The sequence below is a fragment of the Microbulbifer sp. 2205BS26-8 genome, from assembly GCF_030731025.1.
Classification (GTDB): Bacteria; Pseudomonadota; Gammaproteobacteria; order Pseudomonadales; family Cellvibrionaceae; genus Microbulbifer; species Microbulbifer spongiae.
On record NZ_JAVAMR010000029.1, the window covers coordinates 1 to 49,733 of the forward strand.

Annotated in this window: 50 protein-coding genes, 1 tRNA gene and 1 pseudogene; 34 read left to right on the forward strand and 18 right to left on the reverse strand. The window is 55.2% G+C overall.

The genetic code is table 11. From position 1 onward, the window contains the following. The 14 genes from Q5Y71_RS10885 to Q5Y71_RS10950 form a co-directional block, all read left to right on the forward strand. On the forward strand, positions 1 to 553 hold a 553-nt coding region (locus tag Q5Y71_RS10885; protein WP_306042187.1), incomplete at its 5' end, for a hypothetical protein. Continuing rightward, positions 546 to 737, forward strand: coding sequence for a hypothetical protein (locus Q5Y71_RS10890; RefSeq protein WP_306042188.1), 192 nt, complete (start codon positions 546 to 548; stop codon positions 735 to 737). The genes Q5Y71_RS10885 and Q5Y71_RS10890, both read left to right, overlap by 8 nt. An 88-nt stretch (positions 738 to 825) precedes the next feature. Next, positions 826 to 1,251 carry a hypothetical protein gene (locus Q5Y71_RS10895; RefSeq protein WP_306042189.1) on the forward strand — a complete coding sequence of 142 codons (426 nt, stop codon included), beginning with the start codon at positions 826 to 828 and terminating at the stop codon, positions 1,249 to 1,251. Position 1,252: 1 nt separating this feature from the next. Then, on the forward strand, positions 1,253 to 1,669 hold the full coding sequence (locus Q5Y71_RS10900; protein WP_306042190.1) for a hypothetical protein: 417 nt from the start codon (positions 1,253 to 1,255) through the stop codon (positions 1,667 to 1,669). A 128-nt stretch (positions 1,670 to 1,797) separates the two neighbouring features. After that, complete coding sequence (locus Q5Y71_RS10905; protein ID WP_306042191.1) at positions 1,798 to 2,193, forward strand: colicin E3/pyocin S6 family cytotoxin; 396 nt, start codon at positions 1,798 to 1,800, stop codon at positions 2,191 to 2,193. Further along, the gene (locus tag Q5Y71_RS10910) at positions 2,190 to 2,474 is read left to right on the forward strand and encodes a hypothetical protein (RefSeq protein ID WP_306042192.1); all 285 of its coding nucleotides are present in this window, start codon (positions 2,190 to 2,192) and stop codon (positions 2,472 to 2,474) included. Before Q5Y71_RS10905 ends, Q5Y71_RS10910 begins: the two co-directional genes overlap by 4 nt. A 96-nt stretch (positions 2,475 to 2,570) precedes the next feature. Beyond that, positions 2,571 to 2,870: a hypothetical protein gene (locus Q5Y71_RS10915; protein ID WP_306042194.1), complete on the forward strand. Its 300-nt coding sequence runs from the start codon at positions 2,571 to 2,573 to the stop codon at positions 2,868 to 2,870. Next, on the forward strand, positions 2,870 to 3,178 hold the full coding sequence (locus tag Q5Y71_RS10920; protein ID WP_306042195.1) for a hypothetical protein: 309 nt from the start codon (positions 2,870 to 2,872) through the stop codon (positions 3,176 to 3,178). Before Q5Y71_RS10915 ends, Q5Y71_RS10920 begins: the two co-directional genes overlap by 1 nt. A gap of 68 nt (positions 3,179 to 3,246) precedes the next feature. Next, the gene (locus tag Q5Y71_RS10925; RefSeq protein ID WP_306042196.1) at positions 3,247 to 3,468 is read left to right on the forward strand and encodes a hypothetical protein; all 222 of its coding nucleotides are present in this window, start codon (positions 3,247 to 3,249) and stop codon (positions 3,466 to 3,468) included. A gap of 133 nt (positions 3,469 to 3,601) precedes the next feature. After that, positions 3,602 to 3,790: a hypothetical protein gene (locus Q5Y71_RS10930; RefSeq protein WP_301417948.1), complete on the forward strand. Its 189-nt coding sequence runs from the start codon at positions 3,602 to 3,604 to the stop codon at positions 3,788 to 3,790. A 192-nt stretch (positions 3,791 to 3,982) separates the two neighbouring features. Next, complete coding sequence (locus Q5Y71_RS10935; protein WP_306042197.1) at positions 3,983 to 4,489, forward strand: hypothetical protein; 507 nt, start codon at positions 3,983 to 3,985, stop codon at positions 4,487 to 4,489. A gap of 94 nt (positions 4,490 to 4,583) precedes the next feature. Then, positions 4,584 to 5,024, forward strand: a complete 441-nt coding sequence (locus Q5Y71_RS10940; RefSeq protein ID WP_306042198.1) for a hypothetical protein — start codon at positions 4,584 to 4,586, stop codon at positions 5,022 to 5,024. A gap of 52 nt (positions 5,025 to 5,076) precedes the next feature. Beyond that, positions 5,077 to 5,415 carry a hypothetical protein gene (locus Q5Y71_RS10945; RefSeq protein WP_306042199.1) on the forward strand — a complete coding sequence of 113 codons (339 nt, stop codon included), beginning with the start codon at positions 5,077 to 5,079 and terminating at the stop codon, positions 5,413 to 5,415. Between the two features lie 28 nt (positions 5,416 to 5,443). Next, entirely contained in the window at positions 5,444 to 5,773 is a 330-nt protein-coding gene (locus Q5Y71_RS10950; RefSeq protein WP_306042200.1) for a hypothetical protein, read from the forward strand. A gap of 94 nt (positions 5,774 to 5,867) precedes the next feature. Here Q5Y71_RS10950 and Q5Y71_RS17565 read toward each other — a convergent pair whose 3' ends face one another. Continuing rightward, complete coding sequence (locus Q5Y71_RS17565; RefSeq protein WP_371877028.1) at positions 5,868 to 5,930, reverse strand: hypothetical protein; 63 nt, start codon at positions 5,928 to 5,930, stop codon at positions 5,868 to 5,870. Positions 5,931 to 6,240: 310 nt separating this feature from the next. Beyond that, positions 6,241 to 6,327, reverse strand: a tRNA-Leu gene (locus tag Q5Y71_RS10955). 240 nt (positions 6,328 to 6,567) lie between these two features. Here Q5Y71_RS10955 and rnr point away from each other — a divergent pair. Both rnr and rlmB read left to right on the forward strand, forming a co-directional pair. Then, positions 6,568 to 9,309 (forward strand): ribonuclease R, encoded by a 2,742-nt coding sequence (gene rnr / locus Q5Y71_RS10960; RefSeq protein ID WP_306042201.1) that lies wholly within the window; start codon positions 6,568 to 6,570, stop codon positions 9,307 to 9,309. Between the two features lie 12 nt (positions 9,310 to 9,321). Next, positions 9,322 to 10,113 (forward strand): 23S rRNA (guanosine(2251)-2'-O)-methyltransferase RlmB, encoded by a 792-nt coding sequence (rlmB, locus tag Q5Y71_RS10965; RefSeq protein ID WP_306042202.1) that lies wholly within the window; start codon positions 9,322 to 9,324, stop codon positions 10,111 to 10,113. An 88-nt stretch (positions 10,114 to 10,201) separates the two neighbouring features. On the opposite strand, the gene Q5Y71_RS10970 is transcribed toward rlmB, so the two are convergent. Then, entirely contained in the window at positions 10,202 to 11,032 is an 831-nt protein-coding gene (locus tag Q5Y71_RS10970) for an alpha/beta fold hydrolase (protein WP_306042203.1), read from the reverse strand. A 258-nt stretch (positions 11,033 to 11,290) separates the two neighbouring features. Between Q5Y71_RS10970 and rpsF the strand changes: the two genes are divergently transcribed. The 6 genes from rpsF to Q5Y71_RS11000 all read left to right on the forward strand — a co-directional run bounded on the left by rpsF (position 11,291) and on the right by Q5Y71_RS11000 (position 16,047). Next, positions 11,291 to 11,746 carry a 30S ribosomal protein S6 gene (rpsF, locus tag Q5Y71_RS10975; RefSeq protein WP_301415374.1) on the forward strand — a complete coding sequence of 152 codons (456 nt, stop codon included), beginning with the start codon at positions 11,291 to 11,293 and terminating at the stop codon, positions 11,744 to 11,746. Between the two features lie 12 nt (positions 11,747 to 11,758). After that, positions 11,759 to 11,989 (forward strand): 30S ribosomal protein S18, encoded by a 231-nt coding sequence (rpsR, locus tag Q5Y71_RS10980; RefSeq protein WP_067084304.1) that lies wholly within the window; start codon positions 11,759 to 11,761, stop codon positions 11,987 to 11,989. Positions 11,990 to 12,032: 43 nt separating this feature from the next. Next, positions 12,033 to 12,875 (forward strand): hypothetical protein, encoded by an 843-nt coding sequence (locus Q5Y71_RS10985; RefSeq protein WP_306042204.1) that lies wholly within the window; start codon positions 12,033 to 12,035, stop codon positions 12,873 to 12,875. A gap of 34 nt (positions 12,876 to 12,909) precedes the next feature. After that, positions 12,910 to 13,356 (forward strand): 50S ribosomal protein L9, encoded by a 447-nt coding sequence (gene rplI, locus Q5Y71_RS10990; protein ID WP_306042205.1) that lies wholly within the window; start codon positions 12,910 to 12,912, stop codon positions 13,354 to 13,356. A gap of 109 nt (positions 13,357 to 13,465) precedes the next feature. Next, positions 13,466 to 14,908: a replicative DNA helicase gene (dnaB, locus tag Q5Y71_RS10995; RefSeq protein WP_306042206.1), complete on the forward strand. Its 1,443-nt coding sequence runs from the start codon at positions 13,466 to 13,468 to the stop codon at positions 14,906 to 14,908. A gap of 47 nt (positions 14,909 to 14,955) precedes the next feature. Next, on the forward strand, positions 14,956 to 16,047 hold the full coding sequence (locus tag Q5Y71_RS11000) for a winged helix-turn-helix domain-containing protein (RefSeq protein ID WP_306042207.1): 1,092 nt from the start codon (positions 14,956 to 14,958) through the stop codon (positions 16,045 to 16,047). Here Q5Y71_RS11000 and Q5Y71_RS11005 read toward each other — a convergent pair. From Q5Y71_RS11005 to Q5Y71_RS11030, 6 genes are all read right to left on the reverse strand, one after another. Next, positions 16,037 to 16,675, reverse strand: a complete 639-nt coding sequence (locus tag Q5Y71_RS11005; RefSeq protein WP_306042208.1) for a DUF6515 family protein — start codon at positions 16,673 to 16,675, stop codon at positions 16,037 to 16,039. The genes Q5Y71_RS11000 and Q5Y71_RS11005 overlap by 11 nt on opposite strands. A 74-nt stretch (positions 16,676 to 16,749) precedes the next feature. Continuing rightward, positions 16,750 to 17,658: an agmatinase gene (speB, locus tag Q5Y71_RS11010; protein ID WP_306042209.1), complete on the reverse strand. Its 909-nt coding sequence runs from the start codon at positions 17,656 to 17,658 to the stop codon at positions 16,750 to 16,752. 63 nt (positions 17,659 to 17,721) lie between these two features. After that, positions 17,722 to 18,915, reverse strand: coding sequence for a carboxynorspermidine decarboxylase (nspC, locus tag Q5Y71_RS11015; protein ID WP_306042210.1), 1,194 nt, complete (start codon positions 18,913 to 18,915; stop codon positions 17,722 to 17,724). Positions 18,916 to 18,984: 69 nt separating this feature from the next. After that, on the reverse strand, positions 18,985 to 20,178 hold the full coding sequence (locus Q5Y71_RS11020; RefSeq protein ID WP_306042211.1) for a saccharopine dehydrogenase family protein: 1,194 nt from the start codon (positions 20,176 to 20,178) through the stop codon (positions 18,985 to 18,987). A gap of 55 nt (positions 20,179 to 20,233) precedes the next feature. After that, positions 20,234 to 22,156: a biosynthetic arginine decarboxylase gene (speA, locus tag Q5Y71_RS11025; RefSeq protein ID WP_306042212.1), complete on the reverse strand. Its 1,923-nt coding sequence runs from the start codon at positions 22,154 to 22,156 to the stop codon at positions 20,234 to 20,236. A gap of 243 nt (positions 22,157 to 22,399) precedes the next feature. Then, positions 22,400 to 23,104 (reverse strand): DUF6515 family protein, encoded by a 705-nt coding sequence (locus Q5Y71_RS11030; RefSeq protein ID WP_306042213.1) that lies wholly within the window; start codon positions 23,102 to 23,104, stop codon positions 22,400 to 22,402. A gap of 287 nt (positions 23,105 to 23,391) precedes the next feature. Here Q5Y71_RS11030 and panC point away from each other — a divergent pair, with 287 nt between their 5' ends. Next, entirely contained in the window at positions 23,392 to 24,240 is an 849-nt protein-coding gene (gene panC / locus Q5Y71_RS11035; RefSeq protein ID WP_306042214.1) for a pantoate--beta-alanine ligase, read from the forward strand. Positions 24,241 to 24,254: 14 nt separating this feature from the next. Beyond that, complete coding sequence (gene panD, locus Q5Y71_RS11040) at positions 24,255 to 24,641, forward strand: aspartate 1-decarboxylase (RefSeq protein WP_306042215.1); 387 nt, start codon at positions 24,255 to 24,257, stop codon at positions 24,639 to 24,641. On the opposite strand, the gene Q5Y71_RS17570 is transcribed toward panD, so the two are convergent. From Q5Y71_RS17570 to Q5Y71_RS11070, 6 genes and pseudogenes are all read right to left on the reverse strand, one after another. Beyond that, positions 24,556 to 25,395 (reverse strand): polysaccharide deacetylase family protein, encoded by an 840-nt coding sequence (locus Q5Y71_RS17570; RefSeq protein ID WP_371877029.1) that lies wholly within the window; start codon positions 25,393 to 25,395, stop codon positions 24,556 to 24,558. The two genes, panD and Q5Y71_RS17570, sit on opposite strands and share 86 nt — an antisense overlap. 463 nt (positions 25,396 to 25,858) lie before the next feature. Beyond that, positions 25,859 to 26,194: a heavy metal-binding domain-containing protein gene (locus Q5Y71_RS11050; protein ID WP_306042217.1), complete on the reverse strand. Its 336-nt coding sequence runs from the start codon at positions 26,192 to 26,194 to the stop codon at positions 25,859 to 25,861. A 667-nt stretch (positions 26,195 to 26,861) separates the two neighbouring features. Continuing rightward, positions 26,862 to 27,455: pseudogene (locus Q5Y71_RS11055) on the reverse strand (IS256 family transposase); the annotation flags it as partial. A 44-nt stretch (positions 27,456 to 27,499) separates the two neighbouring features. Then, entirely contained in the window at positions 27,500 to 28,072 is a 573-nt protein-coding gene (locus Q5Y71_RS11060) for an FUSC family protein (RefSeq protein WP_306042218.1), read from the reverse strand. A 445-nt stretch (positions 28,073 to 28,517) separates the two neighbouring features. Next, positions 28,518 to 29,909 (reverse strand): sigma-54 dependent transcriptional regulator, encoded by a 1,392-nt coding sequence (locus tag Q5Y71_RS11065; RefSeq protein WP_306042219.1) that lies wholly within the window; start codon positions 29,907 to 29,909, stop codon positions 28,518 to 28,520. A gap of 116 nt (positions 29,910 to 30,025) precedes the next feature. Beyond that, positions 30,026 to 31,621, reverse strand: coding sequence for a PAS domain-containing sensor histidine kinase (locus Q5Y71_RS11070; protein ID WP_306042220.1), 1,596 nt, complete (start codon positions 31,619 to 31,621; stop codon positions 30,026 to 30,028). An 86-nt stretch (positions 31,622 to 31,707) separates the two neighbouring features. On the opposite strand from Q5Y71_RS11070, the gene Q5Y71_RS11075 reads away from it, so the two are divergent. Further along, positions 31,708 to 33,336, forward strand: a complete 1,629-nt coding sequence (locus tag Q5Y71_RS11075; protein ID WP_306042221.1) for an NAD+ synthase — start codon at positions 31,708 to 31,710, stop codon at positions 33,334 to 33,336. Between the two features lie 54 nt (positions 33,337 to 33,390). Here the strand turns inward: Q5Y71_RS11075 and Q5Y71_RS11080 are convergent, their stop codons facing one another. After that, positions 33,391 to 34,341, reverse strand: a complete 951-nt coding sequence (locus Q5Y71_RS11080; protein WP_301416387.1) for an outer membrane protein assembly factor BamD — start codon at positions 34,339 to 34,341, stop codon at positions 33,391 to 33,393. Between the two features lie 100 nt (positions 34,342 to 34,441). On the opposite strand from Q5Y71_RS11080, the gene rluD reads away from it, so the two are divergent. The 5 genes from rluD (at position 34,442) to Q5Y71_RS11105 (ending at position 43,816) form a co-directional block, all read left to right on the forward strand. Further along, the gene (rluD, locus tag Q5Y71_RS11085; RefSeq protein ID WP_306042222.1) at positions 34,442 to 35,395 is read left to right on the forward strand and encodes a 23S rRNA pseudouridine(1911/1915/1917) synthase RluD; all 954 of its coding nucleotides are present in this window, start codon (positions 34,442 to 34,444) and stop codon (positions 35,393 to 35,395) included. A 91-nt stretch (positions 35,396 to 35,486) separates the two neighbouring features. Then, complete coding sequence (gene pgeF / locus Q5Y71_RS11090) at positions 35,487 to 36,260, forward strand: peptidoglycan editing factor PgeF (RefSeq protein WP_306042223.1); 774 nt, start codon at positions 35,487 to 35,489, stop codon at positions 36,258 to 36,260. A 336-nt stretch (positions 36,261 to 36,596) separates the two neighbouring features. After that, positions 36,597 to 39,200 carry an ATP-dependent chaperone ClpB gene (gene clpB, locus Q5Y71_RS11095; protein WP_306042224.1) on the forward strand — a complete coding sequence of 868 codons (2,604 nt, stop codon included), beginning with the start codon at positions 36,597 to 36,599 and terminating at the stop codon, positions 39,198 to 39,200. Between the two features lie 416 nt (positions 39,201 to 39,616). Continuing rightward, positions 39,617 to 40,723, forward strand: coding sequence for an efflux RND transporter periplasmic adaptor subunit (locus tag Q5Y71_RS11100; RefSeq protein ID WP_306042225.1), 1,107 nt, complete (start codon positions 39,617 to 39,619; stop codon positions 40,721 to 40,723). Positions 40,724 to 40,741: 18 nt separating this feature from the next. Then, positions 40,742 to 43,816: an efflux RND transporter permease subunit gene (locus Q5Y71_RS11105; RefSeq protein ID WP_306042226.1), complete on the forward strand. Its 3,075-nt coding sequence runs from the start codon at positions 40,742 to 40,744 to the stop codon at positions 43,814 to 43,816. A 436-nt stretch (positions 43,817 to 44,252) separates the two neighbouring features. Here the strand turns inward: Q5Y71_RS11105 and Q5Y71_RS11110 are convergent, their stop codons facing one another. After that, on the reverse strand, positions 44,253 to 44,729 hold the full coding sequence (locus Q5Y71_RS11110; protein WP_306042227.1) for a DUF4124 domain-containing protein: 477 nt from the start codon (positions 44,727 to 44,729) through the stop codon (positions 44,253 to 44,255). Between the two features lie 411 nt (positions 44,730 to 45,140). Here Q5Y71_RS11110 and Q5Y71_RS11115 point away from each other — a divergent pair, with 411 nt between their 5' ends. The 4 genes from Q5Y71_RS11115 (at position 45,141) to pssA (ending at position 49,409) form a co-directional block, all read left to right on the forward strand. Then, entirely contained in the window at positions 45,141 to 46,877 is a 1,737-nt protein-coding gene (locus tag Q5Y71_RS11115; RefSeq protein ID WP_306042228.1) for an acetolactate synthase 3 large subunit, read from the forward strand. Between the two features lie 10 nt (positions 46,878 to 46,887). Next, positions 46,888 to 47,379 carry an acetolactate synthase small subunit gene (gene ilvN, locus Q5Y71_RS11120; RefSeq protein WP_306042229.1) on the forward strand — a complete coding sequence of 164 codons (492 nt, stop codon included), beginning with the start codon at positions 46,888 to 46,890 and terminating at the stop codon, positions 47,377 to 47,379. A 24-nt stretch (positions 47,380 to 47,403) separates the two neighbouring features. Further along, positions 47,404 to 48,429 carry a ketol-acid reductoisomerase gene (gene ilvC, locus Q5Y71_RS11125; RefSeq protein WP_306042230.1) on the forward strand — a complete coding sequence of 342 codons (1,026 nt, stop codon included), beginning with the start codon at positions 47,404 to 47,406 and terminating at the stop codon, positions 48,427 to 48,429. Between the two features lie 113 nt (positions 48,430 to 48,542). After that, a complete protein-coding gene (gene pssA, locus Q5Y71_RS11130; protein ID WP_306042231.1) occupies positions 48,543 to 49,409 on the forward strand; it encodes a CDP-diacylglycerol--serine O-phosphatidyltransferase in 867 nt (288 codons plus the stop codon). Positions 49,410 to 49,537: 128 nt separating this feature from the next. Here pssA and Q5Y71_RS11135 read toward each other — a convergent pair. Beyond that, the coding region (locus Q5Y71_RS11135) for a hypothetical protein (protein WP_306042232.1) at positions 49,538 to 49,733 on the reverse strand (196 nt) is incomplete at its 5' end.

Here is a 49,733-nt window from a genome sequence, read left to right on the forward strand (position 1 = left end):
AAGGAAAAAAAGAGAGGAAGAGAGGCCTGTTGAGGAAGTGCAGGTAGTTGGAGAACGGCCCAACCCTAACCGTAAAGATGCATTTTCTCAGAAAGCTGAGTTTAGACAGTTATTGAAGTATATACAGTCGTATAGTCGTATAGGTCCTTGGTTGCTGGATGGCTGTGGTATAGACGGGCTAGAATGTGTTGTTGTTTATGGAAAAAAAGATGCAAAAAAGGATACACAAAGCAATTTTAAGCAATGCATGGCTACCTGCTTGCAAGTTAATTATGGAGAAACATATGAGTGGGCTGAACGATTCAGCCCGGTAAGTCTGCAGGGTTTATTAACAAATGAGGCTGCTGAGCTGTTGCAAGATCACGCTCAGAAGCAGGCTAATCGTAATGCTTGGTCTTATGATAAGGAAACTTTCGAGACTGGCCGAAGACAATTAGGTGTCGTAAAATTTTTCTCGCGATTTAATGCTGCGGCGGCTGTTGCTGGAGCGGGAGCGGCTGGTTTTCAGGCTGGAGCTTTAGGTTATTGTGCGGCGGACTGTTTAAATGAATAGAAAACTAATTTATCGAATTTTGGCTGCGCTATTAGGTTTGGTTTTTTTAATTGCGGGTGTTTTTTTGTTGACTCCGATATTCGATACATTTTTAAATAAACTGAATGGTGTGATTTTTATTTTGTTGGCTTTATACTTAGCTCGCTATTCATTAACTGGTAAGGAAAAGTTTTTCATTAGGTAAGTTTTCTTCAAGGCAATGCAATTCACAATCGCAGTTGATAGATTTCTTTCTGGCCTCCGCTAGTTAAAAGTATTAAAGCCCCCGCAGATTGCTCTGCGGGGGCTTTGCAAAAAAGGATGGTGACACTGATTGGGGGACATATGTAATAGCTGGCGGACTGATTGCTGCAGATTTAATTTTTGGCGGTCCCACGGGGGAAGGGATTGCGCCAGCAATGGCTATTTTAGGGGCAAAACAAGCCAGCAAACAGATTGCTATTGGGATTAGTAAAAAAGGCCTTAAACACCTTTCTAAGCATCTGAAAGATTTTAAAAAGTTTGATAGTAAATTTAGCCTAGATGATCAAGTTGAGCTGGGGAAAAAAATCGCAAGCAATCCATCAAATTTGGTAAATGTTAGGAATGGCAGTCAAGGATTTGAATCAGTTGTGAAGATTGGGGAGAGTAGCGTTAGAGTGCGTGCTGTTGTGAATGCATCTGGTAATTTAAGAAGTGTTTATCCTGTAGGCCCATAAAATGGAAGAGGTTATTTATATCTTAGATTTAGAGGGTGGGGTTGATCCTAACGAACCCTTAGGAAGTATTGTTTTAAATGATAACCAAGATAATAAGATTGTCATTGAAAATACATATATTGATGCATGGTTGATGGCTATTGGAGATTTTCTTTTGGCAGAAAATAATCCGCAAAGAATAGAAGTTCTTGAAGAGCCAGAGGTAATTAGAGCTTTAGCTAATGGAAACTTACTACAGTTAAGCTATAGAGGCTCAATGATTTCTGTTGACTTGCAAGCATTTTCCAGGCAGGTTGCCATAGCCATGGATTGTTTAATTAAGGAATTATTGAAGTACTCCACTCAATGCGCAACTACTAATATAGTTTTTTTGGAGAAAAAGTTAGTAGCAATAAAGAAAAAAATGAATTTAGCTTAGCGCCCGGAAGTATGCCGCTAAAGTAAAACCCGCGTCGGGGCAAAAAAGTTGGTAAGAGCGCCGTTCGTCGGGGAAAAGTTCTTTAAGTTGCTGATCGCATTGGGGAAAATCGGGCTGTAGCTACGATATTGCGCCGGTGTCATGCTGTTGCACAAAAGGATGGTGACACTGATGGCACTGATTGGGGGACATATGTAATAGCTGGCGGACTGATTGCTGCAGATTTAATTTTGGGCGGTCCCACGGGTGAAGGAATTGCACCAGCGATGCTTTTACTTTCTGCCCGCCAAGCAGCGAAGGCTAGTTTAAAAAGCACAAGCAAAATTTGGAAAAATTTCAAATCTGCAAAAAATGGTCGAAAAACTAATGGAGAAAAAGGAAGTCAAAGAGAATACTATGAATGGGACCACACTCACGGAGATATTGAAGTTTATGACAGCAGGGGTAGACATAAAGGGTCAATGAATCCCGAGACAGGTAATATATACAAGCCACCGGTTAAAGGGAGGAGGATCAATTTATGATGAAGCAATGTTGCTGTAAGGATATGCTATCTGCATTAAATTCTGACGTTGGTGTTATTTATATTCCAAAGTTTCGGGAGTACGGGATATCGATACTTGATGGTGGAAGCTCCTTTCTGAAAATTGTTTTTTGTCCTTGGTGTGGTACTAAACTGCCATTAAGTCTGCGAGATAAGTGGTTTGATTTATTAGAAGAAGAGTTCGGTATAGAGGATACAGAAAATGATCATATCCCGAAGGAAATGAGAGGTGATACTTGGTGGCGTATTAGAGGCTTATGAAACCCTAATGCACAAGAGGATCAGGCCGTAATTAATGGTTTAAATAAAACCATTGAAATCATCGATAGAGCTGAAACTATTTCAGATGTTTTGACGGTGGGCGGCATTGTCTTTGATGTTGCAACAGGCCCATCAGGTGAAGCCGTTCTCATAGGGGCTGCAGCAAAAGCTAGTGCCAATAAGGCAATCAAAGAAGCTTTCGAAAGCCAGTTGAAGCAGCACGGAATAAAATCACTTCAAAGGTCTCATCGAAAAATCACTCGGCGCCTTAATGAATATCTTACGAAACTGGATGAAATTAAAGCTGCCGGAGGAAGAACTAGCTCTGTTGAGCGGGAAATCAGAACCTTTAGAAGGCAGATTGAAGTCCTTGATGATATTTTTAAGGGGTTATGATGAATTCTAATCTTGGTAAGTCTATTGCAGTTTTAGCAAAAAAATTTGGTGACCTAGAAATTACAGAAAGAGGGGATAAAGAAGAGCCTTGGACATTAGCTGGTGACTTAGTTGATGTGGAAAAATCACTACTTGTGCTTTCTAATGATCTTTTTCCTCAGCTTTTAAGGGATGGTGCTAGTTCACAAGAATTGAAGGAAACCTTGTTGGATATCGGTGAGGAATTTCGCCATATTGCTTATCACATTGGTAATAGTAAGTTTTATCAATACCTAAGGGTTACTACCCCAGAGCATCAAGTTGACTAACAGTAAAAAGGTATTGATGATATTTTGCACAAAAGGAACGAACCATCCAGGAAATTATTTCTTCAGATGTGGATAGAATCCAAAATAAATTTGATGAAATTATCAAAGAGATGAATGAAAAAGGTTTGAGATATCCAGGTTCTCCCTCTCAGGGTAATAACTCAGGCAGAATAAACAACCTACTAAGTAGTACGATTTGCCCTAACTATCTAGGGTGTGGAGAGCAAGCTTTATATTTATTTGGCGCTCTCTATACGCCTGAGTTTAATAATGCTCTAGAAACATCTTAGACCAAAAACCTTATTTATGAGTGGGGGACGTGGGAGCATATCACACCGCACCAATACCTTATTCTTACCCCAGATTTGGATCCTTCGATGAAATTTAAGTTAGATCCATGGACAAATACAACGGAAATAAGACGTGAATAAATCCTATAAGCGAAAGATTATATTTTGGTCGATATTTTTTGGTGTGGTGGGATTGTTGGTTGGTGATAAGGGAGGCGGAGGGTACGAAAAAATTATTTGGGCTGCCTGTGGAGCCTCACTAGGGGCTTTCATTGGATTATTGTTTTATAAATCTCAAATAAAAAAAGAAGTTAAGAAATGATTTTGGTTAGAGCAAAATATTGACACGATATCTCGCCTCAAGATGAAGCCCCACTGACGCGGGGATTTGTTAGACGGTAGTTTGGGAATTCACAATTAATAAATTGTCCCTATGCGCCACGTTCTCTCTTTTTATGAGCACTTAGACGCTTTCTGCCAAATATTTAGCAGTATGCTTAATGGTGTTAATTTTTTGGCTAACGAGATTGAATTATGTGCATCTAGTCCCCTTGATTTTTCCCTTGATGTTATAGATAAGCAAGGAACTAAAAACCATTATATTGTTGATTCCGAAGTTTTTTCTAAAAATCTAAGGTCCTTTGCTAAAGATCTATACATGTCAGATTGCTTTGAGTTTAGATTGGTGGCAGGTGAATATACATTCACTTTGAGTGCTGATCCAATTTACTTTGCACAAAAGGGCTCTGGTTCAGGTTGGTTTCGCCCATTTGGTCACCCCTATGTAGTTGGGCGTAGTGGACATCCATTTGTTTTTCCAGGTCCAAAATCGGGAATCGGCCAGTATTTAGATGATAATATTCCTGCGGGACACACCTTTGGTACAAATCACGATGCGTTTGTTGATTGGGCTGTCAATGAAAATGGATTTCCAGATTTGTTAGCTAATATCCCTTCAATGTTACCAATATATATATTCTGTTGCTCAAGAAGCTATAAATACTCCGTCAAATTATATTAATTCAATTATTCACACTCATACGAATGGCATACCATATCCGGTTCCTCAGCTCCCTGTTCCTATTGAACACACTCACTCTAGCGGAGAGTAAGATATGAAGTATTCTAGTTTTTTATTAATTATTATATTTTTCTTGGTTGGGTGTGAATCAAAATATACAGATATCAGCTTTTCTAAAGAATATTCAAAAATAGTCGGGAATAAGTATAGGGTTAAAGGTGAGTTAATGCTTCACGGTCTTACACTTGGAAAGAACTATGGAGAAAAAATAGATATCTATAGCGTTACAGAATCTCCCGGTTTTAGTGGTCCAGAAGTTATAAATCGTAAAACTCTCTCCGCAGGAAGCGTTATAGAGGTTATTGGTGCCAGGCGCTGTGACAATTGTTTTCCTTCACAGGTCGAATTCAATATAAAATTAATGTCTAAAAATCTCACTCCGGAAGCACCGATTTGGCTTGCTGATTACAGTGTGTCGGATGGAAAAGAAAGTCGTGAACTAGATTTGAATAAATTTATTAAAATAGAAAATTGAGTTTGCACAAAAGGGGGTCACTAGAGAGTGGGCGGAAAAAGAGCTGGCCTTAATGGATGCATGGTTGAAAGAGAATTATGAGGGTTTTCCTGATACTAATAATTTCCTTATAAGAATTAACTCTCCGGCTGATATGGCGTTGCCACCAAATATCAATATTCTTGATATGAATGTAAACGAAAGGATATTCCAGGATCAAGCTTTTCACGAAAAGCTTCATGTTTATATTTTTAATGAAATAGGGTCGGGGACGTATTTCTTTTCATCCAATGTAGGCCAAATCCATACTTGGATAACAGATACTGCATCGCAGCTAGGAGTGCATTACCGAGGAACAACCTTTAGAGGAGCAGTTACACAGAATTATTTACACCCTCTACCCAAAGCCTGAATTTAACTATTTCTCAGAGGATTAGTTAATGCTGACCAGTATAAAGAAAAGTTTCATATACATACTCTTAATATTTATTTTTCTATGCCTTCTATTTTTCTATTTTTCTGATTCAATCGATGAGGTGGCTAAAAGTGGAGTAAAAGCTGATTTAAAAAATATCAAAGAAGCTACGCTTCAGTTCAAGAAAGATAGAGGGTCGTTTCCTCAAAATATAGTACAGTTAAAGCCGTATTTTAATATCATTCCCAGTGACCCATGGGGGGATGCTTATATATATACAGTGGGGGATGGCTGGGTTGAGCTAAAATGTTGTAAAAGTAAGGAAGTACAAGTAGAGAGATTTGGGTCGGAGTAAACTGTTGGCACAATGCTCCGATTCCATTCTCAGTTGGCACTATAAGTTCAAAACCCCGGCAGAGCTAATTTGCCGGGGTTTTATGTTAAGTTGTTTATTCAGCAGTCAACACCAAACACCCTTCCATGACCCTGACCTTGATCGGCGTATCCACCACAAAACCGGCCCGTTCAAGCCAGTGGCCTTTGAGTGTACCACAGCAGTTTGTAGAGGATCCTGAGAGCCTATGGCTTGTTGATGATGGACGGAATCAGAGTATAAGGAGACAAAGGCCCTAACGAAGGGATGCTGCTCTATAGCCAGTGCAGGCCATCTATGTTCAGCGGTTTATGGCAATAGTGGAGACGTGTGGGTTGGCTCTAACTGAAGAGGAGCCGACTCAGTTTCTTGCGATAGTGAAGATCTGAAGTGTGTTGCACCAGATTTGCACCAAAATACACATAAATTTTTGATTTATTAAAAATATGTGGTGCCCAGGAGAGGACTTGAACCTCCACGACCGTAAGGTCACTAGCACCTGAAGCTAGCGCGTCTACCAATTCCGCCACCTGGGCCATTCAACGTGTGTGTCGTTGAGGACGCGAACTATAGAGTTCCGGCGGGGGGGTGTCAACGGCTCCCTGCGCTTTTTTCTACACTTTCTGTTAAGGTCGGGAAACGCTGTAAAATCGCTTATACTGCGTGCAATTGCCACGAAAATTAGTGAACTATTCCTTACGTTTCCACTGCCTGCCTTTGGCCGGATGATCCCCGGATGTGGCCATGGCTGCCGCCTCTCAACAACGGATGCTGTTTTGACTCACAGAAATACCCCAGACCCCTTCAGTACAGACCCCCATGCCCAGCGCGAGGCGGAGAAATACGAAAAACCGGTGCCCAGCCGTGAGTTCCTGCTGCAGCTGCTGGAGCAGCAGGCCGGCCCTGTGTCCTGGGAGGATGTGGCGGAACTGCTGGGGCTGCAGGATGAGGATCGCCGCGAGGGGGTGCGCCGGCGCCTGATTGCCATGTCCCGCGATGGGCAGATCGCCAGTAATCGCGCCGGGGACTTCGGTGTGCTGGACAAAATGAGCCTGATTCGCGGGCGCGTTATCGGTCATCGCGATGGCTTTGGCTTTGTCATTCCCGGTGATGGTGGTGAGGACCTGTTCCTGTCCCACCGCCAGATGCGCAGGGTGTTCGACGGTGATGAAGTGCTGGTGCGGGAAACCCCGGGCGGTTTTCGCGGCAAGCGCGAGGGCGCGGTGTTGCGGGTGATCAAACATAACACCGAGCAGCTGGCCGGGCGCTTGTTCCGGGAGAATGGTATCTGCTTTGTGCGCCCGGACAACCCGCGCATCAATCTTGACATTATGGTGGCTGCGGAAGACAGCGCAGGTGCCGGGCACGGCCAGTATGTGGTGGTGAGGATTGTCACCCAGCCCGGGCGCGACCGGGTGCCCCAGGGGGAAGTGGTCGAGGTGCTAGGTGATCACCTGGCACCGGGCATGGAGATAGAAGTTGCCATCCGCAACTACGGTGTTCCCCATAGCTGGCCCAGCGCACTAGAGGCTGAGGCGGCAGCGATCTCTGAAGAGGTCCTTGCAGAAGACAAGCGCGCACGGGTCGATCTGCGCCAGTTGCCCCTGGTGACCATCGACGGTGAGGATGCGAGGGATTTCGATGATGCGGTGTTCTGCGAGCTGTTGCCGGACGGTACCTGGAAGCTGCTGGTGGCCATTGCGGATGTCTCCCACTATGTGCGCCTGGGCAGTGCCCTGGATGAAGAGGCACATAAGCGTGGTAATTCGGTCTACTTCCCCGATTTTGTTGTCCCCATGTTGCCGGAAAAGCTGTCCAACGGGCTCTGTTCCCTCAATCCCGAGGTGGATCGGTTGTGTATGGTGTGCGAGATGCAGATTGATGGCGCCGGTGACATTCTCGACTACCGCTTTTTTGAGGGTGTGATGCGCAGCCACGCGCGCCTCACCTATACCCAGGTGGGCGAGTTACTGGCGGCGCGTGACGACAAGCGCAACAACGGCCTGCGCAAACAGTTTGCGACGCTGACGCCGCACCTGGACAGGCTGCACGACCTCTACCTGGCACTGCGCGGTGCCCGTGATCGCCGCGGTGCCATCGATTTTGAAACCACCGAGACCCGCATCGTTTTTGACAGCAATCGCAAGATTGAGCGCATAGTGCCCGTTGTGCGCAACGATGCCCACAAGCTGATCGAAGAGTGCATGCTGGCGGCGAATGTCTGTGCTGCAGACCTGATGGCGCTGTCGGGGCTACCGTCGCTGTACCGTGTGCACGATGTGCCGAAGGAGGAAAAGCTCAGTAACCTGCGCGAGTACCTGGGTGAGCTGGGCCTGCGCCTGCCCGGGGGCGCTGAGCCCCAGCCCAGGGACTTCCAGGCACTGCTGGCGCAGGTCGAGGGGCGTGCCGACGCCCACATTATCCAGATGATGATGTTGCGCTCCATGAACCAGGCGGTGTACCAGCCGGAAAACCGCGGGCACTTCGGCCTGGATTACCGCGCCTATGCGCACTTCACCTCCCCGATCCGCCGCTACCCAGATCTGCTCCTGCACCGTGCCCTGCGCTGGCTGATCCACAATGGCAAGGCCAACCAGCGCGCCGTGGCGCAAAAGGTCCATGCGGAACCCGGTGCCGGGCCCATCGATCGCGGGGATATCCTGCCCTACGATCTGCCGGCCATGGTGCAGCTGGGTGAGCAGTGTTCCATGACGGAGCGCCGCGCCGATGATGCCACCCGGGATGTGGTCAGCTGGCTCAAATGCGAGTATTTGCAGGACCATGTCGGGGATGTCTATTCCGGGGTGGTCAGCGCGGTGACAGGTTTTGGCCTGTTTGTCGAACTGGATGACCTGTATGTGGAAGGGCTGATTCACGTCACGGCACTGCCCAGGGATTACTACCGTTTCGAGCAGGCACACCAGCGCCTGATCGGCGAGCGCAGCGGCAAGCGCTACCATTTGGGTGATTCTGTCACGGTGCAGGTGGCTCGGGTTGACCTGGAAGAGCGCAAGGTCGATTTTATCCTGCAGCAGTTGGTATCGCGCACACGGAAAAACCGGGCCGAGGGCGGGACCAGCGGGGCCGGAGTCACCAAAGTCAGTGCGCGCGCTATGGAAATGGCGGTGGACCACCAGCGGGATCGCGAGCGCCGCGGCAAACAGAAGAAGAGCACACAGCGTACAACCGGCGACAGTCCCTGGAGCGGATCTGCAAAAACCGCCGAGCAAGTGCCCCCTTTCCGCAAGCGCAAAGTCGGCAGCAGTGAGGCAGTGCCGGTAGAGGCCTCTGGGGAACAGCCTGCCCGTAAAAAGGCGGCGGGCGAAGCCCCTGCAGAAAAGCCAGGGGAAGATACGGCACCCAAGCGCCGCAGTGCCAGGCGCACTCCGCCGCGCAAGGGCGGGAAACGTCCCGCCGTGGCCGCGCGCAAAGCGGCGCAGAAAACAGGCAAGGGCAAGGCAGGCACCGTCAAGGCAAAGAAGAGGAAGACTACTTCCAGCAGCAAAAAGAAAAAATGACCGGGGGATAAATTGAAACAGGAAGTGGTATACGGCCTGCACGCGGTACAGGCGCTGCTGAAAAGTGCCCCGCAAAATGTGCAGGCGCTGATGTTGCTGCGCGGGCGCAATGACCAGCGCCTGCAGAAGATTATCCGGCAGGCAGAAAAAAATGCGATTGCACTGCAGTTTGTCGACCGCCGTACGCTGGATGAAAAAAGCGGGGACAATGCCAATCACCAGGGCGTTATTGCGCTCTGTGCCGGGGAAGCCCGGGTCCATGATGAAAAGTACCTGCAGGAAATGCTGGAGCAACTCGCCCGCAAAGGTGAGGCGCCTTTCCTGCTGGTCCTGGATGGGGTGACCGATCCACACAACCTGGGGGCCTGCCTGCGCTCAGCAGAGGCTGCCGGTGTCCACGCGGTGATTGCCCCCAAGGATAAGTCTGCCGGCCTCACCCCTACCGCCAGGAAAGTGGCCTGCGGTGCGGCAGAGATACTGCCATTGGTTACCGTGACCAACCTTGCCCGCACCTTGCGCCAGTTGCAGCAGGCGGGTGTCTGGATCTTTGGGGCGGCGGGGGAGGCCGCACAGGGTCTCTACCAGAGCCAGCTCACGGGTCCGCTGGCACTGGTACTGGGGGCCGAGGGTGGCGGTTTGCGCCGACTCACTCGCGAGCACTGTGATCACCTGGTGAAAATCCCCATGGCGGGGGAAGTCAGCAGTTTGAACGTGTCGGTCGCCGCTGCTGTGTGCCTGTTTGAGGCGGTGCGCCAACGCAGCGTCCATACCCCGGGCGATCCCCAAAATCTGATACAGACCTGATCACGCGCGGGGGCGACACCTGCAAACCCCGGGCCTGCCTGCGTTTGCAGTGGAGCGGTTTGCTGCGGTTGCAGCCCCCTGTCCCTATTTAGCGTGAAACGGGTTGCCGGGCCAGCCATTGGTCTACGGCGTCAACCACCGGGCGCGGGTTTTTGATCCAGCTCAGGTGTGGATTGCCCCTGGGGTAGGTGGCCGCCATTTCCTGTGTTTCGCCACCGACAATGGCGGCCAGTTTGCGTGCGGCCTGTACGGGGGCGAAAGTATCGCCGGCGAGGGCAATATGCAGGGTGGGCTGCACCGTTTGCCGGCGTTCGTCAAAGCACTTTTCCGGGGCGAAACGGCCGGTGTAGATAGCCCTGGCCCAATCCTTCATTAACCCGCGCGCCTCGCGCCAGCCAAAGCCCATGTGTGCACCGGGGAAGTAGCCCAGCAGGCTGGCGGTGAGGCTGGCGATCGGGGCAAAGGCGAGCAGGGCGTAGCGCTGGGGGCCGCGCCAGCAGCGGTAGTGGATATGGCCCGAGGCAATGCTCACAACCCTGGCATCGCCGGTCAGGCCGGCCCTGGCTGCCAGGGTTCCGGTCTGCCCGCCGATACTGTGGCCGAGAATCAGCGCCGGTTCCTGTGCGCACTGTTGCTGCAGCAATTGCAACAACTGCGGAATAAATGAAAACACCAGCGCGTTATAGCCGTAGTCTGCGCCGCGGTGCGGGCGCGGGCGGCTTTCGCCGGTGCCTGGCAGCTCGGTGATGGCGGTGCTGTAGCCCAGGCACTGCAGTTCCTCCTGCAGCAGCCGGTAGCGATCGGCGGGCACGCCCATGGCGGGGATCACCAGCGCCAGGGGGCTTTCTGCACGGTTGCGGGTGATGGTCACGGGGACCCGAAAGGGGCCAAAGGCCAGTGCGTGGATTTCCTGGGGCATGGTACTTCTCTCTTCAACCGGCGGGCACTATAGGCCAGTGCCCGCCCACGGCCCATGACCAGACTGCGCACCCTGCTGGCCCAATCCGCCAAGACACCGCGCCGCTGGATGCCGCCCTGACACAATTCGGCGAACTTGCAAGCGGGGACGCGAGTGCCTAGAATACGCCGCCCGCGATGGGCCCGATATTCCCGCGCCCGTTGTTACTCCTTGCCTTACCGGAAATCCGGGAGGCTGATTAACCCGTAAGGAGCAAAAATGCGTCATTACGAAATTGTATTCCTGGTTCACCCGGACCAGAGTGAGCAGGTGCCCGGCATGGTGGAGCGCTATACCGCTGCCATCACCGAGACCGGTGGACAGGTCCACCGACTGGAAGACTGGGGCCGCCGCCGCCTGGCATACCCGATCAACAAGATCCACAAGGCCCACTACGTTCTTATGAACGTTGAGTGCACCGAAGAGGCCCTGCAGGAACTGACCACCAACTTCCGCTACAACGATGCGGTCATCCGCAACCTGGTGATGCGGGAAGATGGGGCGATCACTGAAGAGAGCCCGATCATGAAGGCGGAAAAAGAGAGCCGCGAGCGCAAAGCAGCACGCAGTGAGCGCAGTGAGCGCCGCGAACGCCGCGAGCGGGCAGAGGAAAGCAAAGCCTCCTCCGACGCTGTGGAAGAAACCGCTTCCGATAACACTGAAAGCGAAGAGTAAGGGGATTATCTGATGGCACGTTTTTTCCGTCGTCGCAAGTTCTGCCGTTTCACCGCTGAAGGTGTCAAGCGTATCGACTACAAAGACCTCGATACCCTGAAAGCCTACGTCTCCGAGACCGGCAAGATTGTTCCCAGCCGTATTACCGGTACCAAAGCCAAGTACCAGCGCCAGCTGGCCACCGCGGTCAAGCGCGCCCGCTACCTGGCCTTGCTGCCGTATACGGACAGTCACGAAGCCTAAGCCGCAGTTTGCTTAGTCTGATTAATAGAGAAGCTATCTGGAAATGCGCGCCGTAGCTGAATTTATTATGCGCGGACGCGTGCGCGCGGTCATTCTCACCATGCTGGGGATACCGCTCGTCAGCCCGGCAATTCTCGCCCTGGTGAGTTTGCGCCGCGGCAGCAGTGACGGCCTGATGGTATTGGCCTGGGCGCTGCTGCCGATCGTTGTCGCTGGTATGAGCGGCCATGTGCCACTTTTGGTGGCGGGCATATCCGCCGGCTATTTTGTCTCGGTGCTCTGCGGTGCCCTGGCGCTGCGCAGCCGCCGCTCATGGGTTGCCACCCTGCTGGCCGTGATTGCGGCCTCGGCGGTAAGCATAGGGCTCACGTCCTATTTCAGCGGCGGCCTCCTGCAGGGCTTCCTGCAGGCGGTGGAGCGGGCCGCAGAACAGCCCGACAGCGTTCCCATGGAGGAGCTCAGGCAGGTCTTTTCGGGTGAGTTGCAGATCACCGGATACTTCAGCCTGATATTGGCAATGAGTGCCACCCTGGCCCTGGTACTGGGACGCTACTGGCAGGCGCTGCTGTACAATCCCGGCGGATTCCGCCAGGAGTTTCACCAGTTGCGCCTGCCATTGTGGCTGGCAGCGGTGTGCATGCTGCTGTGGGTGTCGGGCCTGGTTACACCGGGCTACGCCTTCTGGGGGGCAGTGATCGCCTTTCCCATGGTGGTGGCGGGCATCGCCCTGATCCACTGGCTGGTTGCCAGCCGCGGCTGGGGCATTGGCCCTTTGGTGGCGATGTATGTGCTGCTGGTAATTGGTGGGCTGCCCCTGGCCGGGTTCCTGTGCGGTCTGGCCCTGGTAGATAGCTGGATAGATATTCGCGGGCGCTTTGCCAAGTAGCGCACCGCTCACTACAGAAATTGAGGAAACCGAGATGGAAGTTATTCTGCTCGATAAAGTAGGCAAACTGGGCAACGTGGGTGATCGCGTTGAGGTGAAAGCCGGTTTTGGCCGCAACTTCCTGCTGCCGACGGGTAAGGCCATTGCCGCTACCGCTGCCAATATTGCCGAGTTCGAAGCCAAGCGTGCTGGACTGGAGGCCGCTGCCGGAGCCAAGCTGACAGAAGCCGAAAGCCGCGCCACCAAGCTGGCCGACCTGGCTGTCACCATTGCCGCCAACGCCGGCGACGAAGGCAAGCTGTTCGGCTCAATCGGCACCCGTGATATCGCCGAAGCGATTACCGCCAGCGGCGTTGCGGTCGCCAAGTCGGAAGTGCGGCTGCCACAGGGTACCCTGCGCGAAGTGGGCGAGTACGAAGTGGACGTGCAGCTGCACTCCGATGTGACGGCGGTGGTAAAAGTGGTGATCGAAGCCGAATAGGCTTTTCCGGTCAGCGGTTGGTGCCTGGGATGCCAGCCGCGCTACAATCGGGCGCTGCACCCTTTGTGGGGTCAGCGCCCGTTTTGTTTCTGGTATCCAACAGGTTTCAATGAACGACGAATACGCCACGCCGGAACAGGAGATACACAGCGAAGCGCGTTCGCCACTGCCCCATTCGGTAGAGGCCGAACAGTCCGTGCTCGGCGGCCTGATGCTGGACCCGGGCCGCATCGATGCCGTTTCCGAGCAGCTGGGGGAGGAGGATTTCTTCACCGCCAGTCACCGCAGGATCTTCGCGGTGATGCGCGAGCTGACCGAAGGCGGGCAGCCCCTGGATATTGTCACCCTCGCCGAGGCGCTCACCAGCCGCGACCTGCTCGGCGATGTGGGCGGCCCCGCTTACCTGGCGGAGCTGGCCGAGAACACCCCCTCTGCGGCGAATATCGTTGCCTACGCCAGGATTGTGCGCGAGCGCTCCATGCTGCGCCAGCTGATCGCTGCCGCCGGCGAGATCAGCCGCACCAGCTTCAATCCCGGCGGGCTGGCCTCTGCCGATCTGCTGCAGATGGCGGAGCGCCGCGTGGCGGAGATCGCCGAGGGGCGCGTCAAAGAGGGTGGTTTCGTCGCTGTGGACGCACTGCTGAAAAAGACAGTGGAGCGCATTGATGAGCTGTTCAAGACCGAGGGGGATATCACCGGCCTGAGCACCGGCCTTACCGAGCTGGACCAGCGCACTTCCGGCTGGCAGCCCGGCGAACTGATTGTCCTCGCCGCGCGCCCCTCCATGGGCAAAACCGCGCTGGCACTGAATTTTATTGAAAGCGCCATGCTCAGCCAGGAGCGCCCGGCACTGGTCTTCAGTATGGAGATGCCCTCGGACAGCCTGGTGATGCGGATGTTGTCGTCCATCGGCCGCATCGACCAGGGCAGGATCAGGAACGGCAAGTTGCAGGAGGAAGACTGGCCCAAGCTCTCCAGCGCTGTGCAAAAGATAAAGGGCAAAGCCCTGTATATCGACGATACCCCGGCGCTCAGCCCCAGTGAGGTGCGCGCGCGCACCAAGCGCACAGTGCGCGATCACATCAACAAGCTGATGCTCGCGCATCCCGAGCTGAGCCGCGAGGAGGCCGAGGTCCGCAGCCTGCCGGCGGTGATTATGGTGGACTACCTGCAGCTGATGCAGGTGCAGGGGACCACTGAGGGGCGCACCCAGGAGATTTCCGAAATCTCCCGTGCCCTGAAGGCCCTGGCGAAGGAATACGATTGCCCGGTAATCGCCCTGTCGCAGCTCAATCGCAGCGTGGAGCAGCGCCCCAACAAGCGCCCGATGAATTCAGACCTGCGGGAATCCGGGGCCATCGAACAGGATGCGGACGTGATCCTGTTTATCTACCGCGATGAGTACTACAACGAGGACAGCCCTGACAAGGGCATGGCGGAACTGATTATCGGCAAGCAGAGAAATGGGGAGACCGGTACCTGCCGGGCGGCTTTTGTGGGCAAATTCACCCGCTTCGATAACCTGGCACCGGAATACTACCAGGGCGAATAAGCCCGCCCCGGCAGCTTCCTGCCAGCCGGACTCGAGGGAGTCACAGTGTGTTATCCGACCAACAGATGCGAGCCCTGGTGCTGGAGCGCCAGTTTATCCACAAGCCCTGGCCAGGGGATCTCTCCGCCCTGCTGACACACCTGGGTGCGCTGCAGCTGGACGCCATCCAGCGCATTACCCGCGCCCACCACCACCAGCTCTACAACCGCCTGCCCCGCTACCGGGAAGCGCAACTGGCCGGGGCCGAACAGCGCCGCGAGATCTTTGAGTACTGGTCCCACGCCGCCGCCTACCTGCCCATGGCACACTATCCCTATGCCCGCGTGCGTATGGACCGTATCCGCGCCGGCCAGCGCCACTGGTTTGAGAAAAATGCCAGGTTGTGCCGCTATGTGCTGGATCGGGTGCGGTCGGAGGGGCCGCTGCGTGCCAGCGACTTTGTGCGTACCAAGAGTGGCTGGTGGGACTGGTCGGCAGAGAAAAAGGCCCTGGAGCAACTGTTTCACGAGGGTGAGCTGATGGTCAGCCACCGCGACGGCTTCCAGAAAGTCTTTGACCTGCCCGAACGCCTACTGCCGGCAAAGGTGCCAACCCGTGCCGCCTCAGGGCTGGAATACGGCTGCCATCTGGTGCGCACTTTCCTGGGGTGCCAGGGTATTGGTCGCGCCGAAGAAGTTGCCTATCTGCGCCGGGAAGACAAGCCCCTGGTACAGCAAGCGGTAGAGGCCATGCTGGCAAGCGGCGAGCTGGTGCCGCTGGGGAGGGAACTGGTACTCGCAGAACACCTTGCGCGACACCCCGAACGGGCACCGCGCAAGGTGCGCCTGTTATCGCCTTTCGATCCCCTGGTGCTGCAGCGCAAGCGCCTGCGCCGCCTGTTCGGCTTTGAATACCAACTGGAGTGCTATGTGCCGGCGGCCAGGCGTCGCTTTGGCTACTTCTGCCTGCCGATCCTGTACGGTGATCAGTTTGTGGGACTGGTGGACTTGAAAGCGGACAGGGAAGCGGGGGTGCTGCGTACAGAGGCGCTGCATTGGGTGAAAAAGCCCGGTGTCACACTCGAAGCAGGTTTTTACCGGGCTCTGGGTCAGTTTGCCCGCTTCCAGGGGTTGGAAGCCGGGGCGGCGCTCACAGCCTGACTACCACATAGACTTCGCGGCCGTCGCGCTGGGTGGGTAAAAAGTAGTTGCCACCGTAGCGGTAATACTGGATGCCGTTGATCACTTCGGCAGCGTAGCCGTTGGGGAGGGTTTCAACCACCTGGCCGGGCAGGAAACCATTGGGGCCGGGGTTCGGGGTAGCGGGCGCGGGCGCAGGTGCCGGCACGACCGCTACCGGTGCGGGAGCCGGTGTCGGCGGTGCCACCACCACATAGGTACGGGTGGCCGGGTACCACTGGTAATAGGCGTCGCCATACTGGTAGTAAGTCACGCCGCCCAGCTGTACCCGCACGGCGCTGGCCGGCAGGGTCACCACAGAGGCGCCCAGGGGCGCGGCAACCACCACATAGCCTCTGGGGCTGTGGCGGTAGAAGTGACCGCCGTGGTAATAATAGGGGCGCCTGCCGACGGCAACACGCACGTGTCCCAGGGGTAATGCTGGTGCGATAAAGCCGATGGAAACACGGGGGCCGCGGTAGTAGCCGCCGCGGTGATGGTGATGGTCTCCCCCGCGCTCATAGCCCCGTGCATCGGCAGACGGGCTAAAGGCGAATGCGGCCAGCACAATGCACGCACTGGCGCCAAGTATACTCTTCAGCAGTTTCACGGTTTCTCCAGCGAAGTGGTCACTCACATCCCAGATGCTACCCCGTATCGTGGCAGTAAAGACAGGTTATTCGGTTAAGAATTGTCAACCTTCCCATGAGTGGCTGCCTGGGGGCGATTGCGCTGGATGATCCCCATTAGCCGGTACAACAGCTGCGCAGCGGCGAAATCATAGGCATGGAAGCCTTCGATCGGCGCAAATTCCAGTAGATCGAAGCCTATGATTTCCCTTTGCCGTGCGACGGACTCGAACAGGTTGAGGGTCTGGTACCAGCCCAGGCCGCCCGGCACCGGGGTGCCGGTGGCGGGGAATACCGAGGGGTCCAGGCCGTCCACATCCAAGGTGAAGAAGACCTTCCCGGGGAAATGCTCCGGGAGCTGGAATTCCTGCACCTGGCTGGGCACCAGCTGGTGGGCGTCCAGGTAGCCTACCTGGTAGTCTCTGCGCGCTCGCATTTCCTCTTCGCAGTAGGCGCGAATACCCAACTGGAACAGCGGTACGCCGGCCTCCACCACCAGGCGCATCACGCTGGCATGACTGTGCTTGTGGCCTTCGTAGCGGTCGCGCAGGTCCGCGTGGGCGTCGATCTGCACCACGCCAAAGTCGGTCTCACCGGCGTCCAGCAGGCCCTGGATGAGGCCCCAGGTCACCGAGTGCTCGCCGCCGATACCCACCGGCATCTTGCCCAGTGCCCGCACCGCCTGGGTGGCCGCGGCGATATGGCCCATCACCTGTTCCGCGGTACCGGACACCGATACCGGTGAGCGGGTGTAGATGCCCATTTCACAGGGGGAGGAGAAGTTGTCGAACGTCTCCAGCTGCCAGGAGGCTGCCAGAATGGCGGCGGGGCCCCTGCTGGTACCGCCGCCATAGGAAACGGTTTCCTCGTAGGGAATGGGTATGATATGGAAAAACGCCTCTTCCGGCTTTGGCTGTTCGATTTCGGAGCCGAGAAAAATGGGGTAATCATTTTCAGACAGCATGTGTGGTTCCTCTGGCGACGGGTGCGCTTCTGCTGGGGCTGTTTATTGCACTGTGGAATGCACTCAGGAGAGCCGCTCCTTAAAGTCCCGGTAACTGAATTCCTTGATGATTTGCAGTTCGTCGCTAGCGGAGTTCCACAGGGCGATGGCCGGCAGGGGAATACCGTTAAAGGTATTAGTTTTTACCATGGTGTAATAGGCCATCTCCTCGAATACCAGGCGATCGCCCGCTTTCAGGGGGTCCTGAAAACTGTACTCGCCAATACTGTCACCGGCCAGGCAGCTCTGCCCCCCCAGGCAGTAAGTGTGGGGGAGTTCGCCGGGCCGGGCCGCGCCGGTGATCTCCGGACGATAGGGCATCTCCAGGATGTCGGGCATATGGCAGGTGGCGGAGACGTCGAGGATGGCCTGGTTCTGGCCGTTCCAGCTGGTGTCCACCACCTCGGATACCAGGATGCCGGAAAACAGGGCGATGGCTTCGCCGGGTTCCAGGTACACCTGCACCGCGTATTTTGCCGAGAAGGCGCGTACCGCTGCTACCAGTGCGTCCACCTGGTAGTCGCTGCGGGTGATATGGTGGCCGCCGCCGAAGTTGATCCACTCCATCTGCGGAATCAGGTGACCGAATTTCTCTTCCACGGCGGCAATGGTGCGTTCCAGGGGTTTGAAGTCCTGTTCGCACAGGGTGTGGAAGTGCAGGCCGCTGATACCTTCGAGCGATTCGCCGTCAAACAGCGCGCACACAATGCCCAGGCGCGAACAGGGCGCGCAGGGATCGTAACGCTCGGTGTGCCCTTCGGAATGCTCGGGATTGATGCGCAGGCCGAAGCGCAATTCCGGGCGCTGCTGTTGCATTTCCAAGCACAGTGCCCGGTAGCGCTGCCACTGGGAGAAGGAGTTGAAAATCACATGGTGGGCGAATGTGAGAATCTCGCGCAGTTCCCCCTCCTTGTAGCCGGCACTGAACACATGCACTTCCTTGCCCTGGTCGTGACCGCCGTACGCCTCAAATCCCAGCCTGGCCTCATACAGCCCGCTGGCGCAGGTGCCGGACAGGTATTCGGCCACGATATGGCCGGTGCTGAACATGGCGAAGGCCTTGAGGGCGGCGAGCACCTTGGCGCCGCTGCGCGCCTGTACATCGGCGAGTACCGACAAGTTATCGCGCAGGGCGATCTCATCGATTATAAAACAGGGGGAGGGTACACGACCGGGATCAAAACTGCCGAAGTAGTCTACGCGGGGGGTGAGGTCCATGGGGGCACTGTATCCTGGTGTGGCGGGCAGGCCCCTGGCCCGCCCTGGGGATTTATGGGGGGTGCGGGTTTACTGGAAGGGTCTGTCCAGCCAGGTTTCCTGCCAGGGCAGGCCGTACTTGTTCAGGTCGTGCATAAAGGGGTCCGGGTCCAGCTGCTCCAAATTCCATACGCCCGGCTTCATCCACTTGCCTTCCAGCATCATCTTGGCGCCGATCATGGCGGGAACACCGGTAGTGTAGGAAATGGCCTGGGACTGCACTTCTTTGTAGCAATCCTGGTGATCGCAGGTGTTGTAGAGGTAGTAGATCTTTTCCTCGCCGTCCTTGGTGCCGCGGATAATATTGCCGATGCAGGTTTTGCCTTTGGTCAGCGGGCCCAGGCTGGCGGGGTCCGGCAGCATCGCCTTGAGAAACTGGATGGGTACGATGCTGTGCCCCTGGAATTCCACCGGTTCAATACCGGTCATACCCACATTCTGCAGGACTTCCAGGTGCTTCAGGTAGCTCTCGCCAAAAGTCATCCAGAAGCGCGCGCGCTCGATTTCCGGGAAGTGCTTGCAGAGGGACTCCAATTCCTCGTGATATAGCAGGTAAATATCCTTGTCGCCGATGCCCTCGGGGAAATGGAACACACGCTTCTCTGCCATTGGCTCGGTGGTGACCCACTGGCTGTTTTCCCAGTAGCGGCCATTGGCGGTGATTTCGCGGATATTGATTTCCGGATTGAAGTTGGTGGCAAACGGCAGGCCGTGATCGCCGGCGTTGCAGTCGAGAATATCCAGGGTATGGATACGGTCGAAGTGGTGTTTTTTGGCATAGGCGGTAAATACGCTGGTAACGCCGGGATCGAAACCGCTGCCCAGCAGTGCCATCAAGCCGGCTTTCTCGAATCGGTCCTGGTAGGCCCACTGCCATTTGTATTCAAATTTGGCCTCTTCCGGCGGTTCGTAGTTGGCGGTGTCCAGGTAGTGCACGCCGGTCTCCAGGCAGGCATCCATGATGTGCAGGTCCTGGTAGGGCAGGGCCACGTTGATGATCATTTCCGGCTGCACACTCTCGATCAGTTTGACCAGTTCCGGGACATTGTCCGCATCCACTTCGGCAGTATCAATTTTGCGCGTCAGCATCGCTGCAATCTTGTCGCACTTGCTCCTGGTGCGGCTGGCTAACGTGATGTGCTCAAACACTTCCGCAACCTGGGCGCACTTGTGTGCAACCACCTGGCCGACGCCGCCGGCGCCGATGATCAGTACTTTGGCCATAAGGATCTCCTTAATCTGCAGCTTTTCTCGCCGCTGTCTTCTCAGGCGCTGGGCCTTATTTCTCAAAGTAGGTGTAACCGCTCATGCTGGCGGTGTAGGTATGCAGAATCTGCTTGCGCTGGGCGGCGGTAATCAAACCCTTTTTCACCGCGCGTTCCGCCAGGCGGCGAAAGCGCTCGAACAGCGCCTTGGGCTGGTACTCCACGTAGCTGAGCACATCGGCAATACTGTCGCCGTGAATTTCGCGGCTGAAATCGATGCTGCCGTCTTCCTGGATACGCACACTCACCACATGGGTATCACCGAACAGGTTGTGCAGGTCGCCAAGGGTTTCCTGGTAGGCGCCGATTAAGAAGGTGCCGAGGATATAGTCCTCGCCTTCTTTGAGTTCGTGCAGGGGCAGGGTTTTCTGCGCTTTCTCCCGGCCGATAAAGCGGTCGATCTTGCCGTCACAGTCGCAGGTGATATCGGCGAGGATGGCCGAGCGCGTCGGTGCCTCGTCCAGGCGGTGGATTGGCAGCAGCGGAAATATCTGGTTGATGGCCCAGATATCCGGCAGCGACTGGAATACGCTCATATTCGCGTAGTAGATATCCGACAATACCTCGGGCAGTGCCTGCAGGTCCGCCGGAATCTCCTCGGCTTCGTCCAGCAGCTGGCGAATTTCCCAGGCGCCCTGAAGGAACAGGTTTTCCGCATTGGCGCGCTCGCGCAGGCTCACCTGTCCGTGCAGGTAGAGGGAGCGCACCTCATCGCGGTAATAGAGTGTGTCGTTATAGCTTTCCTGCAGATTTCTGGGGGTGATATTGCGCACTGCGTCCTGCAGGTTCATCAGCATTGGGTGATCCCCCTCGTTGATTCTGGTGTGCTCCAGTTCCACCGGCTTGAAGCGAGTGATGTCGAGAATATCGAACAACAGCACCGAGGAGTAGGCCACCGTGGCGCGGCCGGACTCGGTGATAATCACCGGGTGGGCCACACCCTCACTGTCGAGGGTCCCCATAATGGCCTCCACCACATCCACGCAGTATTCATCGAGGGAGTAGTTTTTGGAGTGGATGTGGTTGGTTTTGGTGCCGTCGTAGTCCACGGCCAGGCCGCCGCCCAGGTCCAGATAGCCCATGGATGCCCCCTCTTCCACCAGATCGGCGTAATAGCGGCAGGCCTCCAGTACACCGGTGCGGATATCGCGGATATTCGGTACCTGCGAGCCCAGGTGGTAATGCAGCAGCTTGAGGCAGTCGAGCATCCCGTGCTTGCGCAACTGGTCGACCATAGCGATCAGGTCGTTGCTGCCGAGGCCGAAAATACTGCGATCACCACTGGTGGCATTCCAGTAGCCACCCACTTTGGAGGCGAGTTTGACCCGCGCGCCGATATTGGGGCGCACCTGCTCCCGCTCGGCACAGCGGATAATGGTCTGCACCTCCGAGGGGGTTTCCACCACAAAGAAAACCTGTACCCCCAGGCGCTGCGCCTGCAGACCCAGATTGATAAATTCCTCATCCTTGTAGCCGTTGCAAACAATCAGGGACTCGGTGTTGTCCATGATCGACAGTGCTGCAATCAGTTCAGCTTTGCTGCCGGCCTCCAGGCCATGGTTGAAGGGATGGCCGGCACTGGCGATTTCCTCGATCACCTGGCACTGCTGGTTGACCTTGATGGGGAAGACACCGCGGTAAACATTGCCATAGCCGCAGCGGACGATGGCGCGGGCAAAGGAGGTATTGATGCGGGCGATCTGGGCATCGAGCAGGTTTTCGATACGCAACAACAGCGGCATGCCGAGTCCGCGCTCGGTGGCACCGCGGGCGATATCCATCAGGGAGACGCTGTGGGCTTTGCCGCTGGGACCTTCCACCTGAACCGAAATCTCTCCTTTTGCATTCAGATTAAAATAACCGGCGCCCCAGTTGCGGATACCGTAGAGATCGGCTGAATCCTCGCAGGTCCAATCCTGAATTTGTTGCTGTTTCATGGCACTTGTCTGTTGAGCCTTGGCGGTCGCGAATCTTGGGCCCAGCAGCGCTGGAAAGCAATAACTATAGATAAAAGGACAGTATTTTTGTCCGGCGCAGAAGCAACGCTACACCCGGGGTGCCCGGGTGCTGTTTTAGCGCTGTGACAACGCCGGGGTATTGTGCAAATTTGGCGGGTAGGAGGGAAGCCGAAAAGTAAAAAGGCGGCCCAGAGGCCGCAGAGGGGGGGGATGGAATCGTGGTTAAAGCAGGCCGGGATTGGGGACCACCCGGTAGCCGCGTCGCACGTCATCCCACAGGTAGTAGGTGTCGTAAGCGACGTAATAGTGGCGGCCGCCGACAACCACAGTGAGGGCAGAGGCTGGCAGGCTGTGCACTATGGCTCCCTGGGGCGCATAGGTGACCACATAACCGTGGGAGGCCGGGCGGTAAAAGATACCGTCGCTATAGTAGAAGCTTGCGGCACCTATGCTGAGGCCAACGAAGCTGTGTGGCAGGTGGCGCCAGCGATATCCGTAACCATAGTGCACCGGGCGCCAGTGGGGGCGGTGTCCGCGGTAGCCGTGACGGTAGTAGGGTCTGTAGGCGGCGCGAAAGGCGTGCCTGTGTCCTTTTCGATGTCCCTGCCGGTAGCCTTTGTTGTAACCCGATTTGTAGGAGTGGCGCACTTCTCGGCGATGTTGGCGCTTTTCTTTGCGTCTCTGCTTGCGATTTTCTTTCTTGCGCTCCTGTTTGCGGCGTTCCTTTTCCTGCTGGCGGTTGTGGTACTTTTTATCACGGTATTTGCCGTGGCTGCGCTTCACATGGCGCTGCTCACGATGAGCCTTTCCCTGCCCGTGGTGATCGAGGTCCAGTGCGCGCTGGAGTCCCCGGGAAACTTCGGACAGTGCGGGGTTTGCTATCAGCAACAGGCCCGCGGTGACGATGGCGGTCGCAAGATGTCTCATGGCGGCACTCCCGAGCCCGGATGGCTCTTTTATGTTGTTTGCGGTCTTTTGTGTATCATGGCGAGTAGTTTGCCTTGACGGGTCTGAACACTTCCTGAACAGCATTGATTGACACTCGGGGAGTGGAACAAAGGAATGACTGGTAATCCAGCCAGTGACGCTTTCCCTGTGCGAGGCTTGGAACTGTACCCTGGGGAAAACCCGGGAATAGCGCCAGTTTTGCCCTGTTGAGACACCTGACTGCGGCGAGTATGATGCCGCGCTGACCCCCAGTGAGTAGGAGAGCGATGCAAGTCTTCCACCACGTAGCAAGCCTGCACGAGGTGCTGGCCAAGGCCCGCAGAGACGGCAAAACCATTGGGTTCGTACCCACAATGGGCAATCTGCACGATGCCCATATCGAACTGGTGCGAATGGCCCGACAGCACTGCGATCGGGTAGTGGTCTCTATTTTTGTCAACCGACTGCAATTTGGTCTGAACGAGGACTGGGACAAGTATCCGCGCACCATGGAGCGGGATATGGCCAGGCTGCGTGATGCCGAGTGCGATTTCCTGTTCCACCCGGATGAGGGCGAAATCTACCCCAATGGTATGGACCAGCAGACCCGCGTGGTCTGTCCGGCCATGACCGATGTGCTGTGTGGTGCCAGCCGACCTGGTCACTTTGAAGGGGTTACCACTGTGGTGGCCAAACTGTTCAATATTGTGCAGCCGGACAAGGCGGTGTTTGGCATCAAGGACTTCCAGCAGCTGGCCGTTGTTCGCCGCATGGTGGAGGACCTGTGCCTGCCCGTGGACATCCTCGCGGCTCCGGTGCACCGCGAGGCGGATGGCCTAGCGATGAGTTCCCGCAATGTATACATTACCGCGAAAGAGCGGCCCAAGGTGGCGGTCTTGAATCAGTCGCTGAACTGGGCCAGGAATGAGATACTGGCGGGACGCAGGGATTTCGCCGCCCTTGAGGCCGAGGCGCGCAGGCGTGTGGAAAACAGTGGTTTCCGTGCCGACTACTTTTCCATCTGCCACAGCAGGGACTTGCAGCCGGCTGCAGATGACGACAAACAGATTACGATCCTGGGAGCGATGTATACCAGCGCAGCGCGTTTGATTGACAATCTATCTCTGGAACTCTGAGGGGGCACCTGAGCATGCAATTCGAAATGTTGAAAGGCAAACTGCATATGGCCACAGTCACCCAGGCTGAACTCTGGTACGACGGCTCCTGTGCAATTGATCAGGATCTGGTGGAGCTGGCCGGTCTGCGCGAGTTCGAAAAGATCGATATCTACAATGTGAATAATGGCGAACGCTTCCACACCTACGTGATCCTGGCCGAGCGCGGCTCCGGCGTTATTTCCATGAACGGCGCCGCGGCGCGCCGCGTGCAGGTGGGCGATCGGGTCATTATCGCCTCTTATGCACAGATGTCTGAAGCAGAAGCCGATAATTTCATGCCCAGCCTGGTTTACCTGGATGAAAAAAATCAGGTGGTGCGCAGCACCAATACAATCCCGGTGCAGATCGCTGAGGCCTAAGCTTTCTGCTGAGCGTGCTATATGGCACTGGGCGTTCACTTATTATCTGAAAGTAACAAGACCTCTTGCTGGAATCTTTGATCAAGGTAGGACTCTTCCAGGGTATAATGCCAGAGCCCTTTTTTTGTCCCCGGTCAAGTGCGATTTCACCAATCCTTCTCGGATTATATTTTAGCGGTTTTTTCACGGCGTATTGAGCGATTGGGTCTTGGTAGGCCTCTTCCATGGAAATAATTTCCCAGCCCTCCCGGCGCAACTTCTGTACAAGGTCACCAATAAAGAGTGCTGACATGTCCGTTTTATGTAATAGCAATACATGTTTTGGAGAGCGACCCAGGTGCTTAACAGCCAAATCATCGTAGTAATTGATACTTTGCATCAGCACATCGACATACATCTTTGAGAACCGCAGCAGGTTAATATTTTTGCCCTCCCTGACAGCTTTCTGAAATAGATCCTCAATATACCAATCGTAGTTGTTCAGCGTAATATAGGCGTTCCTGTACTCATTCTCGCGCAGGACCTTTCGCATACCTTCACGTTTTTTCAGTGTTTCTCTCTCTCTTAAATACGGATAGCGGAAATAGGGTATAAAGTTGTCAAACTGTTTGAGTAGCTGGTGGGCCTGCAGGAAGTCCTCTCGGTAGTGGGCAAGGCCCGTATTCAGAAAGTTGGGGTGGCTGTGGGAATGGTTGCCGATCAGGTGACCGGCTTTATTGTAGAGCCTGAGGCGTTTTATGCCCTCTTCATTCAGAGTATGGGTGTTGGCGAAAAAGTCACTTTGCCAACGCGATACTTATTGAGGTTTTTTATCGGAGTCCTGGCGCGGGTCTGGCCGTCCAGGTAGCCAATGGCAGAGCGGGGTGCATCATCAAAGGTAATTGCCAACTGCTTGGTGTGCGCTAAGGGGCTCAATGTTATAGAACGATCAATGTGATGAGTTTCCCGTGCATGGTGCATCTTCCTAAATTCATTCTCACAAGCTACCCCTTTTAATTATTATGCATTAAGAATTTTTGAATATGTCCAGGAATAATAGCATGTACTTTATATTCGTCATTTCCGAAGCCCAGTATTTTAACAAGTGTAGCGGCCAACTACTCTGAGGTACAAAGTTGAGTTTTTCTTCTGTCCCACAAGTGGACTTGCATTGTTGTGCTGATAGGAGCCCTTACAGTTATAGCAGGCCATCAGATGATAACTGCTGGGAAAGGGCTCTAACCCGACTTGTCGGATTGTCTGCGTAGCTTAACCGCCGTACCAAAAGCCAATATTTCTGATGATCCTTCTGTAATTGAACTCGTGGTAAATCGAATGCCTACTACAGCATCTGCTCTCAATTCCTGCGCTTTTGATAACAAGCGTTTTATTGCAACACTCCTGGCTTCGGTCAGCATTTCTGTATACCCTTTTAATTCCCCACCAACAATTCCCTTCAGCCCAGCCATAATATCTCGACCAAGATGTTTCGATTGAACGACATTGCCGCTAACTACTTCCAGGATTTCTATAATTTCATAATTGGGAACAGTCTCGGTTGTAGTATAAATCATCGGTTTTTCTCACTGATATTATGCTGTGCCTAGGGATGAATCAGGGCTGGGTGTCTTTTTCTTTTAAAGGGCTTTTCCTGTACTCAACCCGGGCAAGAAGGGAGTAGTTGCAGATTCTCCAGGAATAGATTGACTGCCATCCTGTGACGATCATAACGTCTGGCCGCTGAAAAGTACAACCATACCATGCGTTTGGCCAGAGGGGTGTGTTCCCGCTAGAAAGACGCAGGTTACAGACTGGGTATAAGTGAAAAGTTGATATCAACATGCAGTTAACGATTCAACACTACCTACAACAGAGCATTCACCACAAGGTCGATCGGGTTTTTGGCCGTTGGCCTCGCAAAGTAATTGCAAAGATTGCGGACTGCCAGTTTAAGTTTGGAAAAGCTGGGAGAGTTCACTTGTCCTGGCTACCGGGATACCGAAGAGGTTTTTACTAGGATTTCCAGGTGTGTGGAAAGAGCGTTTTGTGATGGCGGACAGTATCGGGGTAGAATGGTGTGTATAAAACCTCCAGTAGTAACGGGCACAAGCGATACGTTGGGACTCTATGAATGTTTCTGATGGGTTTGCACTGGTTGGGGAACAATAAAAGGCGCCGGCGGTGGGTGAGCTGCTGACTAGAGAGTGTAAATAATTCTGTGTAACCGCTCCTACCAGTTGCTTATTGGTAGTCGGCGAGTGGACCACTGAACTCGATCATAAAGCGGTTTAGAGCTGGCTGCCAGTTACGGATTGGCATCGTCCATTTTTTTGAAGCAGCCTGCATAGCCAGGTACACCACCTTCATCGCGGCGTCGTCAGTAGGGAACACCTTGCGCTGCTTCGTGGCCTTGCGAATGACGCTGTTCAGAGACTCAATAGCGTTGGTGGTATAGATCACCTTGCGGATCTCCGGCGGATACTCAAACAGCGTAATCAAGTTTGGCCAGTGCGTGGCCCAAGACTTGCTAATCTGCGGGTAGGTGTCATCCCACTTCTCCGCGAAATGGTCTCGCTCCACCTGTGCAGCCGCTTCTGTGACCGCAGTATAGATTTCCTTCAGGTCAGCCGTAACCGCCTTGTAATCCTTCCAGGAGACGTATTTCAGCGAGTTCCGCACCATGTGCACGATGCACAGCTGAACCTTAGCCTCAGGGTATTCTGCAGCAATGGCTTCTGGAAAGCCTTTTAGCTCGTCTACACAGGCGATCAGGATATCTTCCAGACCGCGGTTCTTCAGTTCGGTGAGCACGGACAACCAGAACTTAGCGCCCTCCGTTGATGGTGGGAAAGATCTTTTGCTTTTTCTTGACTGTATAATTATGCAAAGCAGCGGGTACCAAACCGGTGTTGAGCGGCAGCCAGTGTGGTCGATGCTGTATCCAGTTTCCGCCGGCTGCGATTGGGCCATATCAGCACAGCGACAAGACTGTAGATAACAACCCCCAAAACCGTTTCCTGTATACGAAAAATCCCTTTTTCAAACGACAGTGTAAAATCGCCGCCGGTGGCATTCCAAAGAACGAGAGTAACAAAGGCACTGACGATCCAATAATACTCGTAGCGGGATCTTTGCAAAAAGTAAATACAAGCGCCAATCCAAAGGGAGAGACTGACCATAAACAGCCAGCGATCCTGAGGAAACACGGCGAAAATGGTCCAGCCAGCCAGCAGGGCAAGCAGCGTACCGAAGACCCGCATAAGGACGCGGCTTAGGGATTGACCGAGATTGATCTGGCTGCACACGGCAACGGCAAACCCCGCCCAATAAGGTTTGTCCCAGTTAAGGCTCAGGGCGATTCCGTAGGTGATCACCAGCGCCCCTACAACTTTAATGGATTCCTTGGCGTTACGTGAAAGGAACAGAGCTTTCTCCGGCCCTATATTCAACACTACAGCGACGCCTTTTTACTTCATGGCACAGAAAGCAATGTACAATATGAAATTGTATTGGGTAGATCTACAGGAGTATGGCATAAGCAGAGGGCAAACTTGCCTACGCAAATAGTGGTAAAGTGGCGTAAAAACCCCTCTTTTTGCCCGTTTTCAGGGGCTGGGACCCAGAGGTATGGTGAAATAAAGAACATACTGGCGGTCAATATCAGGGAGACGACTAATTGGAAGGTTAGGCCGCCAACTGTCATAGCCGGTGAAGGGGTGACACGTCGCGCTTTGCAAGGTGCAGGGGATAGCAGTGAGCGCTGTGGAGTTCAAGGGTACCCCTGGCCCTTTGCGCAGTGGTATACCTTCCTATGGCGTATTAATCCGCCAATCCATAGGAGTGAGCGGGAGTATCATCCGCTCGGCGCCTGTGTATGTGCCCACCACCGGATACGGATTAACTCTCCAACCCGAGCTTTTTCAGCCGATACCGCAACGACCTGAAACTGATCCCCAGTTTCTGCGCTGCTGCCGTGCGGTTCCAGCGGGTTTTTAGCAGGGCATTTTCAATCGCCTCTTTCTCAATACTGTGCAGAAATTCGTCCAGGGAGGCATATTGACTGGGATCGAAATGGCCCGGGTTTTGGGCTTCACGCCTGTTGGCTTGGGCAGGGGGAACGTCATGTTCGAATGGTTGCCCATCCTGCGCCAGTAGCAGGTCGTCGCTGCGGATTTCCTGCTTGTCACACAGTGTCAGGGCCCGCTCTAGAATATTCTCCAACTGGCGAACATTGCCGGGAAACGGGTATTGCTGCAGTGTCGAGAGCGCGCTGGGGCTGAGTTTCGGGGAGGCAAGCCCGGCGTGAGAGGCGATGCGTTGCATAATCACTTCGGCAAGTAACGGGATGTCTTCGGTGCGCTCGCGCAGGGGAGGGATCGAGATTTCAATCACATTGATACGGTAGTAGAGGTCGCTGCGAAAACGCCCCTCGCTCACTGCTCTGCCGAGGTCTTTATGGGTTGCGCTCAAGATGCGCACGTCAATGGAGACCTCCCGGCTGGCACCAATGGGGCGTACACATTTCTCTTGAATGGCGCGCAGCAGTTTTACCTGCATATCCAGCGGGAGATCGGCGACCTCATCCAGAAATAGGGTGCCTCCCTGTGCGCTTTGCATGAGTCCTGGATTGTTTTTATGGGCACCGGTAAAACTGCCCTTTTTGTGACCGAAAAACTCACTTTCCATCAGCTCAGCCGGGATGGCGCCGCAGTTGATAGGTACAAAGGGTTTATCGGCGCGAGCACCTTGGGCGTGGATGGCGCGGGCCGCCAATTCTTTTCCGCAGCCAGACTCCCCGCTGATATAAACCGGGGCATCACTGCGGGTGACTTTGGCAATCTGCTCGCGCAGTTTGCGCATGTTTTCGGCTTCCCCCAGCAGCAGCTGGTCTGCGTCTTTAACCTTTGGGCGGTGGCGGTTTTGATCCAGGCGCAGCGCCAACTGGACCAAGGTGCGCAGGTGCTCCAGATCCACAGGTTTGCTGACAAAATCGAAAGCACCGAGTTTCAGTGCCTTGATAGCGGTATCCATATTGCCATGGGCGGTGATGACGGCAACGGGGACATCCCGGTGGACACCGCTTTGAATGTACTCCACCAGCTGCAACCCATCGCCATCGGGGAGGCGTAAATCGGTGAGACAAAAGTCATAGCGGTTGTTGATCAGAAGGCGCTTTGCCTCTGAGAGATTGGCTGCACTGTGGCAGTCCACCCCCATCCTCTGCAGAGTCAGGGAGAGGAGTTCACAGATATCCGGTTCATCATCGACAACCAGGGCCAGAGGTAGCATCAATGCTCGGCCTTTTTTGTTTTGTTAATCGTGCTGGCAAGGATGCCGTAGGTTGCTTATAACGGAAATTCTTTGCTCATAATCCCCCGTATTTTGAAAGGAATTCCTGAGCGAAATCAACTTACACTAAATGCGTGTACAAATTCAATCCTGAAACAGCTCTTATTGTCCGCGCTGCGGCAGTGGTAGAGGTTGGTTTTATTCGCTTCACACAATTCCCGGGCGATGTAGAGGCCCAGCCCGCTGCCTTTGTTCCCTGTGGTGAAAAATGGTTCAAAAATCTGCGAGCGGTGTGCCTCTGGTACACCCGGGCCACTATCTTTGATATCCAGCTGGGTACAGTCCCGTTGTGGATTGTAGTAAGCGCAGATTGCCGCGTGGCGCCTGCCCGTGGCAATCTGGGAGTGGTGCAGGGCATTTTCCGTGAGGTTGGTGACCACCTGGGCCATTTGCGCAGCGTCAAAGCGGGTTCTGAGCGGCGCTTCGGGCAGCTCCAGCTCAATTTCGTCGCCGCCGGTAGCGCCGGCACGGAAGTCCTGAATAAACTGTTCCAGCCAGGCAGTCAGGTCGTACTCCTGGGGATCTCCGGCACGGCGGCGCGATAGCTGCATCACATTTTCAATAATCTGATTCACCCGCTGGCTCTGTCGGCAGATGATATCGGTCAGATGGCGTTCTTCCTGGCTCAGAAGGGAGGACTCTGACAGGAGCTGGGCTGCGTGGCTGATGGCCGCGAGGGGGTTGCGCACCTCGTGGGCGATAGAGGCTGTCAGGTGCCCCAGGGAAGCGAGCTTTAATTTCTGGGCGGCCTCGGTCAGCTTGCGGTTATCCTCGACGAAAACCAGAGTGCTGCTGCCGCTTTCGTGCCGAAGGTCGGCAAAATTGAGGTGCAGCTCAACGCCATTTTCCCCTTGTAGCAGAGCATGGCCGGGAGTTTTTTTGCTGCGCCATGCGCCAATAGAGCAGCACAAGCCGTCGGGCGGCGTTTTGTCTGCTTGCAACTGCGGGCCCAGTAGCCGCTCTGCAGCCTGATTGATCAGTTCCGGCTTGCCGGACGTTCCCAGTACCAGAACGCCGGTATCCATACGTTCAATAATCTGCTCGGCCAGGCGCTGCAGATGCGCCGCCTGCCGACTTTGTAATTCAGCACGCAGGTTTGCGCTGCGGATGCGTGCGGACAAGTATTGCAAAGCGCTGACAGTGGCGAAAAGTAACAGGCCGAGACCCCCGGCGGCAACAATGTCCTGTGTTGTTCCTCGCCCCGACATCAGGTTGAACAGTTGCAGGCCGATGACACCGAGGCTGGCGATGGCAGCAAAAAAGGCACCCATGCGCCTATCCAGGAGAATGGAGCCGATCGAGCAGTTGATGAGCAGCAGGTAGCCGAGGCCCGAATTGAGGCCGCCGCTGGCTTCGATCAGCAGCAAAAAGGCGAGAATATCACTGCCAAGCATCATCCCGATCTGCGTGCGTCGCGCTCGATAGGCGCTCTTGCGCAAAAAAACCAACCAGCCAAAATTGAGCAGGGTGTACACAACCAGGGTATAGAGAAACAGAGCAGGCGAGAATCCGCCCAGCGCGCCTGCGCCCAGGTCTGAGTAGAAAACCCCCAGTAGGACCAGGGCGATGGCCAGGCGATAGACTGCGCAAATACGCAGGAGTTGACGGTGCTGAAGGGGTGCTGCTTTGCTGCCGACGGGGGGAGTGCTCAAAGTGGATGCCCGTTATTGTTATTGGAGTGGGTTCCTGTGGCTCTACAGGAGTTACAATAGCGACCCGTATTGCCCGAGGTTCAATAATGTCTACTTTGCAACTAGTGCTGGCACAAATCAATTCCTCGGTGGGGGATATTCCCGGCAATACCGCCAGTGTGATTGAGGTTGCGCGCAGGGCCCATCGGGAATTCGGTGCTGAGTTGGTCCTGTTTCCCGAACTGACATTATGTGGTTATTCACCGGAGGATCTGCTCCTGCGTCCCAGTATGCAAAAGCGCATCGAAGTGGCGTTGGCACAGTTGAAAGCGGCAAATCTCCCCTGCGCCATTCTTGTGGGTTATCCCTGGCAGCGGGAGGGCAAACTGTTCAATACAGCGGGTTTGATTGTCGACGGTGCGCTGGTGGCCGAATATGCCAAACAAAAACTCCCCAATTACCAGGTGTTTGATGAGAGGCGCTATTTTACCCATGGCGAGGTACCCTGTGTGGTGGAGGTCAAGGGCGTGCCTCTTGGGATCAGCATTTGTGAAGATATCTGGCACCCCGAACCCCTGCAGCAGACGGTAGCGGCGGGGGCACGGTTGATGCTGAATATCAATGCCTCGCCTTTCCACCGCGGCAAGGCCCATCAGCGTCTGGCGTTGTTGGCCAGGCAGGCGCGAGCGGGGCAGGTTCCCATTGCCTATGTCAACTGGTGCGGTGGCCAGGATGAACTGGTTTTTGACGGCGGTTCACTGGTTGTGGATGCCCGGGGCAAGGTGTGCGCACGGGCGGTGGAATTCTCGGAGCAGTTACTCCCGGTAACCATTTCCCAGCAGGACGGCAGGGTTGCCTCACTGCAGGGTGACATTGCGCCACCACTGGGTGATCTGGCATCTGTCTACCAGGCCCTGGTACTTGGGGTGCGAGATTATGTGAACAAAAATGGTTTCAAAGGGGTGGTATTGGGCCTTTCCGGGGGCATTGACTCTGCCCTGACCCTGGCTGTTGCGGTGGATGCACTGGGCAAGGAGCGGGTGGAGGCGGTAATGATGCCTTTTCGCTATACCTCGGACCTGAGCAAGAGCGATGCTGCCGACCAGGCCCGGCGTCTCGGCGTGCATTACCGGGAAATCGGTATCGAGCCCATCTTCGATGCCTTTATGGGGGCTTTGGCGCAGGAGTTCGCCGGCAGCGAGCGGGATGCCACAGAAGAAAATCTGCAGGCCCGCACCCGTGGTGTGCTGTTGATGGCCATTTCCAACAAGAAGGGTGCAATGGTGCTCACCACCGGTAACAAGAGTGAAATGGCGGTTGGCTACGCCACCCTCTACGGTGATATGGTCGGGGGTTTCAATGCCCTGAAAGACGTGCCCAAAGTGCTGGTGTTTGAGTTGTCCCGCTATCGCAATACCCTATCGAAGGTCATTCCGGAGACGGTGATCACCCGCCCGCCAAGCGCCGAGCTGGCCCCGGACCAGATAGATTCCGACACCCTGCCGCCCTATGAGGTATTGGATCAGATTCTCAACCTGTACGTGGATCGCGACTGCAGTGCAGAGGAGATTATTCGCTGTGGTTTCGAGCGAGCAGTTGTGGAGCGGGTCGTGCACCTGGTAGCCCGCAATGAGTACAAGCGCCGACAGGCCGCGGTGGGTGTGAGAATATCGGAGCGGGGATTTGGGCGGGATCGCCGCTATCCCATTACCAATGGCTGGAAGGCCGGCGAATAGCGGCCTGTCGGGGGTAGACAAGGCGCTCGGTGGCGCCGTGTACGATTGTGTGGTTTACAGCAACTCCGGGGGCAGGGGAGTCTCGTCCCGGTTGTACTCGGGATTGTACAGCTCGCGGCTGTCAAAACCGCGGGGGTCGGATTTCTCAAATAGCCCAAGGGTGGCGCGGTGCACGATACTGCGGCCTGCGGCGCCCTTGTAGTAGTTGTAGTTGAATGTGCCATCTGTGTTGAACGCAGGGTGATTCGGGTAATTGTTGCGCAAAACACTGAGGGCGTTGGCTTCCAGCTCCGGCATTTCCAGAAGGTGGTAACCCTGTACCATCACCGCGAGGGCGTCCGGCACCGCGGGAGTTTGCTGAAAGTTTTCCACAACGTAGCGGCCCCGGTTGGCAGCCGCGAGGTAGGCGCCGCGCTTGAAGTAGTAATTGGCCACGTGAATTTCATAGCGCGCCAGCAGGTTGCGCAGATGGATCATGCGCTTTTGCGCGTCCACAGCGTAGCGGCTCTCGGGATAACGGGCCATAAGCTGGGAGAAGTAGGCGAAGGATTCCCGCGCGGAGCCGGGGTCGCGACGGGTCATGTCGGTGGGCAGGAAACGTTCAAATAGACCCGCGCCTTCCGTAAAGGAGGATAGCCCTTTCATATAGTAGGCGTAGTCCACATTGCGATGTTGCGGGTGCAGACGGATAAAGCGGTCTGCAGCGGCGATGGCCGCATCGTTCTCATAGTTGCGGTAGTAGGCGTAGATCAGCTCCAGTTGGGCCTGTTCGGCATAGTTGCCAAAGGGGAAATTATCCTCCAGTGCGCGCAGGTTCCTGACCGCCAGATCCCACTGGCCGGTCCTGAGCTGTCGCTGCGCCGCTTCGTAGAACGCCTGTTCGGTGCGACTGCCGGTGGGCAGACCCTCTTCAGAATCGTCAGTGCTGGCGCAGGCAACCAGTATCGCGGATACCAAGGCCAGCCACAGCATTTTCCAGGTCTGCATAGCCCTTCGCTCTATCATTCTCACACTCTACCTTATTAAACTATCCACCAAGATCAACCTGGCGCGCCGGACATTTAACCACAGTCGCGGGGCTGCCCAAAGTATTTGCAATTGCTTGATGAATGACCCCCTGAAAGTCGATATTGAAGTTCCGGCCAATATGGCTGGTCGAAGATTAGACCAGGTAGCAGCCGAATTAATTCCCGATTATTCCCGTGCGCGCCTGCAATCCTGGATCAGAGGGGGCCAGTTAAGGCTCAATGGCGCCCCCGCCAGGCCCAGAGACAAGCTGTCCGGCGGTGAGCATCTCAGCCTGCGGGCAGAACTGGAAGCCCAGGGCGCCTGGCGCGCTCAGCCCCTGGATCTGGCTATTGTCTATGAAGACAATAGCCTGCTCGTCATCAACAAACCTGCCGGACTGGTCGTCCACCCCGCTGCCGGTAATCCCGATGGCACCCTGCTAAATGGTCTGCTGCACCACTGTCCACACCTGCAGAACATACCCCGTGCCGGGATAGTGCACCGCCTGGACAAGGACACCAGCGGCTTGATGGTCATCGCCAAAACCCTGCCGGCCCAGGCACGCCTGGTGGACCAGTTAAAACGGAGAACGGTCAGTCGCCGGTATGATGCCCTGGTTCAGGGCTACATCACCGGGGCCGGGTGTGTCGATGCTCCCATCGGCCGCCACCGCCAGAATCGCCTGAAAATGGCGGTTGTGAACGTTGGCGGCAAGGAGGCCATTACCCACTACCGGGTACAGCGACGTTTCCCTGCCCATACACTACTGCGCTGCCAACTGGAAACCGGGCGCACCCACCAGATCCGTGTGCATATGGCCCATATCCGACATCCACTGGTGGGCGATCCACTCTACGGGGGCCGGTCCAAGCTGCCACCGGGGGCATCTGCAGCACTGGTCCAGGCCCTGCAGCAGTTCCCCCGGCAGGCCTTGCACGCCGCAGAGCTGGCCCTGGTGCACCCGCTTAGTAGCGAGGAAATGCACTGGTATGCGCCCATGCCTGCGGATATGCTGGACCTGCTCGACTTACTCGGTGCGGGCAGCATCTAACGCATCGAGTGTTCATTCAGGCGGGTCCGGTCCAGTGGTGTCGGCCCCGTTTGTCTCTGGAAAATGTGAAAGGCAAAAGCTGGATATACCCATGCCCCGTGGACACTACCTGATTCCCTCATGGCCGGCTGTGCCATCTGTACGCGCCGTCACCAGTCTGCGAAGTGGCGGGTACAGTAGTGGCGCCTTCGCTTCGTTCAACCTCGCCACCCATGTGGGGGACGAGGAGTCCGCCGTGGCTGCCAATCGCCGACAGTTGTGCGATGAAATGCAGCTGCCGGCTGTACCCCAGTGGCTGGAGCAGATCCACAGCGACAGGATAGTCGAAGCCCGTAACGATGCCCTGGTGCGCACTGCGGACGCCAGTTTCAGTTTGCGCACGGGCACTGTCTGCGCGGTACTCACTGCTGACTGTCTGCCGGTGCTCGTCTGCGACAAGGCGGGTACCAGAGTGGCAGCGGCGCATGCAGGCTGGCGCGGGCTGGCTAACGGGGTTCTGCGCAATACGGTTATTGCGCTCGATTGTGACCCGGCAGATTTATTGGTATGGCTCGGTCCGGCAATTGGGCCCGACGCCTTCGAAACGGGGGTCGAGGTCTTGGAGGCCTTCTTTGACAATGCTCAGAGTGTTGCCCATACCCGGGCCATCGCCCAGTGCTTTCGCCCCCATAGACAAAAGCCCCTGCATTTTCTCGCTGATATCTATGCCCTGGCCCGCGCAGAGCTTATGGCGCTCGGTGTCGAGGCTATTTACGCGGGGACGTATTGTACGGTAGGTGAGCCCGATCAGTTCTTTTCCTATCGAAGAGAGAAGACCACCGGCCGCATGGCTACTTTGATCTGGCTGGCGGATCACCCTCGCTAGGTACCCCTGGTATTGAAAGGGGCCTGTAGGGGCGCCGAGAGTGGAGTTGCAGTGCTTGAGCAATCGCAGCCAAGCACTATCCCGCAGTGGGTCTTTTGAAATGGGGGCGAAGTCCGGGTAACGCAAGGGGCTTCACTGGTGCAAAGAGTGGAAAAGCAACGATAAACTCACCGGCTGTCTTGCACTCCTGCGGAAATGTTCTCACGTTGATTGAAATCATTGAAAACTTTTTCCCTGCCCCTATTTTACTTCCCAACACTACACTGAAGGCGTGGCGCCAAAATGGCATCACTTTAGCAGTGCCTCATCAAACACCGAGTAGGAGAGGTTTCATTCATGCGAATAGACCGAATGACAAACCCGCTGCAGGCTGCCTTTGCTGACGCGCAATCCCTGGCGATTGGCCGCGACCACAACCAGATATACCCGGAGCACTTGATTCTCGCGCTGCTCAATCAAAACAACGGCAGTGTCCCGGCGTTCCTGTCCCAGGCGGGTTTTAATCTCAGTGGCCTACGCAATGATCTGGCCAAAAGGCTGGACAACTTGCCGACGGTCAGCGCCCCAACTGGCGATGTGGGCATGTCCCAGGAACTGGTGAGACTGATGAATCTCACCGATAAAAAAGCACAGCAAAACGGCGACAGTTTTATATCCAGTGAGACGGTACTGATTGCAGCCTTTGACTCCGCCGCGGGAGAGATTTCCAAAATCCTGAAAGCCAATGGAGACCTGAAGCAGTTGGAGGCAGCGATTCAGAAAGTGCGCGGCAGTGAAACAGTCGATGACCCCAATGCCGAAGAGGCGCGCCAGGCCCTGGACAAGTACACACTCGATCTGACCGAGCGCGCCCTGGCGGGCAAGCTGGACCCGGTGATTGGGCGAGATGACGAAATTCGCCGCACCATACAGGTATTACAGCGCCGCACCAAAAACAATCCCGTGCTGATCGGAGAGCCCGGTGTGGGTAAAACCGCAATTGTGGAAGGCCTTGCGCAACGCATCGTGAATGGCGAGGTGCCAGAAGGACTTAAGGACAAGCGCCTGCTGTCCCTGGATCTGGGTGCACTGCTCGCCGGAGCCAAGTTCCGTGGGGAGTTTGAAGAGCGCCTGAAAGCCGTGCTCAATGAACTGTCCAAGCAGGAGGGGCGCATTATCCTGTTTATCGATGAACTGCATACCATGGTCGGCGCGGGGAAGGCGGAGGGCGCCATGGATGCGGGCAATATGCTCAAACCGGCCCTGGCTCGGGGAGAGCTGCACTGTGTCGGTGCCACCACCCTGGACGAATACCGCCAGTACATTGAGAAAGATGCGGCTCTGGAGCGCCGCTTCCAGAAAGTATTGGTGGACGAGCCCACGGAAGAGGACACCATTGCGATCCTGCGCGGTCTGAAAGAACGCTACGAGGTCCACCATGGCGTTGATATCACAGACTCTGCGATTATTGCTGCAACGAAATTGTCTCAGCGCTATATCACCGATCGACAGTTGCCGGATAAGGCCATTGATTTGATCGACGAAGCGGCCAGCCGTATCCGTATGGAAATTGATTCCAAGCCGGAGGCGATGGATAAGCTGGAGCGCCGTCTGATCCAGCTGAAAATCGAGCGGGAAGCGGTAAAAAAAGATAAGGACGATGAGGCCACGCAGAAACGCCTGGCCAAGTTGGAGGAGGAAATCCTGCAGTTGGAGAAAGAGTACGCCGACCTCGAGGAGGTGTGGAAGGCGGAAAAGGCGCAGCTCGCCGGCAGTCACGACCTGAAAGAAAAGCTCGAACAGGCCAGGCTGGACATGGAATCGGCGCGCCGGGCCGGTGATCTCACCCGAATGTCGGAACTCCAGTACGGAGTGATTCCCCAGTTGGAACAACAGTTGAATTCAGCCGCCACTACCGAGGCTGCAGAGGAGCCTCGCCTGTTGCGCAACCGCGTTACCGATGAGGAGGTGGCGGAGGTGGTTTCCCGCTGGACCGGTATTCCCGTTGCAAAAATGCTGGAAGGCGAGCGGGAAAAGCTGCTGCGCATGGAGGAGGCATTACACACACGTGTAATTGGGCAGGGGGAAGCCGTAGAGGCGGTTGCCAATGCCGTCCGTCGCTCCCGTGCCGGCCTGGCAGACCCGAATCGCCCGAACGGCTCTTTTCTCTTCCTCGGTCCAACCGGTGTCGGCAAGACGGAACTCTGCAAGGCCCTGGCGCAATTTCTCTTTGATACCGAAGACGCCATGGTACGTATTGATATGTCGGAGTTTATGGAGAAACACTCAGTCGCCCGCCTGATCGGTGCACCCCCGGGGTATGTGGGGTATGAAGAGGGGGGGTATCTGACCGAAGCGGTGCGGCGCAGACCCTATTCCGTGGTGCTGCTCGACGAAGTGGAAAAAGCACATCCGGATGTTTTTAATATCCTCTTGCAGGTACTCGACGATGGCCGCCTGACCGATGGCCAGGGGCATACAGTGGACTTTCGCAACACCGTGGTGGTAATGACCTCGAATCTGGGTTCGGATTTAATCCAGAAGATGGCCTCGGCGGAAGAAGGTGACGACCTGGATGCTGAAATTCGCTATCGCCAGATGAAAAATGCGGTTATGGAGGTCGTGGGCGATCATTTCCGCCCCGAGTTTATTAATCGCGTTGACGAGGTTGTGGTATTCCACCCCCTCGACAAAGCAGAGGTGCGCGCCATTGCGGAAATCCAGCTAAGTCAACTGTGCCGCCGCCTCAGTGAGCGCGATTTGAAACTGGAAGTGTCCGAGGCCCTGCTGGATAAACTGGCGGAAGTGGGATTTGACCCGGTGTATGGTGCGCGCCCACTCAAGCGCGCCATACAGGTCTGGTTGGAAAACCCTCTGGCGCAGGATGTACTGGCGGGAAAATTCGTGCCCGGCGCTACCATCCAGGCCGATATAGAGGGTGGCCAAGCTGTATTCCGTTAATCTTGCCAAGCGCCTCCGGGAGTGACCAAAGGGGGTTCCCGGCGCCTGTCGCAGGGTACCGCCCCGGGACATCAGTGCCCGGTGGAGTCTACAGATGTCCCTCTGAGCGGGGTCGACAGTCCCATGGTGAACCCCAGCGGTTGTCTGTGTCGTTGGGGTTGCAGAGTGAATAAGAGACGCCAGCGGGTGCTGGCGTTTCCTCTATTTTGTGGCTGGCAAGCGCAATAATCTTCATAAATCTATTGATGCGGCTTCTGTGCGGAAATGTATAGGGGTTTAACGGCGTGCGTCTTGATTTATTCGTAAACTGAATCTTGTAGCCCGTTCAGGTTCGGGCAGCGTTTTCTCAACATTCGGAACTGGTTTGTCGGAAACATTCGTGAGTTAGTGGTCGAGGGCAAATTATTAGCAAACGCATGGGGTTGATGCTGCTGGGATGTCTGGTGTTGTTCGGCGGCATTTTTGCTTTCAAATTTTTTGGCTGGTACATGATGAATCAGTTTCTCGATACCATGCCCCTGCCGGCGGCCACCGTGACTTCCACGACGGCAACAATACAATCTTGGCGTGAGGATTTAAGTGGGGTCGGCACTGTCCGGGCCATCAATGGCGTGGAAGTCACCACCGAAGCCGAGGGGGTTGTCAGTGCCATCCATTTCAAGTCCGGCCAATATGCACACAAGGGGGATCTGCTGGCAGAAATTTTTGCCGAGCCGGAAAAAGCCCAGTTACAGGTGCTGGATGCGGAATTACGTCTCGCTCGGCGTAATTTTGCACGCATTGACACTCTCACAAAACGCGGGGTTACTACGGAAGCGGATCTGGACAGCGCGCGCAGTACACTGGACCAGGTGGTTGCCAATATTGAAGTGCAGCGCGCCAGAGTCGATCAGCGCAGAGTAGTGGCCCCATTTAGCGGTGTACTGGGGATTCGCCGTATCGATCTGGGTCAGAATGTCAGCCCGGGGGAAGCGGTTGTGTCACTACAGCAACTGGACCCTATCTTTGTTGATTTTTCTCTGCCCGAGCAGGCCTACTCCATGGTGAAACCGGGTATTGCGGTTGTCCTGACTACCGATGCATTCCCCGGAAATACCTACCATGGGAAAATTACTGCAGTAGATCCCCAAGTGGATAATACCACCCGCAACTTCCTGATACAGGCAACCCTTAACAACCCCAAAAAACACTTGCGCCCCGGCATGTTCGCCCAGGTGGCGGTATTGGTGGATGCGAGTCGTCAGGTACTCGTGGTACCGCGCACTGCCCTGGTTTTTGCGTCTTATGGTGTGTCCGTTTTTGTGCTGGAGAAGGATGCGCAGAGTGGTGAGATGGTTGCCAACAAACGGTTTGTCAAAACCGGCGAAGAGCGTGGCGATCTGGTGGAAATCGTGCAGGGCTTGCTGCAGGGGGATGTGGTTGCCAGCAGTGGCCTGCTGAAATTGCGCAATGGTGGGCCGGCAATTATCAACAATGAAAATAAGCCGCCGGATAACCCTGACCCCAAGCCTGACAACAGTTGACCAGCACTGGGTGCGCCGGTGAACTTTACAGAGATTTTTATTCGCAAACCGGTGCTGGCTTCAGTGCTCAGCCTGTTTATTTTTCTGCTGGGGCTGCGCTCCATTACGGAACTCAATGTACGCCAGTATCCCGAGTTGGAAAATGCAGTGATTACGGTTTCCACCGAGTATGTGGGCGCTGACTCCGGTCTCGTACAAGGGTTTATCACCACACCTCTGGAGCAGGAAATTGCCACTGCCGATGGCATTGACTATATGGTGTCCACCAGTGTGCAGGGCCTCTCTACCATCCGCGCCTATGTGCGCTTTGACTACGACCCCAATGAAGTGTTGACTCAGGTTGTTGCCAAGGTTAATAAACTGCGCAGTGATCTCCCCGAGGAGTCCGAGGATTCCAGTGTGGAAATGCAGCAGGGGGAGACCACTGCGGCTATGTACCTGTCGTTCTCTTCAAATATTCTCGCCAACAACCAGATCACAGATTACCTGACCCGGGTGGTACAGCCCAAGCTGGCGAGCATTGCCGGTGTGCAGCGTGCCCGCCTGCTTGGCAACAGTACTTTCGCCATGCGCGCGTGGCTGAATCCCAAAGAGATGGCGGCATTGGAGGTGACACCTGCGGATGTGGCCAACGCGCTGCGCGACAATAATGTGCTGTCCGCTGTGGGGGCAACCAAGAGCTCGCGGGTGGCCATGGAGATACGTGCGGATACGGATATTGCCCGGCAAATGGATTTTCGCCAGTTGGTGGTGCGTGCCACCGGCGATCAGCTGGTGCGTCTCGGTGATGTGGCTGAGATTGAACTGGGTGCCGAGTCCTACGACAGTTCGGTGACTTTCAATGGCCAGACCGCCACTTTTATTGCCATTGAGGTGGCACCCAATGCGAATTCCCTGGATGTAATCAAGCGGGTCAGGCTGAAACTGGAAAAAGAAATCTTTCCACAACTGCCCAAGGGCATATTGGGGGAAATTCCCTATGACAGCACCGAATATATTCAGGACGCCATTGCCGAGGTAGTGCAAACCATCGTCGAAGCCGTGTTGATTGTGATTGCAGTGATCTACCTGTTTCTCGGCTCTGTACGCAGTGTGCTGATACCGGCAATCGCATTGCCTCTATCCTTGGTCGGCGCACTTTTTTTGATGTTGTTGATGGGTTTTTCTATCAACCTGCTGACGTTGCTCAGTATGGTGTTGGCCATTGGTATCGTGGTGGACGATGCGATTATCGTTTTGGAAAACGTGTATCGACATATTGAGGAGGGGCTGTCACCCCGTGAGGCGGCCATTGTCGGTGCGCGTGAACTGGCTTGGCCCGTGGTTGCAATGACCACCACGCTGATTGCGGTGTATATCCCCATCGGGTTTCTCGGTGGGCTTACCGGTATCCTCTTTATTGAATTTGCTTTCTCTCTGGCTGGCGCCGTACTGCTGTCCGGTGTGGTGGCGCTGACCCTGTCGCCAATGATGGCGTCCAGAATCCTCAAGCCCCACGATGGCGGTGGTACCCGCCTGGAAACCTGGCTGGAGCGCCAGTTCGGGCGCCTGCAAGCAGGCTTTGAGAAACGCCTGCACAATGCACTGGATGAGCGCCGGGTTATTCTGGTTTTTGGCTTGATTGTGTTGACGAGTTGCTATTTCCTGTTCGTCACCTCACCGAGGGAGCTGGAGCCCACGGAGGATCGCGGGCTTGTACTCACCATCTCTACCGCAGACCCCTATGCGACTCTGGATTATGTCGAGCAGTATAGCGGGCAGCTCAATGATATTGCCGAGCGTTACAGCGCAGTGGATAACTTGTTTCTCTTGAATGGTTCCGGCACCTTCAGCAGTAGAGTCAACAATGCCACAGCGGGCTTTGTGCTGGCCCCCTGGAAAAAGCGTGATCAGGATACAGAACAAATGCAGGTACTGATCAGTAAAGATGTGCAGCAAATTGCAGGTCTGAAAGTTGCTGTGGTAGTACCGCCGAGCCTGCCGACTGCGGGCGGGCAGCTGCCAGTGGAATTTGTAGTCGGTGCCGCTGAGCCCGTGGAAAACCTGGCTTATGTTGCCAGTGAGATTATGTCCCGGGCACTGGAAAGCAAAAAGTTTATCTTTCTCGACTCAGATCTGAAGATTGACAAACCCAAAGTGGTTATTGAAATCGACCGCGACAAAGCGGCCACTATGGGTGTGGAAATGGTGGACCTGAGCCGCGATCTGGGCGCGATGCTCTCCGGCGCCTATATCAATCGATTCTCTCTGGACAACCGCAGCTACAAGGTGATTCCCCAGGTGGAGCGCGTTGATCGTTTGGCTGCGCAACAGTTGGGGCAGTACTATATTCGTGCAATTAACGGCGATCTCGTTCCGGTCAGTACCCTGGTAACATTAAGGGAAACGGTGGAGCCCCAGCAGTTGAAGCGCTTTCAGCAACTCAATGCGGTCACCATTTCCGGGGTGCCGCGTTCCGATATCACTCTGGGCGAAGCACTCTCTGTGCTGGAAGATGCCGCCAGTGCAATACTGCCAGCGGAGTACTCGGTGGATTACTCCGGCCAGTCGCGTCAGTTTCAGTCGGAAGGTTCGGCTTTGGTGACGACTTTCTTCTTTGCGCTGGTTGTGATTTATCTGGTTCTGGCAGCGCAGTTTGAATCCTGGCGCGACCCTTTGATTATGTTGGTCACTGTCCCCATGAGCGTCAGTGGTGCCATGATTTTTGTCAGTCTCGGATTGACCACGCTGAATATCTATACCCAAGTGGGGCTGGTGACCCTGATTGGGGTCATCTCCAAGCACGGTATTTTGATTGTTGAATTTGCCAACAGGTTGCAAATGGGTGGGGTGGACAAGCGCGCGGCGATTGAACGGGCCACCTCAATTCGCCTGCGCCCGGTTTTGATGACAACGGCATCACTGGTACTGGCTATGGTGCCTTTATTGATTGCCTCGGGCCCCGGTGGGGGGGCCCGTTTTGCCATGGGCCTGGTGATCGCCACGGGCATGACTATCGGAACGCTGTTCACACTGTTTGTAGTACCGGCCATGTATTTGTATCTGGGTCGCGATTATGCCGTTAGGGCAGACAGCCCAAGCCGAAGAAGCTAACGCGGGGAACTTGCTGGAGACAGGCCCCCCGGGTGTTGAACCGGTCTTACGGATTTTGTTGCTGTGGGATTGACCGGGGTAAGGCGATTTGCACCCGGTTGAACAGGGAGCGTGCTGCACCCGCAGTTCTCTGGGTAGAATCGGGCTCTGGCTGGCAGGGAACACCGGCCTTTTAGGTTGCAGGGCTGGGGATGGACCCCGGATATTGCAGCGAGCAGGCGGAGGCACAGATTCATAAAGGGGGTGTCAAGCCGGGGCCAATCTGTGCAAAGGCACGAAACGCGTGCTGAGCGTTTTGGTCCATTGTATTGCCAAACCCAAAGGCACGATTTTATAGAGAGTCTTGGTTTCGTATAGTTTTGGGGGGTACATTTTCCGCTACACCCCGGGAAAGTGCTTATGACTGGGAAAGCCAAGGCGGGCAATAAGCGGCGCCCTAGCAGTTTTTGCGGATGCTTTGCTGCTCCTGGGCGATGCGCTGCTGCCGCTCATCCTCTCCCAGCATACGCAGGTTGCCACTCTCGTCCATCTCCCGCACACGCGCGTGGCTGGTCAATGTCTTCAGGGTTTTCCGGGATGCCTGACAACGCTGCGCCCTTGCAGCCGCTTCAGCCCGGGCAATCTCCTTTTCCACTTGTACAGATTGTCGCTCGGGTTGGCCTGCCGGCTTTTTCTCAGTTGTGTGCTTGGGGGTCAGCGCTTTGGGTTCCTCTGCAGCCAGTGCCGACTGCTGCCCAGCTTCCCATTGCTTGTAGCGCTCGGATTTGGGCTTCTTGATCACTTCCACGTCGGCATTATTGGGCGGTTGCTCGCCGAAGTGCACCACACCGTTTTCATCCACCCACTTGTAGATACCGTTGGCCTGTGCGGTCAGTGCCAGGCTGGAAAATAGTATTGCGAGCGCGATGCGCATTGAACTCCCCCTTTGGTTCTATACTGCCCTATCTGTTGCATTGTACCGGTATCGGCAGATTTTCCTGCAACGCTTTTAACATTTTGATTCGTATACCGATTGACCGCCAGGGTCAACTGTTGGAATCGGTCATTCCTGCTAGCCGAAGGTTCCCCCCTGCACGGGGAGTTGCTGCAATCCATTGGCGGATCATGGTGTCGCATTGGCGCCGGCCACCGGGGTGTCCCTTTTGGACTGAGTGATGGCTGTATCCGATTTGTCCATCCTAAAAATCAGCATGCAAGCCCACAAAAGGATGATATTTATCCCGGTTTGCCCCTATAATTGCCGCCCGACATTCTTTTATGAAGATAGATAATCGGGTTTTTGGTGATAAATATCCTATCAGGCGAGGAAATTGAGGAGACGCAAGTGGAATTACTTTCCGGCGGCGATATGTTGGTTCGCGCGCTGCAGGATGAGGGGGTCGATCTGCTTTTTGGGTATCCGGGCGGTTCGGCCCTGCATATCTACGATGCCATTTTTCGACAGAAGTCGATCAAACACATACTGGTGCGTCACGAGCAGGGTGCTACTCACGCTGCGGACGGTTATGCCCGTTCTACCGGCAGGGTGGGCGTAGTGCTCGTGACTTCCGGTCCGGGTGCCACCAATGCCATTACTGGAATCGCCACTGCCTGCATGGATTCTATTCCTATGGTGGTGATATCGGGCCAGGTGCCCAGGGATAAGATCGGTGAGGATGCCTTTCAGGAAACCGATATGGTGGGCTGTTCACGCCCGGTGGTGAAGCACAGTTTCCTGGTCAAAAACGCAGAAGACATTCCAGAGGTGGTGAAAAAGGCGTTTTATATCGCCCGTACCGGCCGGCCCGGCCCGGTGGTGATCGATATCCCCAAAGACGTGACCAACCCGTCGGAACGTTTCCCTTATCACTATCCTGAAAAGCTGCGCATGCGCTCCTATACCCCGGCGGGTAAGGGGCACGCTGGCCAGATCCGCAAGGCGGTGGCCCTGCTGTTGTCGGCGCGCCGCCCGGTGATTTATGCCGGGGGCGGCGTGGTGCAGGGTGGGGGCGCAGTCCTGCTGGCCGAGTTGGCAAGGCGCCTGAATTACCCGGTGACCAATACCCTGATGGGGCTCGGTGCCTTCCCCGGCAGCGATAGGCGCTTTCTCGGCATGCTCGGTATGCATGGGACTTTCGAGGCCAACACCGCCATGCACCATGCGGATGTGATCCTGGCAGTGGGGGCGCGTTTCGATGATCGTGTTACCAATACCCCGGGCAAGTTTTGCCCCGGGGCTAAGATCATCCATATTGACGTGGACCCCGCCTCAATATCCAAAACCATTATCGCCGACATCCCTATTGTCGGTACGGTGGCATTTGTACTGGGTGAAATGCTAGAGATACTCAAGTCCACTGAGGAGCAACCGGACCAGTCGGCGATAGTGGATTGGTGGCGCCAAATAGACGACTGGCGTGAGCGCCATGGTCTCTACACAGCACCGCGCTACCAGACCGATGGCGCCCTGATTATGCCCCAGGAAGTCATTCGTGCAGTTTATGATATGACAGAGGGCGAAGCGTTCGTCACCTCCGACGTTGGACAGCACCAGATGTTCGCCGCTCAATACTATCTGTTTGACAAGCCCCGGCGATGGATCAACTCCGGCGGCCTGGGCACCATGGGTTTTGGTTTGCCTGCAGCGCTGGGGGTGAAAATCGCTCACCCGGACAAAGAGGTTGTGTGTGTCACGGGCGAGGGCAGCATCCAGATGTGTATTCAGGAATTGTCTACGGCTACCCAATATCGCTTGCCGATAAAAATCCTGTGTCTCAACAATCAGGCACTCGGAATGGTGAAGCAGTGGCAGGAAATGCAGTACGAGGGTCGCCTTTCCAACAGTGTCTACGAAGAATCCCTGCCGGATTTCGTCAAGCTCGCTGGCGCCTACGGGCACCTGGGTGTGAAGATTGAACGGCGTGAGGAACTGCATATAAAACTACAGGAAGCCTTTGCCGAGAGGGATCGCACGGTGTTTATCGACGTGTACGTCGATCCCTCCGAACACGTGTATCCGATGCAGGTAATGCCAAATGGCTCCATGCGCGATATGTGGCTGAGCAAGACCGAACGGACTTAGGGGAAGGTCGATGCGTAGAATTATTTCAGTCTTGATGGAAAACGAGCCGGGTGCCTTGTCCCGTGTGGTGGGACTGTTTTCCCAGCGTGGATACAACATCGAGAGTCTCACCGTGGCGCCAACTGAAGACAATACGCTGTCGCGCCTCACTCTGGTAACGATCGGTGATGACCGCAAGATTGAGCAGATTACAAAAAACCTGAATAAGCTGGTGGACGTGATCAAGCTGGTGGATCTCACCGAAGGCTCACATATTGAGCGGGAATTGCTGCTGGTAAAGGTGCGCGCAAACGGCGCCCAGCGCGATGAGGTAAAGCGCAGTGTTGATATTTTCCGCGGCCAGATCGTGGACGTGAATAGCAGCATATATACCGTTCAGGTTGCCGGGACCGGGGAAAAACTCGATGCATTTCTACAGGCGTTAGGTGAGCACACCATTATGGAAGTGGTGCGTTCGGGTGTCTCCGGCATCGCCCGCGGTGAGAAAGTGTTAAGTCTATAAATGGCAGGAAACAGGAATACAGCTATGCAAGTTTATTACGATAAAGATTGTGATCTCTCTTTAATTCGCGAAAAAAATGTAGCGATTATCGGTTATGGCTCCCAGGGCCATGCCCATGCCAATAATCTCCGGGACTCTGGTGTTGCCAGTGTGGTTGTCGGTCTGCGGAAGGACTCCAACTCCCGCAGCAAGGCCGAGAGTGCCGGCCTGCGCGTGGCCACGGTGCCAGATGCGGTGAAGGACGCGGATGTCGTAATGATCCTTGCGCCGGATGAATATCAGGCTAGTATTTACAGGGAACAGATAGCACCAAACCTGAAGCCCGGTGCCGCCCTGGCTTTTGCCCACGGTTTTAATGTGCACTTTGAGTTGATTGAGCCACCGCAGCATGTGGATGTAATTATGGTCGCCCCCAAGGGGCCTGGCCATACCGTGCGCTCCACTTATCTTGAGGGCGGCGGTGTTCCGACCTTGATTGCGGTTTACCAGGATGCCTCCGGTAAGGCCAAGAATCTCGCCCTGTCTTACGCCTCTGCCAATGGCGGCGGCCGTTCTGGCATTATCGAAACCAATTTCCGTGAAGAAACGGAGACGGACCTGTTCGGTGAGCAGGCCGTTTTATGTGGTGGTGTTTCCGCTTTGGTAACCGCCGGATTTGAAACACTGGTTGAAGCGGGCTATGCACCGGAAATGGCCTACTTCGAATGCCTGCATGAACTCAAACTGATTGTTGATCTGATGTATCAGGGCGGTATTGCCGATATGCGCTATTCTATTTCCAATACCGCTGAGTACGGCGATTACATCACTGGGCCGCGTATCGTCAACGATCAGACCAAGGCGGAAATGCAGCGGGTTCTGAAAGATATTCAAACCGGCAGGTTCGCCAAGGACTTCATGCTCGAATCCCAGGCGGGTCAACCCCGTCTCAAAGCTGAGCGCCGTATTGGCAGCGAGCATGAAATTGAACGGGTGGGTACCAAACTTCGCGCCATGATGCCTTGGATCAAGGCCAATAAAATTATTGATCGAAGCGAGGGCGGCGGCTGACTTGCCTGGTACAGAAAAAACGGCGGGGAGACCTCGCCGTTTTTTTTTGCCCTGTGCGCGCACAGGCCAATGGCGTTACACTCGCTGGTTGCCAATGTACCTGCGGAGAGTTTATGAGCGTTCAAAGGGATAAAGAGAAGCCCGCTGACTCAGCAGCCGGGTCCAGTGAGGAAATTCGTTTACCGGTCGATGAGCATATTGAGGAGGAGGTTTCCGCAAGCGGCAAAAGAGTGCGCGCGCGCGGGGTTTACCTGTTGCCGAACCTGATCACCACAGGGGCCCTTTTTAGTGGTTTCTACGCCATCGTTGCCGGTATGAACAGTCACTTCGAGGCCGCGGCCATCGCAATCTTTGTGGCTATGGTGCTAGATGGTCTGGATGGGCGTGTGGCACGCCTTACCGATACCCAGAGTGCTTTCGGGGTGCAGTATGACTCCCTGTCGGATATGGTGTCTTTCGGCTTGGCGCCGGCTCTGGTCGCCTTTAGCTGGGCGCTGAAAACGCTCGGCAAATTTGGCTGGGCAATTGCGTTTTTATATGCGGCCTGTGCCGCCCTGCGCTTGGCCCGCTTTAACACTCAAGTGGGTACAGTTGATAAGGGGGTGTTTATTGGACTCGCCAGTCCAACCGCAGCAGCAATTGTGGCCAGCATGGTCTGGGCGGGTCATGAGGTTGAAGTGGGCCCGATACTGGCCGTTATAGCCGCGCTGGTAACGGCTGCCGCGGGTCTGTTGATGGTATCAAATTTCCGATATACAAGCTTCAAGCGCCTGGACTTCAAGGGGCGGGTGCCCTTTGTCATGATGCTGGCGGTCATACTGGTTTTCAGCCTTGTGACCATCGATCCCGCCGGCGTACTGCTGACTCTGGCCGTACTGTATACCCTGTCGGGCCCACTATTGTGGCTGTGGGGCCGATTCCGTCCCACGGCAGGTGGCGCCACAAAGAGTGACCGCGCGAATGCAAAGGACAGGCAATAGCAACCGTCCCAGGGATTCCTGTTTGGAATGCCCGGCGCCGCACCCTAACATTGTGATGCGGGAGTGCGATCTCACGCGGCTTGTGATCGTCGGGAGGTCGGATGCGGCCTCGTTACTTCCCTCTACCTCTAAGAGAAGAGGGCTGCGCAATAGCTGAAATAAGTCTTGCACAGTAGCACAACAGTCCGTATAGTTCGCGCCCCCGCCCACTGTGGTGGTGAGTTTTTTGCGCCAACCTTTTGATTTTTCAAAGAATTTCTTTCAGGTACAGCGCTTGCCGAGCGTGCGATTGTGACTATAATGCGCGCCACTTCAAGCACAGTT

What these genes read in the sequence shown, in the direction of transcription:
- Q5Y71_RS11110 (WP_306042227.1), bottom strand. Translation starts at nt 44,729, where the DNA reads ATGCGCATCGCGCTCGCAATACTATTTTCCAGCCTGGCACTGACCGCA.
- Q5Y71_RS11075 (WP_306042221.1), top strand. Translation starts at nt 31,708, where the DNA reads ATGTCTACTTTGCAACTAGTGCTGGCACAAATCAATTCCTCGGTGGGG.
- Q5Y71_RS11030 (WP_306042213.1), bottom strand. Translation starts at nt 23,104, where the DNA reads ATGAGACATCTTGCGACCGCCATCGTCACCGCGGGCCTGTTGCTGATA.
- Q5Y71_RS11050 (WP_306042217.1), bottom strand. Translation starts at nt 26,194, where the DNA reads ATGATTTATACTACAACCGAGACTGTTCCCAATTATGAAATTATAGAA.
- Q5Y71_RS10890 (WP_306042188.1), top strand. Translation starts at nt 546, where the DNA reads ATGAATAGAAAACTAATTTATCGAATTTTGGCTGCGCTATTAGGTTTG.
- Q5Y71_RS11065 (WP_306042219.1), bottom strand. Translation starts at nt 29,909, where the DNA reads ATGCTACCTCTGGCCCTGGTTGTCGATGATGAACCGGATATCTGTGAA.
- nspC (WP_306042210.1), bottom strand. Translation starts at nt 18,915, where the DNA reads ATGGACCTCACCCCCCGCGTAGACTACTTCGGCAGTTTTGATCCCGGT.
- rpsR (WP_067084304.1), top strand. Translation starts at nt 11,759, where the DNA reads ATGGCACGTTTTTTCCGTCGTCGCAAGTTCTGCCGTTTCACCGCTGAA.
- panD (WP_306042215.1), top strand. Translation starts at nt 24,255, where the DNA reads ATGCAATTCGAAATGTTGAAAGGCAAACTGCATATGGCCACAGTCACC.
- ilvC (WP_306042230.1), top strand. Translation starts at nt 47,404, where the DNA reads ATGCAAGTTTATTACGATAAAGATTGTGATCTCTCTTTAATTCGCGAA.
- Q5Y71_RS10985 (WP_306042204.1), top strand. Translation starts at nt 12,033, where the DNA reads ATGCGCGCCGTAGCTGAATTTATTATGCGCGGACGCGTGCGCGCGGTC.
- panC (WP_306042214.1), top strand. Translation starts at nt 23,392, where the DNA reads ATGCAAGTCTTCCACCACGTAGCAAGCCTGCACGAGGTGCTGGCCAAG.
- Q5Y71_RS10920 (WP_306042195.1), top strand. Translation starts at nt 2,870, where the DNA reads ATGAATTCTAATCTTGGTAAGTCTATTGCAGTTTTAGCAAAAAAATTT.
- pgeF (WP_306042223.1), top strand. Translation starts at nt 35,487, where the DNA reads ATGCCCCGTGGACACTACCTGATTCCCTCATGGCCGGCTGTGCCATCT.
- rplI (WP_306042205.1), top strand. Translation starts at nt 12,910, where the DNA reads ATGGAAGTTATTCTGCTCGATAAAGTAGGCAAACTGGGCAACGTGGGT.
- Q5Y71_RS11080 (WP_301416387.1), bottom strand. Translation starts at nt 34,341, where the DNA reads ATGATAGAGCGAAGGGCTATGCAGACCTGGAAAATGCTGTGGCTGGCC.
- ilvN (WP_306042229.1), top strand. Translation starts at nt 46,888, where the DNA reads ATGCGTAGAATTATTTCAGTCTTGATGGAAAACGAGCCGGGTGCCTTG.
- rpsF (WP_301415374.1), top strand. Translation starts at nt 11,291, where the DNA reads ATGCGTCATTACGAAATTGTATTCCTGGTTCACCCGGACCAGAGTGAG.
- Q5Y71_RS11020 (WP_306042211.1), bottom strand. Translation starts at nt 20,178, where the DNA reads ATGGCCAAAGTACTGATCATCGGCGCCGGCGGCGTCGGCCAGGTGGTT.
- Q5Y71_RS10945 (WP_306042199.1), top strand. Translation starts at nt 5,077, where the DNA reads ATGGATGCATGGTTGAAAGAGAATTATGAGGGTTTTCCTGATACTAAT.
- Q5Y71_RS10940 (WP_306042198.1), top strand. Translation starts at nt 4,584, where the DNA reads ATGAAGTATTCTAGTTTTTTATTAATTATTATATTTTTCTTGGTTGGG.
- speA (WP_306042212.1), bottom strand. Translation starts at nt 22,156, where the DNA reads ATGAAACAGCAACAAATTCAGGATTGGACCTGCGAGGATTCAGCCGAT.
- clpB (WP_306042224.1), top strand. Translation starts at nt 36,597, where the DNA reads ATGCGAATAGACCGAATGACAAACCCGCTGCAGGCTGCCTTTGCTGAC.
- pssA (WP_306042231.1), top strand. Translation starts at nt 48,543, where the DNA reads ATGAGCGTTCAAAGGGATAAAGAGAAGCCCGCTGACTCAGCAGCCGGG.
- Q5Y71_RS10910 (WP_306042192.1), top strand. Translation starts at nt 2,190, where the DNA reads ATGATGAAGCAATGTTGCTGTAAGGATATGCTATCTGCATTAAATTCT.
- dnaB (WP_306042206.1), top strand. Translation starts at nt 13,466, where the DNA reads ATGAACGACGAATACGCCACGCCGGAACAGGAGATACACAGCGAAGCG.
- Q5Y71_RS10950 (WP_306042200.1), top strand. Translation starts at nt 5,444, where the DNA reads ATGCTGACCAGTATAAAGAAAAGTTTCATATACATACTCTTAATATTT.
- rluD (WP_306042222.1), top strand. Translation starts at nt 34,442, where the DNA reads ATGAATGACCCCCTGAAAGTCGATATTGAAGTTCCGGCCAATATGGCT.
- speB (WP_306042209.1), bottom strand. Translation starts at nt 17,658, where the DNA reads ATGCTGTCTGAAAATGATTACCCCATTTTTCTCGGCTCCGAAATCGAA.
- Q5Y71_RS11100 (WP_306042225.1), top strand. Translation starts at nt 39,617, where the DNA reads ATGGGGTTGATGCTGCTGGGATGTCTGGTGTTGTTCGGCGGCATTTTT.
- Q5Y71_RS10900 (WP_306042190.1), top strand. Translation starts at nt 1,253, where the DNA reads ATGGAAGAGGTTATTTATATCTTAGATTTAGAGGGTGGGGTTGATCCT.
- Q5Y71_RS10970 (WP_306042203.1), bottom strand. Translation starts at nt 11,032, where the DNA reads ATGCCCCAGGAAATCCACGCACTGGCCTTTGGCCCCTTTCGGGTCCCC.